Source organism: Parabacteroides sp. PF5-6 (assembly GCF_029504695.1).
Lineage (GTDB): Bacteria > Bacteroidota > Bacteroidia > Bacteroidales > Tannerellaceae > QVMG01.
Genome location: NZ_JAQFIN010000010.1, coordinates 57430 through 115100, shown reverse-complemented (window position 1 = coordinate 115100; position 57671 = coordinate 57430). Strand labels below are relative to the sequence as shown.

Annotated in this window: 30 protein-coding genes (2 of these 30 only partly in view); 13 read left to right on the top strand and 17 right to left on the bottom strand. The window is 50.3% G+C overall.

Annotation, left to right across the window (positions count from 1 at the left end; all coding sequences use genetic code 11):
* Together M2133_RS12035 and M2133_RS12030 are read right to left on the bottom strand one after the other, a co-directional pair.
* Positions 1–1885, bottom strand: the 5' portion of a protein-coding gene (locus M2133_RS12035; protein WP_277466390.1) for a two-component regulator propeller domain-containing protein. The gene continues 2162 nt to the left of window position 1, outside the view; only the first 1885 of its 4047 coding nucleotides appear in the window; the start codon lies at positions 1883–1885; the stop codon falls past the left edge of the window.
* 1137 nt (positions 1886–3022) lie between these two features.
* Positions 3023–6337 (bottom strand): beta-L-arabinofuranosidase domain-containing protein, encoded by a 3315-nt coding sequence (locus M2133_RS12030; protein WP_277466389.1) that lies wholly within the window; start codon positions 6335–6337, stop codon positions 3023–3025.
* 641 nt (positions 6338–6978) lie between these two features.
* Between M2133_RS12030 and M2133_RS12025 the strand changes: the two genes are divergently transcribed.
* The 3 genes from M2133_RS12025 (at position 6979) to M2133_RS12015 (ending at position 14499) form a co-directional block, all read left to right on the top strand.
* A complete protein-coding gene (locus M2133_RS12025) occupies positions 6979–10119 on the top strand; it encodes a TonB-dependent receptor (RefSeq protein ID WP_277466388.1) in 3141 nt (1046 codons plus the stop codon).
* A 22-nt stretch (positions 10120–10141) separates the two neighbouring features.
* A complete protein-coding gene (locus M2133_RS12020; protein ID WP_277466387.1) occupies positions 10142–11842 on the top strand; it encodes a RagB/SusD family nutrient uptake outer membrane protein in 1701 nt (566 codons plus the stop codon).
* A gap of 260 nt (positions 11843–12102) precedes the next feature.
* A complete protein-coding gene (locus M2133_RS12015; RefSeq protein WP_277466386.1) occupies positions 12103–14499 on the top strand; it encodes a glycoside hydrolase family 127 protein in 2397 nt (798 codons plus the stop codon).
* On the opposite strand, the gene M2133_RS12010 is transcribed toward M2133_RS12015, so the two are convergent.
* The 6 genes from M2133_RS12010 to M2133_RS11985 form a co-directional block, all read right to left on the bottom strand.
* A complete protein-coding gene (locus M2133_RS12010) occupies positions 14447–15667 on the bottom strand; it encodes a helix-turn-helix domain-containing protein (protein ID WP_277466385.1) in 1221 nt (406 codons plus the stop codon). The two genes, M2133_RS12015 and M2133_RS12010, sit on opposite strands and share 53 nt — an antisense overlap.
* A gap of 916 nt (positions 15668–16583) precedes the next feature.
* Positions 16584–19535, bottom strand: coding sequence for a choice-of-anchor Q domain-containing protein (locus M2133_RS12005; protein ID WP_277466384.1), 2952 nt, complete (start codon positions 19533–19535; stop codon positions 16584–16586).
* 1032 nt (positions 19536–20567) lie between these two features.
* Complete coding sequence (locus tag M2133_RS12000; protein WP_277466383.1) at positions 20568–22130, bottom strand: sodium:solute symporter family protein; 1563 nt, start codon at positions 22128–22130, stop codon at positions 20568–20570.
* On the bottom strand, positions 22127–22273 hold the full coding sequence (locus M2133_RS11995; RefSeq protein WP_277466382.1) for a symporter small accessory protein: 147 nt from the start codon (positions 22271–22273) through the stop codon (positions 22127–22129). The genes M2133_RS12000 and M2133_RS11995 overlap by 4 nt, the downstream gene beginning before the upstream one ends.
* A gap of 141 nt (positions 22274–22414) precedes the next feature.
* On the bottom strand, positions 22415–22840 hold the full coding sequence (locus tag M2133_RS11990; RefSeq protein ID WP_277466381.1) for an ACT domain-containing protein: 426 nt from the start codon (positions 22838–22840) through the stop codon (positions 22415–22417).
* A gap of 95 nt (positions 22841–22935) precedes the next feature.
* Positions 22936–24237 (bottom strand): phenylacetate--CoA ligase, encoded by a 1302-nt coding sequence (locus M2133_RS11985; RefSeq protein WP_277466380.1) that lies wholly within the window; start codon positions 24235–24237, stop codon positions 22936–22938.
* A gap of 173 nt (positions 24238–24410) precedes the next feature.
* Here M2133_RS11985 and M2133_RS11980 point away from each other — a divergent pair, with 173 nt between their 5' ends.
* The 4 genes from M2133_RS11980 (at position 24411) to M2133_RS11965 (ending at position 35965) form a co-directional block, all read left to right on the top strand.
* Positions 24411–28508 (top strand): two-component regulator propeller domain-containing protein, encoded by a 4098-nt coding sequence (locus M2133_RS11980; RefSeq protein WP_277466379.1) that lies wholly within the window; start codon positions 24411–24413, stop codon positions 28506–28508.
* A 139-nt stretch (positions 28509–28647) separates the two neighbouring features.
* Complete coding sequence (locus M2133_RS11975; RefSeq protein WP_277466378.1) at positions 28648–31488, top strand: TIM-barrel domain-containing protein; 2841 nt, start codon at positions 28648–28650, stop codon at positions 31486–31488.
* A 608-nt stretch (positions 31489–32096) separates the two neighbouring features.
* Positions 32097–33092 (top strand): aldo/keto reductase, encoded by a 996-nt coding sequence (locus M2133_RS11970; protein ID WP_277466377.1) that lies wholly within the window; start codon positions 32097–32099, stop codon positions 33090–33092.
* Positions 33093–33127: 35 nt separating this feature from the next.
* Positions 33128–35965: a PD-(D/E)XK nuclease family protein gene (locus M2133_RS11965; protein WP_277466376.1), complete on the top strand. Its 2838-nt coding sequence runs from the start codon at positions 33128–33130 to the stop codon at positions 35963–35965.
* 5 nt (positions 35966–35970) lie between these two features.
* Here the strand turns inward: M2133_RS11965 and M2133_RS11960 are convergent, their stop codons facing one another.
* Genes M2133_RS11960 through pyrB form a run of 4 tightly spaced genes read right to left on the bottom strand, consistent with a single transcriptional unit; the run spans position 35971 to position 38669 of the window.
* Positions 35971–36714, bottom strand: coding sequence for a porin family protein (locus M2133_RS11960; protein ID WP_277466375.1), 744 nt, complete (start codon positions 36712–36714; stop codon positions 35971–35973).
* A gap of 4 nt (positions 36715–36718) precedes the next feature.
* Positions 36719–37285, bottom strand: a complete 567-nt coding sequence (locus M2133_RS11955) for a flavin reductase family protein (protein WP_277466374.1) — start codon at positions 37283–37285, stop codon at positions 36719–36721.
* Complete coding sequence (pyrI, locus tag M2133_RS11950; protein ID WP_277466373.1) at positions 37282–37740, bottom strand: aspartate carbamoyltransferase regulatory subunit; 459 nt, start codon at positions 37738–37740, stop codon at positions 37282–37284. The genes M2133_RS11955 and pyrI overlap by 4 nt, the downstream gene beginning before the upstream one ends.
* A 14-nt stretch (positions 37741–37754) precedes the next feature.
* Positions 37755–38669, bottom strand: coding sequence for an aspartate carbamoyltransferase (gene pyrB / locus M2133_RS11945; protein WP_277466372.1), 915 nt, complete (start codon positions 38667–38669; stop codon positions 37755–37757).
* Between the two features lie 214 nt (positions 38670–38883).
* Here pyrB and M2133_RS11940 point away from each other — a divergent pair, with 214 nt between their 5' ends.
* The 4 genes from M2133_RS11940 to M2133_RS11925 all read left to right on the top strand — a co-directional run bounded on the left by M2133_RS11940 (position 38884) and on the right by M2133_RS11925 (position 47349).
* Entirely contained in the window at positions 38884–41553 is a 2670-nt protein-coding gene (locus M2133_RS11940; RefSeq protein WP_277466371.1) for an ATP-binding protein, read from the top strand.
* Positions 41540–44605, top strand: coding sequence for an ATP-binding protein (locus M2133_RS11935; RefSeq protein ID WP_277466370.1), 3066 nt, complete (start codon positions 41540–41542; stop codon positions 44603–44605). The genes M2133_RS11940 and M2133_RS11935 overlap by 14 nt, the downstream gene beginning before the upstream one ends.
* A 112-nt stretch (positions 44606–44717) precedes the next feature.
* On the top strand, positions 44718–46805 hold the full coding sequence (locus M2133_RS11930) for a KamA family protein (RefSeq protein ID WP_277466369.1): 2088 nt from the start codon (positions 44718–44720) through the stop codon (positions 46803–46805).
* Between the two features lie 13 nt (positions 46806–46818).
* Complete coding sequence (locus M2133_RS11925; protein WP_277466368.1) at positions 46819–47349, top strand: DUF2148 domain-containing protein; 531 nt, start codon at positions 46819–46821, stop codon at positions 47347–47349.
* Positions 47350–47351: 2 nt separating this feature from the next.
* Here the strand turns inward: M2133_RS11925 and yihA are convergent, their stop codons facing one another.
* From yihA to M2133_RS11910, 3 genes are all read right to left on the bottom strand, one after another.
* A complete protein-coding gene (gene yihA / locus M2133_RS11920; RefSeq protein ID WP_277466367.1) occupies positions 47352–47960 on the bottom strand; it encodes a ribosome biogenesis GTP-binding protein YihA/YsxC in 609 nt (202 codons plus the stop codon).
* A gap of 5 nt (positions 47961–47965) precedes the next feature.
* Positions 47966–49459, bottom strand: coding sequence for a sodium:solute symporter (locus tag M2133_RS11915; RefSeq protein ID WP_277466366.1), 1494 nt, complete (start codon positions 49457–49459; stop codon positions 47966–47968).
* Positions 49460–50732: 1273 nt separating this feature from the next.
* The gene (locus M2133_RS11910) at positions 50733–52025 is read right to left on the bottom strand and encodes a SpoIID/LytB domain-containing protein (protein ID WP_277466365.1); all 1293 of its coding nucleotides are present in this window, start codon (positions 52023–52025) and stop codon (positions 50733–50735) included.
* Between the two features lie 306 nt (positions 52026–52331).
* Here M2133_RS11910 and M2133_RS11905 point away from each other — a divergent pair, with 306 nt between their 5' ends.
* Positions 52332–52898: a 30S ribosomal protein S16 gene (locus M2133_RS11905; protein ID WP_277466364.1), complete on the top strand. Its 567-nt coding sequence runs from the start codon at positions 52332–52334 to the stop codon at positions 52896–52898.
* A gap of 87 nt (positions 52899–52985) precedes the next feature.
* Here the strand turns inward: M2133_RS11905 and M2133_RS11900 are convergent, their stop codons facing one another.
* Both M2133_RS11900 and M2133_RS11895 read right to left on the bottom strand, forming a co-directional pair.
* Entirely contained in the window at positions 52986–54251 is a 1266-nt protein-coding gene (locus tag M2133_RS11900) for an FtsX-like permease family protein (RefSeq protein ID WP_277466363.1), read from the bottom strand.
* A gap of 12 nt (positions 54252–54263) precedes the next feature.
* Complete coding sequence (locus tag M2133_RS11895; RefSeq protein ID WP_277466362.1) at positions 54264–55526, bottom strand: ABC transporter permease; 1263 nt, start codon at positions 55524–55526, stop codon at positions 54264–54266.
* 619 nt (positions 55527–56145) lie between these two features.
* Between M2133_RS11895 and M2133_RS11890 the strand changes: the two genes are divergently transcribed.
* A protein-coding gene (locus tag M2133_RS11890; protein ID WP_277466361.1) for a TonB-dependent receptor crosses the window boundary here: on the top strand, positions 56146–57671 show its beginning. The gene runs 1567 nt beyond the window's last position; the window shows 1526 of its 3093 coding nt (coding positions 1–1526); its start codon is at positions 56146–56148; its stop codon lies off the right edge, out of view.

Sequence of the window (57671 nt, the reverse complement as noted above, 5' to 3'; positions counted from 1 at the left end):
TCTGCGTAAACAGACGATAGGTATAATCTTTGGTGGAGAAATGGATCAATCCGTTTGCCGTGGGCAGCCATAAGAAATCGCCATCCGCAATGATATCGCTCACCGAGGCCGATTCGGGTGGCAGGTGTACGCGGGTGAACAGTTGTTCCTCCCGGTCGTAATAGCAAAATCCGTTGTCGGTGCCGATCCACAGGCGACCGCTCGCGTCTGTCTGCACGCAGTTGACCACATTGCTGGGCAGCGTGCGCGTGTCGTTCGCGTCGTGGCGGTATTGCGTCCATTCTCCGGTGCGCTGGTCGTAGCGGAAGACGCCTCTTCCTCCGGTGGCAAACCAGACGGCGCGGTGTCCGTCGTCGACGATATCCATTGTTGTCGTTCCGGTCGTTTTTGCCCGGGTGAAATCATCCGTTTCCCGGTTGTAATACATCACGCCCTGCATGCTGCCGATCCATATCCGACTTTCCGAATCTTTGTAGATGGAATAGATGCTGCTGTTGTCGAGCGTATTCGCCTCCGAAGTTGAGGGGTACACGCTGAAACGCCGAGTTTTCAGGTCGAACACATTCAGGCTGCCCGAATAGGTGCCGATCCACAGTTTGTCGTCTTCCAGGAAGAGGGCATGGATATTGTGGTAGGAGAGGCTGTTTTTGCCCGGCTCCGGCATGTAATTCGTGAAAGTTTCCGTCTCTACGTCGAGGTAACTCAGGCCGCCGTCGTCGGATCCGATCCAGATATTCCCTTTTTCGTCTTCGCAGAAACGGCTGATGATATGGCCGTTGACCGAATTCCTGTAATTCGAGTGGGCATACCCTTCGATATAACCTTTGGGAGGCGGAGAGTAGTTGACCCCACCGTAATAGGTGCCGATCCAGAGCCCGCCTTCTTTGTCTTTATGGATGGGATAGATAAATTTGTCGGACAAGCTCTTATCGTTGAACTCGGTGGCGGTCATCAGCGTGTACTCGCCGGTCGAGGTGTTGAAATAGTGGAGTCCGTCGTCCGATCCGACCAGCAATATGTCCGTGTCGTACATCAGAAGGGAATGCACATGGAAAGCTCCGCCTTTGGAGGAGGGCGGGAGGTAGGGAGTGATTGCTCCGGTCTGTTTGTTCAACCGGCAGATGCCACCGACCCAGGTACCCAGCCAGAGGTGGCCGCTTTGGTCTTCCGCCATGCCGTAGACTGCCAATTCATTCAGGACATCGGCCGGCCCGTTGAGCGTGTAGGGGTAGAACCGTTCTTCGTTGATATCCAGGCGATTCAGCTTGCGTCCGACCTGCTGAGGCGCTGCCCAGACCACATCTTCCGCATCGACATAGAGGAAACAGATATGATCCGAAGTCAATGAGAAGCGTTGATCGTCGGTGCTTTGCAGGTATTGCCGCAACACGTCTTTTTCGATGTTATAGGAGAAAACACCCTGCCGCAAGGTGGAGATCCAGATATGGCCCCGGCGGTCTTCCGAGATGGCGGTGATAAAGCTTTGTATGGAAACGCCCTCTTCTGTCTGTTTGTCGAAAAAGAGGAACTCTTCTTTCTCCGGAAGGTAGGTATAGATCCCGGTCTCCGTGCCGATCCACAAGGTCTCCTGCCGGTCTTCGTATAAAGCATAGATATAGTTGGAGCCCAGCGTGGTCGAGTCGCCGGCAACCGTCTTGAATACCTTGAATGCATAGCCGTCGAACCGGTTCAATCCGTTATCCGTGCCGAACCAGATAAAGCCGCGACTGTCTTGCGCCAGCGAACGCACACAATTGCCCGACAACCCGTCGGAAACATCATAATGAACAAACCGGAAAGGAACGGCTTCCACCCCGAAACAAAGGCATAACAGGAAAAATACGAGGAAGCTGTTTCTGATCTTTTTATTTACACACTCATCCATAACCGTATCAGATATAAGCAGGTTGACAAAGATATGATTTATTTGTAAAAACACCACTTATTCGACACGTTTTTGGGCTTTCCCAATTAACGCCTCAAGCGCGCCCTCATGCATAACCGTATGCCTGCGCGCTTCCGCGCGCTTTCCCTTAGTTTGCAGAAATCAAATATTGTGAGAAGTGAAGATTTTCCGGGGTAGCAAGTGGACTATCTTGGCTCCCCTTCTTAGAAAAGAAGGGGGGGACCGCTGCTTGCAGCGGTGGGGTAGTTTGAATGCTGCAGCAATAAAAGATAAATACCTATCTCATACAAAATTAGGATCAAACTACCCCACCATCGCCTACGGCTCTGGTCCACCCCCTTCTTTTCTAAGAAGGGGAGCCAGGAATGTCCATCTGCTATCATCCCGAACCGAAGGTCGCTTAGCGAAGCGTAAAGCAAACCTTCACATCCTCTTCGATGCAACTCCTAAACCATTGAAAATGAGATTTTAATATCCCCTTCGCAAACTACCGGTAGTTTGCGCACCAACTACCGGTAGTTTGGCGACAAAGTATTAGTAGTTTGCGCACAAAGTACCGGTAGTTTACCACATAAAAGTTTTTAGTCCGGTCTTCACCTTTCACCCGGTCGCCAGATCCCTGTATTGATCAGCGTTTCGGGTGAAAGGTAAAATATACCTTAAAAAAACGACAGACCTTCCCGGAAAAGGCTGCCGGCCTTTTATAAAACCCTGCCGGCCTTTTACAAAACCCTGCCGGCCTTTTGGAAAACTCCGGCGGCCTTTTTCAGGAACCCTCCATCCTTCTCCAAGTCTTCACCCGAAACGCTGATCAATACAGGGATCTGGCGGTCGGGTGAAAGGTGGAAGGGGGGATGAAACTTTTATGTGTAGGCTGCCCAAAATAAACATTGCACTTTGGTCGGCCAAAGCGCAATGTTTTTTCGCCCAAAGTGCAATGTTTTGGGAAAGGGGGGTAAGGGGGTTAAGGGGGTTAAGGAGATTTAGGTCGTTTAAATCTTTTAGGTCTTTTAAGTCTGGAACGACCTAAAAGACCTAAATGACCTAAAAGACCTAAATGACCTAAAAGACCTAAATGACCTAAAAGACCTAAAAGACCTAAAAGACCTTATCCTCCTATTTTAAAGCTTCTCGCAGTTTTTCCGTCGCCTTGACGATCATGTCGTGCGTGCCGCTGCCGTCGATCACATAGGCGGTAACCATCTCGGCATATTCCATCGCTTCGGAGATGGCCGGCGTCACCTCGGAGGGGATCACCCGGCTGGCCTGACGCATCAGGGTCGATAGCGGATAGAGATCTTCGGGCTCGGGCAGGTTGCCGGGGCGCATCGTGTTGATCGCCGCGTTCAGGCTGGAAGTTGTCGAGTTGACCTCACTCTGGTTGTAGTTCTTGTCTTTGTTCTGGAAGACGTCTTGTGCTTTGCGCAACTCATACATCAGGCGGCGGTAGGCATGCGGCGCCCAGGGTGAGTACTCGGGCACCTTCACTGTCAGCGCTGTCCAGGCATCCTGCGCCTTCTTGCGCTCCATTGCCAGGGCGATCACGCCGGACAGGTTGTTCTTATCCACGCTCGAAGCCAAGACCAGGTCGTCCATGGCTTTTTGTAACAACAATGTTTGTTTGTCGACCGCCAATTGTGCCGTAGCCGTGGCATTCACTTCCTTGGCTGCGGCCAGGGCGAGCTGGAGGGCAGCGTATTTATCCGAGGTATAATCCGCCTGCTTCTTGGCTTCCGCCGCCTGAAGTGCGGCAGCCAGCGCGGATTTGTCTTGCCGCGACGATACCAGGGCGTTGATGGCCTGGTCGATGGCAGCGATCTGGGCGGTGATCTGGCTTTGGGTGGCTGTAGAGGAAATGTTCAGCTTCTCACCGGAAGCCATAGCGTTTTTCAAGGCTTTATACGATGCCTTATTGTAGTTCTTCGCTTGGAAGACCGTAGCATCCTGCAGTTTTTGCGCCAGTAAGGTGCGGAACTCGGCGATCATATCGTCGACCAGGTTGATCCGGAAGTAGTGTGTCGAGCTCTCTTCCCGGAAATAATCGGGTTCGAACACCTTACCGCCCTGGGTGAGGGTGTAGAGGTTGCCGCTGGAACCGGTCGAGCCGCCGTTGGGATCGTTCAACAGGATACTTTCCAGGTGAGAATCGACTGTCAGGGTCGCCTGATCCCATTCGTCTACGCCGGTGGCGGTCATTGCCAACGGACCGTACATCAAAGTACCCGCCCACATCGGTTCGAACTGCCGGTTTGGCTCGTTGCGTCCGGCGGAAGCCGTCTCCATCTTGTCGGGACCGAAGTCGATATGTTTACTGAACGGCATAATGACTTCAATTACATCGGCTGTTGTCCAGTCGCGTGCCGGGATGGTCACGTACGAGCTCGGCTGATAGGCGGAAGCGATCGATACGCCGTTCAACTTGATGTCAAACCCTTCGGTTGCCCAGTAAGGCACACGCAGTTTCATCGTGAAATTGGCTTTTCCTTCGGTCAGGCGGATCGTCGAACGCTCTGCCGGCCAGAGGCAGTTCTGCTGGATGGCTACTTTTTTGGCTTCCCAGTCCAGGGTCGTGGGCATATAGAGCGCTACCCAGAGGGTGTTTTCGGAAACGAAATAGGTGGCTTCCTGATACTTCACATGGTTTTCCGAACCCGTACCGCCACAGCAGGTCGATTGCGGCGTGCGGTTGCCCCAGGGTTTCGAAGCATTCAAGCCGACGGCGTACTGATACGTCGTCTGGTAGTGATGATGGCAGAGCGATCCGACCAGTTGGTTGTACAACAGGCGTTCGTAATAGTCCATATAGCGGGCATCGTCGGGATTGAAGCAGTTCAGGTCTTTGGTGAGCTTCGCCAGGTTGTAGGCGCAGCAGGTTTCGTTCAGGGTCGGCGCCCCGTTGGTGGTCATACTCAGGATCTGGGTATAAGGCTGGCGGAACATTTCTCCGTTGCCCACCCCACCGGAAGAATAACGGTAGCGTCCCTGGATCAATTCCCAGAAGTTCTGTGAGAGATTATAATAGTACGGATTGTTGTTGCCCCGGAAACTGCGCAACGCGCTGATGATTTTCGGGATATGCTGGTTGGCATGGCGGGTGCGCACGTCATCGATATTGCGGGCCAACGGATCGTAGAACGCCGGGCTGTCGAAGAACGACGAGGCCTCGAGCAGTCTCGCTTTTTCCTGCGGATCGTTGACCATCTCGGACAGACGCGCCAGCGATTCACCCGTTCCACCGTCTTCCCCGGCGATATACATATTCCACATCTCATAGCGGTTGCCGGGCCGGGCACGGCGTTCTTCCTGCGTACCGTCGGTCTCGACAAAGGTACGATAGTGCAGGCGGTTCCAGATCCACAGCCCCATATCTTTGGCAATCAGGAGGGCTTTGGCGGCCACGGCTTCGTCGTCCATGTAGGTGGCGATATCGATCAGGCCCGCCAATTGCTTGTGGATCGAATAATAGGGCGCCCATATCCAGTTCTCATTATTGTACGCGCGATACATCTCTATCAGCGCGGCATGGTGGGCCGGGATGGCGTTGAGGTAGCCGTAACCGTATTTCGCCCATTCGGTTTTGTGCTGGTCGAAGTCTTTCCAGCTTCCTTTCATCTCACGCAATTCGGCTTCCGGCGCGAAGTCGCGTGCTTCCCAGTATCGGCCGAGCTCTTCGTTCCAGACGAACGTTCGTTCCTGGCACTCGCGCAGTTCGTCGACCATCCGGGTCATGTTGCGGCGCAGGATCTCTTTTTGCTTCGGATCCGTCGCGCTGGCGAAAGCAAAGGCGAGCGACGACATATAATGTCCCGAGCCATGGCCTTTCAATTTGGTCGTGGGCGAATCCCAGCCGTCGGATACGGTATAACCTTCCGTGGGCAGGCCATAGGTATCTCTGTAATTATATAATTGTTGGGAAACATCCCAGCTGATGATTTCGCGCAAGGCCAGTTCCCGGTTCGAAGTCAAGCGGTTGTCGCCCGTCACCGTCACCTGATCCAGGGGCACGGTTTCGGCTACCGGTTGATTCGACGGCGTGGCGTATTTTTGGGCAACGACCTTGATCTGTGCCGTGATCGGGAAGCCGTTGACAGTGGTATTGTCGCCGGTGATAAAACCGTTGATGGTGTATTCGCGGCCGGCAGGGTAAAGATCCGGGTTGGCCTGTTCTTCTTCGACCGTACGGGCGGAATTGGTCCAACGGGTCTGGCGGTATTCCGATTTGCCGTCGGAATAAGTCACCCAAACCTGGAAAGGCAAGCGGGGAACCGTACCTACCGGACTTTCAACAACGATCGGTTCGACCTTATGGATCGATCGGCCTTCCGGCAGGGAGACTTTCCCTTTTGCCGGAGAACCGGAAGATTTCGCCTGCATCGGGAGCAGTAGGCATAGGCAGGCCAAAACAGACAGTACTAAATTGGGATTTTTCATTCTATTATTCTTTATGTTTAAGTAAACCTTTTGGATTAAGCGATTTCGTTCGTTCAGTCAAGTGCAAATTTAAATACATTTTGGAGCGTCGAAGTATAAAAATAATCTTATTTGATGTAACAAAGATCCAATAGAAAGAAACTTTGCCTCAAAAAGTTTCATGAACCTGTGAAAAGTGGCGCATAGCTCTCCTTCGAGGTCACTTAACGGAGAGTAAACCCAAAGCGATAGAGATACCATTTGACAAAGTGTAACTCCTATAGGTAGTATTCGCTCGTACTATATATAGTATGACGCCGTGCTATAGGTAGTATGAGCCCGCACTATATATAGAAACACATTTTAACATATCATATTGTCACAGTGCTCCGGAATGCATTCAAGCCCGAAGGGGGGCAATTGGGGACGGAAATGACAAAATCGTCTAAAACAATCCGAATATAATCCACCGTAAATCTTGTTATCGTTTAGTTTTGAGCTGATTGCCTCTCGTTTCGTGTAAAATATACATTGTACATTTCTGGTATGCAATTAGACAAATCTGGCATGATAAAAGGAAAAGCAACACTTAATTTGCAACAGTTGATTTGACAGAAAAGATCACGTTATCATTAATCTAATTCTAACAAAAAGTCATGAACATGAAAGCGAAATCTCCAGACAGGAGATACACGAAGCTTATCTTAGCAGCATGTATCTTGTTTAGCTCAAGTGCGCCTCAATTTATCGGTCGTGCGCACGCAAATCCCGAAAGAAGTTTGCCCGAAGTGGCCCAGCAGAAAAGCCTGACCGTGAAGGGTGTTGTGCGCGATGCCGACGGCTTCGAACTGCCGGGTGTCAATGTGGTTGAAAAAGGAACGACCAACGGGGTAATGACCGATATCGATGGTCAGTTTACGTTAAACGTCAGTTCCAATGCCGTGCTTCAGGTTTCTTATATTGGTTTTAAAACCCAGGAGATTACGGTAGGCAATCAAACGGTTATCACAGTAACCTTGCAGGAAGATACTCAATTGGTAGACGAAGTGGTGGTGATCGGTTATGGTACGCAGCGCAGAGCCGACGTGACCAGCTCCGTGGCAACCGTGAAGGCGGAATCTTTCAATAAAGGTTCGATCCTCGACGCCGGGCAGTTGATCCAGGGTAAGGTAGCCGGTTTGCAGATCTCCACAGCGTCGGGCGACCCTACGCAAAGCACGTCGGTGATCCTTCGTGGTAACTCCTCGTTGACCGGTACCCAGGATCCATTGATCCTGATCAATGGTGTTCCGGGCAGTTTCAGTACGGTGTCTCCGCAGGATATCGAATCGATCGACGTATTGAAAGACGGTTCGGCCACAGCAATCTACGGTACCCGCGGTACCAACGGGGTGATCATCATCACCACCAAGAGCGTGCGCGGCGATGCTCCGACAACTATCGAATACAACGGTTATGTCACCGCTCAGACCTTTGCTAAGAAAGCCGATTTCATGACCGCTTCCGATCTGCGCCAGCGTTGGAACGAAGGATATAGTTTCCTCGGCGCCAACGACAGGGACTTCGGATACGATACGGACTGGTTGGACGAAGTCAGCCGTACCGGGTTCGTTCACAACCATGACCTCACCTTCCGTGGCGGTAGCAAAAACACCGGGATCATCGGTAACCTCACCTACGCCAAGAATAACGGAACGATGAAATCGATGGATATGGAGACCATGCGTGGTCGTCTTGAGTTTACCCACCGTATGTTCGACAATAAATTGATCTCTTCTGCTTCGATCATCGCCGACGAGCGTCTGCGGAGCGGCGACTTCAATACGAATATCTACCGTTACGCCCTGATCCAGAACCCGACCCAGCCGGTTTACAATCCGAACTACGGCACGGGCGAACAGGTTTGGGATGAAGCGCCGAACAGTATCTATCTGGAACGTCCGATCTATTTCTATGACAACCCCGTTTCGATTGTCAAGGAACAGACCAGTGAAGTTCGCCAACGTGGCCTGCGCTTCAACGGTTCGTTGGACTTCCGTCCGATAGAAAGTCTTTCTTTAAAGATGACTTACTCGCGTACGAACGACAACCGGATCACCGGTAGTTATACCAGCCGCCTGGCAGCAAGCTCGACCGAAGGAAGCACGAACGGGGCCGCATCACGTAGCACCAATAACTCGGTCAGCAATCAGCTCGAACTTGTCGGTAGCTGGAATCAGGCTTTTAACAAACATACTTTCGGAGCCGTTGCCGGTTATTCCTACTACGACTATATGTACGAATCGTTCTCGGCCAACAACTCCCGGTTCCCGACCGATGCTTATCTGTGGAACAACCTCAATGCCGGTCTTGGCGTGAAAGAAGGGATCATCACAGAACCTATGAATTCCAATAAATACTCCAACAAACTGATTGCCTTGTTCGCCCGTGCGACCTATAATTACGACAACCGCTATCTGTTGATGGTTTCGTTGCGTCACGAAGGTTCATCCCGGTTTGGTAAGGACAGCAAATGGGGGAATTTCCCGAGTATCTCGGCCGGTTGGCGTATGGATCAGGAATCGTTCATGAAGGATGTATCCTGGGTTGATATGTTGAAAGTACGTTTCGGATTCGGTGTGACAGGTACCGATGCGGGTAACAACTACCAGGCTTTGGCTTCGGTTGGCTATAGCGATTTCTTCCTCTATCAGGGCAAGTGGATCAACCAGTTGGGTCCTGTGCGCAACGCGAATCCTAACCTGCGTTGGGAAAAGAAATACGAGTACAACCTGGGGGTTGACTTCGATCTGTTCAAAGGCCGCCTGGGTGGTGCCATCGACATGTATCACCGCGATACCCGAGACTTGCTTTATAACTACGAGGTGCCCACACCTCCCTACCAGACCGGTAACCTTATGGCTAACGTAGGGCAGATGACTAACCGCGGATTCGAGATCGCGATTAACGCCGTTCCGGTTCAAACGAAGGACTTCGAATGGAGAACAAACTTCTCTTATTCGACCAATAAAAACAAACTCGTCTCCATCGAGAACGATGAATTCCAGACGACTACCGACTATTTCCCCACAGGCTATATCGGCGAACCGGTTCAGCAAGACAGTCACCGGATCCAGGTAGGCTATCCGATCGGTAACTTCTACGGTTGGAAATCGGTAGGTGTCGACAAAGACGGTAAATGGGTGGTCGAACGTTTGAAAAAAGACGAAGACGGCAACATCACAGAACGCTATTACGGCTTGGCGGAAGAAGCCAATCAGGACGACAAGCAGGTTCTGGGTAATGGTATTCCCAAACATAACCTGAACTGGAACAATACGATTTACTGGAAGAACCTCGACCTGTCGATCAATATGCGCGGGGCGTTCGGCCAGAAGATCCTCAACTATCAGGAGATGTTCTACGCCAACGCGAATACGCAGTACAATGCCTTGAATTCTGCCTTCGATCAGCTTCCCGTAGTGGATGCAGTCACCGGACAGAAAACGGGAGATACGCATATCCTGGCCAGTCCCCAGTCGTACGTGAGCCACTACGTCGAAAACGGTAATTACTGGAAGATCGACAACGTGACTCTCGGGTATACGTTCAATCAGATCAAGTCTAAATACATCAACCGGCTGCGTGTCTATGCTTCGACGCAGAACCTGCTTACCATCACCGGTTATAAAGGGCTCGATCCTGAAGTCCGGATTGCCAGCCGCCGCGACGGCAGTAAAACCGTCATGGATGCCGGAACCGACCAGCGCGACAAATATCCGACCCTGCGTTCGTTCACTTTCGGGGTTAATCTGACATTCTAATAACCAATAAATAATTACAGATATGAAATCAATATATATATGGGGAATATCCCTACTGTCGCTTTGCCTGTTCACAGGTTGTTTCGACCTCGACGAAGAGGTCTACTCAGAGATCACCGAAGCGTCGTTCGTCCCGAACGAGCAGGACATCGCATCTATTTTGTCGAAAGCTTACCGGCCCATGACCGGGTTCTATGACTGGTACGGCGAATTCGACGCACAGGAAGAACCGGCCGACGTGATCCTCACGCCCGAACGTCCCGGCGGATGGGTCGACGGTGGAATCTATCTGCGTAACCACCAGCATAAGTGGACACCCCGCGACGGGCATGTGACCGGCCCTTATGGACGCAGTATCAATGGTATCAATGCCGCAAATCGTATCGTGGCTCAGATCGAAGCCGGTGAATTGCCTTTCGCCAACAAAGAACAGGAGAATGCCATACTCACCGAGTTGCGCGCGATCCGTGCCTTCTGGTACAGCCGCCTGTTGGATACGCACGGCAATGTTCCCATCGTAACGGATTATACCGATACCGAAGTGCCGAAGCAGTCTACCCGCAAAGAAGTTTATGACTTCGTGACGAGCGAACTCGAAGCCGTTATCGCTTCCGGACAATTATCCGAAGATGTCAATGCGGAGACCTACGGACGAATGAATCTCTGGTCGGCCTATATGATCCTTGCGCGCGTTTATCTCAACGCCGGGGTTTATACCGGCACTCCTGCTTGGCAGAAAGCGCTCGACGCTGCACAGAAAGTGATCGATTCGGGGAAATACCAGCTTTCGGCCGACTATTCCGATAACTTCAAGGTCGATTTGGATTATACCAATAAAGAAGTGATCTGGGCAATCCCTCATGATGCGCTGTATGCTCCGTTCTATATGTACCGCAAATGGTTTGCCTCGGGCTGGGGCCGTGCTTTCGGCAGCTCATGGGGTGGATGGAGCGGTTCGTGTGCGAATCCTCAGTTCATCGACTCATACGATATTCGTCCCGGCGAAAACGGCAAACTGCTCTCCGACGATAAGCGTTTTGAAAAGACCTGGATCAATGGTGATCAGTATCAGGACTTCCCGTCGGTTACCGGTTTGGTGCTTTTCAGCCCGGTCAATCATCTACCCGCAATGACCGCCCCGACGATACCTGCTCCTACGCCGGAGAATCCCAATGCGACGAAGAAAGATGTCAGCGACAATTACGGCTTGCGCGTGGGTAAGTTCGAAGCCAGAAACCAGCCCTCGACCAGTGCCTGGTCGAACGACGTGCCTTTTATCCGTTATGCTGAGACCTTATTGATCAAAGCAGAGTGTCTGTTGCGTATGGGAACGAACGAGGCGGAAGCCGCCGCCTTGGTTTCGCAGGTCCGCGCCCGTGCATTCGATGATCCCGCCAAGGCAAACATTACCGTCGAACGCCTGAGAGGCAACACCGTAATGAAATACGGAACCCTCGATACCGAAGGCAATATCGCCGTGCCCGGCGACCAGACTCCGGTGGAACTGGGTGGTTTGTATGATGAGCTCGGTTGGGAATTTGCCTGCGAAATGCATCGCCGTACAGATATGATCCGCTTCGGAACATTCACCACGAAGAACTGGTTCAACCACGTGGCCGAGCCTGACTTCAAAGACGGACACACCACATTATTCCCATTCAGCTACAGCGTACTCAATACAAACCAGAATATGAAACAAAACCCGGGATACCCCAGTGAGTAACCGACAGGGATTTGAATATAGACATACAAATAATGATAATGTGGAAGAGGATGCGACGGGATGTCGCGTCCTCTTTGTGAAAGAGGGAGTTACAAAGCCTCGCTTTAGATATTATTTGTATATTTTTGGACTCCGCAATATCTTATGTGATAGTATTACACTTATCTTTGTGCATAGCACCTTAAAGTCTTTAAAGTCCTTAAGGTCCTTAAAGACCTAAAATCCTTAAAACAACAAGTTAAACTTAAAATAAACACAACATGAAAAAGAGTTTAGTAACCCTATTGCTGGCTTTGGGCCTGATCGCCACCGCACAAACGCAGAGCGGGGGTTATCCCATCAGTCCGGTTCCTTTTACTTCGGTCAAGGTGACGGATCAGTTCTGGGGGCAGCGGTTGAATGCCAGCCGGGAAGTGACGATTCCCCTGGCTTTCAGTAAATGTGAAGAGACGGGACGATACGAAAACTTTGTCAAAGCGGCAAACCCCAGTACGGACTACAAGGTGGGCGGCTACTCTTTCGACGATACCGATGTCTACAAAACCATCGAAGGCGCCAGCTACCTGTTGCAGACCTATCCCGATAAGAAACTGGAGAAATATATCGACAGCGTGCTCAATGTTGTCGCCAAGGCACAGGAACCCGATGGTTACCTCTTCACCGCCCGCACGATGAACCCCACCCATCCGCACGAATGGGCCGGCACGACGCGTTGGGAGAAGGTGGAAGACCTGAGCCATGAGTTTTATAACCTCGGACACATGATCGAAGGGGCGATTGCCCACTATCAGGCAACCGGGGAAAGGAAATTCCTCGATATCGCTATCCGTTATGCCGATTGTATCGATCGGGAGATCGGAGATGCACCGGGTAAGCTCGTCCGAGTGCCCGGACACCAGATCGCCGAGATGGCATTGGCCAAACTTTATCTCGTCACCGGACAGCAAAAGTATCTCGATCTGGCTAAATTCTTCCTCGACAAACGCGGATATACCAGCCGGAAAGACGAATACAGCCAGGCGCATAAACCCGTGCTCGAGCAGGATGAGGCTGTAGGCCATGCTGTGCGCGCGGCATATATGTATTCCGGTATGGCCGATGTGGCTGCATTGACCGGAGACAAGGGATATGTGGATGCGATCGGGCGGATCTGGGATAATGTGGTGACCAAAAAACTCTATATCACCGGAGGCATCGGGGCCACGAACCACGGGGAAGCTTTCGGCAAGAACTACGAACTGCCGAATATGTCGGCCTATTGCGAGACCTGTGCCGCCATCGGCAATGTGTATTGGAACTATCGCCTGTTTCTGTTGCATGGCGAATCGAAATACTACGATGTGTTGGAACGTACGCTCTACAACGGGCTGATCTCCGGCATCTCCCTCGATGGGGGAGGTTTCTTCTATCCCAATCCCCTCGAATCGATCGGACAGCATCAGCGCCAGGCCTGGTTCGGCTGTGCCTGTTGTCCGTCGAATGTCTGCCGTTTTATCCCTTCTTTGCCGGGTTATATCTATGCGGTGCATGCGAATGATCTTTATGTGAACCTGTTTATGAGCAATACTTCCGATATCCAGGTAGGCGGGAAGAAGGTGTCTTTGACCCAGACTACCCACTATCCGTGGAATGGCGATATCCGCCTGGATGTGACGCCCCGCGGCAAACAGGCTTTCGCCCTGAAACTGCGTATTCCGGGATGGGTGCAGAACGAAGTGGTTCCCAGCGATCTTTATACGTATGCCGACAATAAACAGTTGGGTTACGTGGTGAAGGTGAACGGCGAGAAGGTAGAAGCCACATTGGATAAAGGCTATTTCACCATCGACCGGACCTGGAAGAAAGGCGATTACGTCGAAGTGCATTTCGATATGGAGCCGCGTACGGTGAAAGCGAACTACAAAGTGGAAGCCGACCGGGGAAGAGTTGCCGTCGAACGCGGTCCGGTGGTCTATTGTGCCGAATGGCCGGATAATAACTTCAGCGTACACAGCGTGGTGATGAACCGCAAGCCGGAATACAAAGTGATCGGGAAGTCCGACCTGCTCTATGGCTTGAATCAGATCCAAACCAACGCACAGGTATTGAAATATGACGACCGCGGACGCTTATTGGCGGAAGACGTAACCTTGACCCTGATCCCTTATTATGCCTGGGCGCACCGCGGATCGGGAGAGATGACGGTTTGGTTGCCGCAGGAACTGAGTGCGACCCGTCCGCAGATGCCTCCGACGGCAACGACGCATGCGACGGTGACCGCCTCCCATGTCGTTAAATCCATCTCGGCAATCAACGACGGCTTGTTGCCGAAAGATGAAACCGACCGCTCGGCACCATATTACCACTGGTGGCCGAATGCGGGAACGACCGAATGGATCGCTTACGAATTTGAAAAACCGATCGAGATCTCACGTTCATCGATCTTCTGGTACGACGACTCGCCCTGGGGCGGATGCCGCGTGCCGGAGAGCTGGAAACTGTATTATAAGGATGCTTCCGGCAATTGGAAGCCGGTAGAGAATACCTCTGCGTACAAAACGGAGAAAGGCGTGAACAATACCGTGCAATTCAAACCGGTAACCACCCAAGCCTTGAAATTGGAAGTCAAGCAACCGGCGGAACATTCCGCGGGGCTGTTTGAGTGGGCGGTGGAATAGTTTCTTTAAACTGCTTCGGAGTCATGCCGGTGACTTCGGTAAACGTGCGGTGGAATACAATATCTGAAGAGAAGCCACAGAGCGGATACAACTGTTTGAGTGTCAGCTGTGGCTTTTCTTCTATCAACCGCTTAGCCTCTTCCACGCGGTAACGGCGCACTACCTGGCTGAACGACATCGCATAGCCTTCACTGAACAACCGGGAGAGGTAGGTGCGGTTCATCGGTAGGATCTCCGCCAGGTCGGAGCGTTTGAATTCCGGTTGCAGGTAAGGCTTCTCGGTTTGCATCCATTCTTCAAAGCGTGATTTATATTCTTCCAGTTTGGGCGCGAACGACTCGCTGGACGAAAACACAAGCTCTTCGGTCTCCTCCCGGAGCAGGTCGGCCTCTTCGGCCAGGCGGTCGTTCATCGTCTCGCGGAAATACCCTTCGGGATACGGATCGACATGGAATAATCCTTTGCCGGTGATATAAGAAAAAAATACGATCGTGATCGCAAAATGCACGAGATAGGCATTCCGGTCGCCGGTGGCCAGGGCATAGAAATAGATCAATGTCATGCAGAGTAGTCCGAAATTATAATAACGGATCCAGGCGATATCCATGTTTTCGGTCGAAGAGTAATGATCTTCAAGCCACCGCCGGTAAGAAGGCGCATAACGACGGAAGAGTACAAACATAATACCCAGGTAGGCCAGGCAGGTGAATAACAATACCAGGCGGTACCAGACATTGAATTGGAACAGGTAACTGCCGAATGCCCGCAGGTCGGGCAGCCGGGTTTCCACCTCGCCCGTGACCCCTAATACCATATAATAGAATGCGACTACGACGAGGAAAGGCGTAAACCAATAGAAGATATGTTTGGGCGTCAGCCAGCCGTTGCGCACCACTTCGATCACATAAAAGGTCGTAATGATCACCACAAACGTCCCCCCGATAAGCGTATAGGGAGGCATCACTCCCCGGCTTTCCAACGGATAAATCAGTGTCTGAAGCAGCATATTCAGGTAGACTATCCCCCACAATAACATCATCACCGCCAACACCCGTCGCGAACGCACCCCTTCCGACTGCCGAAGCAACAAGAAAGCGCTCAACCCGCACACCCCGATATCCACTCCATTCATCCCATGCAGGAGCGTATAAAAAACAGTCTCATTCATGCGATAAAGATAAGGAGAATTGCCAAAAAGTAAATGCGGATTGCCAAATGATTAATAAGCGCCCTGTTTTTGTCAAAAAGTTAAGAAAGTTTTGTCAAAAAGTTAAGAGAAAGGAGGCCGAAGAAAAATTAATGCAACCTTCAATCGCCTACCTTTGTTAGCCAACAATCATCATCATAATAACCCTACCACATATAAAAAATGTAGTGATGCCTCAGGCCCCGGCGAATGGCCGGTGGCCTATGGTCAGATGTTCCGTTTCACCCTCACCGGCAAAACCTTCGTGCACCTTCGTGCCCTTCGTGGTTCCCGCACCCTTACCTTACCCGCTGGCATCTATATCGTCCGCACCGGAAACGCCGTGTGGAAGGTGATGGTTGATTAGAAGGAGAAGATAGAAGATAGAAGGGAGAAGGGAGAAGAATACGCAGTGGACATTCTCGGCTCCCCTCTTGAGAGGGGCTGGGGGTGTGTGACGAGCCGTAGGCGAGCAGAAATATGTATGCTGATTTGCCTGTGCTCGCTCCGCTCGTCACACACCCCTAACCCCTCTCAAGAGGGGAAGCGCTGAAAGCGCGTTAGCCTTCAGCCCAGGGTGAATAGGCCGGAGGTCTATGAAACCCTGGGTCTGACGGATAAATAATCAACGGAGCGCTGAAGGTGCGAAAGCCGCGTAGCGGCGATCTGAATACAGCCCCGTGCGGAAGCGCGGGGTTGGACGTGTTTAAAAAGGGAAGGCGCCACGTAGTGGTGCTATGTATCTGTTGTTTATCTACATAGCACCACTACGTGGCGCTTCTGATTGGATGGGGGCATTCATAACCCCGCGCTTCCGCACGGGGCTGTGTACAGATCGCCACTACGCGGCTTAGGATCTTCTACCTTCTATCTTCTATCAACTATCAATTATCAATTATCAATTAACAACCACCTTCCACGTCTCCTCTCCTGCCCTTACGATATAGACCCCGGCGGGAAGCGTGAGGGTGCGGGAACCACGAAGGGCACGAAGGTGCACGAAGGTTTTGCCGGTGAGGGTGTAGATTGATACGTCGATGGCAGAGCCGGAATTGATAATGGATAATTGAGAATTGATAATTGCCAGGCGGATGCCTTGCGTGAGCGAGGCGTTCGACGTGGCCGTGAGGCCTTCGATGGTGATGGTGGCGGGGCCGATCACGCGGTCGAGGATGTACTGTAGAGACAGGGCATGCCCTGTCTGTGCGGGGTCGCCGTTGGGGCTGATTGCGATGCCATTGACAAAGACTTTCACGACTGCCGGATCGAACGGGCCGGTGAGGGTGAACGCGAACGGTGCGCCGTAGGCGATGCTATGGTTGCCGGGGCCGGGCGTGAGGGTGAAACCGTCGGGCACTGAGGGCAGGGTGACGGTGTATTCCCTGAGGGCGATCAGTACGGTATGGTCCCCGTGGATCGGGTTAAGGATGTAGCTGTAGTAGCTGCCGGCGGCGGGGATGGTGAAGGGGGTGTCGATGCCGTCGACAAGCAGCATCACGTCGTCAGGGCCCAGTGTGCGGTCGTCGGCGAGGAACTGCAGGTGCAGGTGATCGCCATCGGCCAGCTGGTGCGTTCCGGCGGTGAGGCCGTAACAGTCGATACCCGGAGCCACTTCGAGGGTGAGGGTATGGTAGGCGGCATTGTCGGCGGGCACTACTGTTTCGTAGGCGCCGATATTGATAATCTCATTCTGGATGCGGTCGTCGCCGTTGGCGTCGGTCTCAGGAGCATAATCAAGTGCATTATAAGCACCGTTATCTCCCGCGTCGATAGCCGGGCTTCCTTCCTGCAGGCGGAAGTCGTAGGCGTCGGGGTTGGCAAAGCGGGGGTTGTAGGTGGGGCCGGTCAGGGGGTTGTCGCCAGTAAAAGTACCATCCATGACCATGCTGCCGATCAGGTTATAGGAGCCGGTGGTGCTGCCGTTAACGTAGAGATCCTCACCACTGCCAGCATTATTTTCCCAGAGGATATTATTGTACAGGGTGGTGCCGCTGCCGTAGGCATAGACTCCGTCGCCGTTGCCGGCTTCATTGCCGTAGATCGTATTGTTGGTCAGGGTGCCGCCGGAGGCAAAGACTCCGCCGCCGTCGTAGGTGGCTGTATTATCGTAGATCGTATTGTTGGTCAGGGTACTGCCGCGGGCAGAGACTCCGCCGCCCTCGGTGGCTTTATTGCCGTAGATCGTATTGTTGGTCAGGATGGCGCCGTCGTAGGCATAGACTCCGCCGCCGGAGCTGGCTGTATTGCCGTAGATCGTATTGTTGGTCAGGGTGGCGCCGCCGTAGGCATAGACTCCGCCGCCGGCGGAGCCGTAGGAGGCACCGTTACCTCCGGTGATATGAAATCCATCGAGCGTGCCGCCATTGAGATAGACCACATTGAGGCAGTTGTCGCTTTTGTTTGTTTCGAGATCCCCGGGCTTATCATCCCCGTTTAGGTCCCCCGAGAGGATCGTTTGGTTTGTTACCCAGTCGCGATCGGTGAATGCCTCGTCTTCCGTTCCGGCAAAGCCGCCATAGACGCGGACGTTCGTGGGGATGGAGAAGGTGCGGGCGCGCGTGCCGGAGTAGCTGTCGGGTATATCCTCCGGATAGTAGGTTCCTTGGGCGACCCAGATCTGTTTGACGTTATTCGCCGGGGTTGCTGCGTATTTCAGGGCATCGGCTAAAGAGCGTGCGGCATCGTTCCAGCTGGAGCCGTTGGCGGAATAAACGTCCGTGATCTCTGCCGAAGCGTTGACATAGAGGATACCGTTCGCGTCGGTCGCTAAGTGTTGGTATTCGTGGGCGCCGATATCGATCGCATCGCCACTGATGCGCAGGCGGCCGGTGGCGTCGGTGAGGGGGTAATCTTTGTTTTCATAAAGCGTGTTATCTCCCTTGTTGATAGTCGGGTTGACATCCGGGCTTTCATTTCGCAGGCGGAAGTCGCCGTTGGCGGGGTCGATAAAGAGGGAGGCGCCGGAGTCGGCGATTAGGTCGTCGGTGTCATCATAAGAGGCGCCCTGTTCCAGGGCCTTACTGCCGATCAGGTTATGGGAGCCGGAGGCGGAGGAGAAAACGTAGAGATCATCATCATTATCCCCAACCTTATTTTTCCAGAGGATATTATTGTACAGGGTGGTGGAGGTGCCGCTGGCATAGACTCCGCCGCCGTCGCGGGTGGCTTCATTGTCGTAGATCGTATTGTTGATCAGGGTGGCGGCGCCGGCAAAGACTCCGCCGCCGCCGTAGCCGGCTTTATTGCCGTAGATCGTATTGTTGGTCAGGATGGCGCCGTTGGAGGCATGGACTCCGCCGCCGTAGTCGGTGGCTGTATTATCGTAGATTGTATTGTTGGTTAGGGTGCCGCCGCTGGCAGAGACTCCGCCGGCGTTGCTTTGGACTTCGCCTTCGGGGTCGCAGTAACCTCCGGTGATATGAAATCCATCGAGCGTGCCGCCATAGAGATTGACCACATTGAGGCAGTTGTCGTCTTTCGTTTCCTCACCAATATCCCCCGAGAGGATCGTTTTGTTCTTTGCCCAGTCGCGGTCGGCGAATGTCTCTCCTTCCGTTCCGGCAAAGCCGCCGTAGACGCGGACGTTCGTGGGGATGGAGAAGTAGGCGTCGCGGTCGTTGTCATCTGTTGGTTTATACGTCCCTTTGGCGACCCAGACCTCTGCGGGGCCAGTGAGGCCTTTGAGTACATCGGCTAAATCTGTATAGGCTGTTTCCCAGCTTTTACCATCGGGGTTGCTGCTGGTAGCTTTTTGATTCACGTGAATCTGTGCCCTTGTGGGCAGGGTGGTTGCGGCCAGGGTTGTCAGGGTGAGTAACAGGGCCAAAGCCAGGTGTAGTTCTCGTTTCATAAGCGTTGTTTTTAATGGGTTATATTGTTGTTCCAAAGATAGGAAAAAAATGATTATTAGGAGAAAAAAAGTGCCCATGAATTTCGGAAAAGTGCCCTTGAATTGGGGGAAAAGTGCCCTTGAATTTGGGAATTGGTGGGTAGGAATTTGGGAATTGGTGGGCATGAATTGAGGGGTTTGCGACTGATGGGGGACCGCTGCTTGCAGCGGTGGGGTAATTAGATTTCTTTAAAATGATAAATACCTATTTCTTTTTAACTTAGGATCAAACTACCCCACCATCGCCTGCGGCTCTGGTCCACCCCCTTCTTTTCTAAGAAGGGGAGCCAGGATAGTCTACTGCGTATTTTTCTCTCTTCGCCGCCAACCTCGCCAAGCGAAATACAAACTTTTTCGCTATAAGGGGGAAGTGAGGAAAAAAGCGACCGTCAACGTCTCTTTTTCCTCTTTCCCCCCCTTTCTTAAAGAAAGTAGGGAAAGGGTTGGCGAGGTTGGCGAGCTTTAGGATCCTCCCCCTATACCAACCAGACCAACCGAAATACAAACTTTTTCGCTATAAAGGGGGAAGGGAGGAAAAATACGACTGTCAATATCTCTTTTTCCTCTTTCCCCCCTTTTCTTAAAGAAGTTAGGAAATAGGTTGGTTAGGTTGGTATAGGGGGGAGGAGAAGGGAGAAGGGAGAAGATGGAAGGGAGAAGGGAGAAGGGAGAAGGGAGAAGGGAGAAGGGATCACCACGGAAAGTTGTGGAGTCGAAATTCGAGTGGGTATTATGGCACGCAGATGACGCAGACTAAAGCGCAGATCTACGCAGATAATTTATTGTTAATTAAAATCTTCCCCCACCGAGGGGGGAACTTTTCCTCTTGTTCTTCCGCAAAATCTTCCCCCCCTGGGTGGGGGAAGATTTCCTCTTTTTCCCCCCTTCCCACGACACAAAACAAAAATTTAGCCGCGGATGACACGGATGACACGGATTTAATATTTTTAAAAACAAAAAGATCCGCGCTATCCGTGTAATCCGTGGCTACTTTCAAATACCCTTCGATTCTTTTTTCTGTGTGGCCAAGCTGACTGCCACAATCGCCAATACGGAGAGGGGCAGGGCGAATACGATCGGGTCGATGACATACCAGGGATAAAGGTCGATTAATACGTCTCTTCCGAAAAGGGCTTGGCACAGACCGATCGGGGCGGCTTCCGCTTTGTGCAGGAAAAGCATGCAGAAGATGCTGACCAAACCGCCGACCCACAAGCTGGCTAATGCTCCTTCTTTGGTTGCTTTCTTCCAGAACAGGGCACAGAAATAGGCGGGCAGGAAAGTGGCGGCACATACTCCCATAAACAAGGCTGTTCCTCTGGCTATGATGCTGGCGCTTAACACATAACAGATGATGTAGCTGATCACGATCGCGCACAATACCCCGAAGCGTACGCCCAGCGATGAGTTCTCGTTTTTCTTTCTGCCCAGCCGGGGGAAGATATCGGCACCGAAAGCGGCTCCCATCGTGTGGAACTGCGCGCTAAGGGTCGACATACTGGCCGAAAGGATACAGAGCATGAAAAGCGCTCCGAACCAATCGGGCATTGCCAGGTCGATGAATAACGGAATAATTTTATCCATATCCGGAGTCATCTCGGCGGCTACTTTTCCGTATTCGCTCATAAAGTAAAGATTAGACAACGGGCCGATATGGTATATGCTTCCTACGACAAAGAAGATGAAAAGGCTACCGATCATCACGCCGCGGTTGAGCTGTTTGGTGCTTTCGACTGTCATGAAACGCACCACCAGTTGCGGTTGGGCCAGACAGCCGATCCCGACTCCCAGGATCAACGACGTGACCAACGAATACCATTGCGGTGAACCGGTGACGGGCATTGCCGTCCAGCCTTGATGTCCTATCGCCTGAAAGCGTTCCGGCACATGAGGCGCCAGGGCGGTGAGCTCCCGGTTGGCTTCCGAAAAGCCCATGCCGATAAACTGATAAAACCAGATCAGCATAAAGCCCATACAGGCAAACATGATCGTGGCCTGCATCGCGTCGGTGTACATCACCCCTTTGAGCCCTCCGGTTATCACATAAGCGGCAACGATCAGGGTAAAGATCAACAGGGCAAAATCCAGGTCGATCTGGAACATCTGTTCGATAAATACGGCTCCGCCTTTCATCACCACTGCGGCGTATAAAGGCATACCGATAAAGATAATGCTTGCAATAAAGACTTGGATGCCTCTTGATTTATAGTGTAGCCCTAAGAGTTGAGAGAAGGTGCGGGCGTTGTATTTCACCCCGAGCTTGCGTGTCTTACGTCCGAAAAAGATAAAAGCGACAATCACTCCCATCAGCATATTCAGCATACAAAGCCACTGAATCCCCATGCCGAAGGTCGCCGAATAGCCGCCGAAACCGACAATCGCCGAAGCCGAGATAAACGTCGCGCCATAAGAAAGCGCCATGATGATCGGATTGGTTTTCCGTCCTCCCAATAGAAAATCGCTGGCATCTTTGGTGCGTTTATATCCCAGATAACCCAAAATGGCGATCAGGAACATATAGATAAGAACTACTATACCTAAAACTAAATTATTCATTTTTCGGTCTCTTTAGGGTTATCACTATCGTTTTCTTTATCTTCCTTGTTCCAATGACTAATGCCAAACCAGACCGAAAAGACGATGCAGCCGATGGCAATCAGGTAGGCGAGGTAGATTCCGGGGTCTTCTATTCCGAACATATCTTTTGAAATTATGAATTATGAATTATGAATTATGAGATAAGTCATGAACTATAGTTATGAGTTATGAGAGAGGGAGAGTCCTTCTTTGTTCTCATAATTCATAATTCATAATTCATAACTATTGATTTATGATTCCAATCATAAATTAATAAGATCGCTCTCGCAGATATGTGCCATATTCTGTCGGCGGATTACTTCCCGGGCGCTTTCCCGGTTGTTGGTGCGCAGGATCAGTATGGATTTCTCCCGCAGAGAGAAACAATACATATACTCGATACTCAAACCGGCCTTGGTGAACTGATACAAGGCGTTGGCAAAGCTGCCGGCGCAGGAGTCGGTCACAATGGCCAGGACATCCGTCAGGTTGGCGCTTACTTTGTTCTCTTTCAGTATGGTATAAGCGCGTTGCGGATCGCTCACGATCATACGCATAATCCCGAATTCCGTTGTGTCGGCTACTGTGGCAGCGATGATCCGTATATCGGCCTCTGCCAGTAAAGAAAGTACTTCGTTTAACTTACCGTACTTATTCTCCAGGAAGATAGAAATTTGATGAACAGTCATATCTTTATGAATTAAGAATTAAAAATTACGAATTACGAATTACGACTTGTTCCAATTTTTAATTTTTAATTCGTAATTCGTAATTGGAAATTGTCTTACGACAATTTCCGGAGGTCTTTCACCCGCACGGCTTTGCCTTCCGCCACGGGCAGTGATCCTTTAGCCACCAGTTTCAACCGGGGGGTGAGCAGTAACTCGTCTTTCAGTTGACGGGTTATATTCTTCGTCAGCCGTTGCAATACCGCGTAATCGTCGGTGTACAGGTCGTTCAGTTCCACTTCGATCAGCATCTCGTCGCTATTGCCGATGGTTTCGAGCGTGATCAGGTAGTTGCCACCCAGTTCGGGGAAGGTCATCAGGATCGTCTCGATCTGGATCGGGAAGAGGTTCACCCCTTTGAGGATGATCATATCGTCGCTACGTCCGCGGAAGCGGTCGATGCGTTTGTGGGTGCGTCCGCAGGGGCAGTCGCCGGCGATAATGCGGGTCAGGTCGCGCGTGCGGTAACGGATCAACGGCATGGCTTCGCGGTTGATGGTGGTCAGTACCAATTCACCGATCTCACCCTCTTCGACCGGTTCCAAGGTCTCCGGATCGACAATCTCCACGATCACATAGTCTTCCCAGATGTGTAGTCCGTTTTGTTCGGTACATTCGAACGCCACCCCCGGTCCGTTCATCTCCGACATACCGAAGCAGTTGTAGGCTTTGACGCCCAGTAGCTGTTCGATCCGGCGACGCTGTTCCTCGGAATGAGGTTCGGCACCGATACAGATCGTTTTCAGCTTCGTATCTTTCTTCGGATCCATCCCGATCTCATACATCACCTCGGCCAGGCGTGTGGCGTAGCTCGGGATGATATGCAGGCAGGTGGTGCCGAAGTCGGTGATGAATTTGATTTGCCGTTTGGAGTTGCCCGCGGCCGCCGGCACGGTCAATGCGCCCAGGCGCTCGGCACCGTACTGGAATCCCAAGCCTCCGGTAAACATACCGTACCCCGAAGTGTTCTGGAAGATATCCGTTTCGCGCAGTCCGACCATATACATACAACGGGCTACCTGGTTGGCCCATTCGTCCAAATCCTTGGCAGAGTGAAGCACGACCGTCGGATTGCCGGTGGTCCCGCTGGATGAATGCAGGCGAACACATTGTTGCAAAGGGATGGCCGCCAACCCGAACGGATAATTGTTGCGCAGATCGTCTTTGGTCGTGAACGGAAGCTTCTTTAAATCATCTAAAGACCGGATAGAATCAGCCGTAATACCGTTTGCCTGGAACACTTTCTGATAGAAAGGAGAGTGGCTTGCGGATGCAAGGGTCTCCTTTAAGCGTTCGATTTGTAATTTTTCCAGGCTCTCGCGCTTCATGGTCTCGATGTCTTTCTGCCAGTATGTCATCGTTTTTTCTGTTATTGTGAATGTGAAATAGTGAATTTGATCGCAAATGTATCGTTTATTTTGGTAAAAGCCTCTATATTTGTAGTTATTTGTGTGAAAATGTGCGGGAACAAAATCCCTGAAGAATTGTTATATTTGCGCCGTTGATTATTAATTGATAGAAAAGAGAAGCCATGAAATGTTCCATATCGCTTATTCTTGTACTGTTCAGTATAGGAATATTCCAACCTGCCGTCGCTGCGGAAAACTATAGATTTCGGACTATAGATGTATCTGATGGGTTGAGTAACAGTGAGATCCGTTGTATCTATAAAGATAGCGACGGCTTTATGTGGTTTGGAACCCCTTCGGGCTTAAACCGGTACGACGGGTATGAAGTGATCACCTACCGTCAATCCTTCAATAGCGGGCAGAGCGGTTATTTCAATAATGATATCTGGAATATCCAGGAGTCGTACGATAAGAAGTTATGGCTGCAGACCGCTTATTCCTATACCGTATACGACCTGACCTTGCAGCGGTTCGAAGAAAATGTGAACAGTCTGTTCGAGAAATACTGCGGCGCCACCGACTTCTCCAGCTTGTATATTGATAAACAAAAGAATTTCTGGTTTTTGCTCTGGGATGATATCCGGTTGTATAAAGTCGAAACCGGCGAACTGGAAATATTTACCCAGGGGAAGAGGGACGGCTTGAGCAAAGGGCTTATCATCGATGTCAAACAAGGCGATAATTGTTATTGGTTCTTGTTCGATAACGGGGTGATCGAATGCATGGATGCCGAAACCCACACGATTATTGAACGCAGCGACGGCCTGCGCAAGATGATGCTGCAGACGAATGTCACGACGATGAAATTGTTTGTCGACTCGACGGGTGATGTCTGGGTGTACAATATCGGTGCCGATTTCGGGATGGCGGGTTATTGCCCGAAAAAGAAAAAATGGGACCATTATTCGGTCAACTCCAAGACCCACCCGATCTCTCATAATATCGTGATGGGCGTGCAGGAGGATGAGAACGGCCTGATCTGGATCGGAACGGACCATGGCGGTGTGACCTTGATCGACAAGGTGAACAACCAAACGTCGGTCATGCTGTACGACGAGAGCATCCCTTCGAGCCTGCCCGAAAATACGATCAATACCCTTTACCGGGATGATATGAATATCATGTGGCTGGGAACGTACAAACGAGGTGTTTGTTATTATAATAAATATGTATATAAATTCCAGTCGATCACGGATAAGTCCGGTCTCTCTTTTGCGGATATCAACTGTTTCGAAGAGGATGAAAAAGGGAATGTCTGGCTGGGAACGAACGGAGGCGGACTGATCTATTACGACCGCGCCCAGGATAAGTACACCACCTACCGGCATAACCCCAATAATCCGGCTTCTCCGGGTGGCGATGTGATTGTCAGCCTGAAGCGGGACCACCTGAACCGGTTGTGGATCGGTTACTATATGTCGGGCCTGGATTGTTACGACGGCAACCGGTTCACGCATTACCGGACCAGTAATAAAGAGAATGCGGCGCTGACGGATGATAATGTCTGGAAAATCCTTCTGGATAAGGAAAACCGCCTTTGGATCGGCACGCTGAGGGGGGGAGTTGTCGTGTTGGATTCCCAAACCGGCGAGCGCCTGAAGCATTTTGTGACCGATGGCTCGGTCTATTCCATCTTACAGAAAAAGGATGGCGAGATCCTGATTGGTTCGCAGCGCGGCTTGTATGTCTATAATGCCTCGGCCGACCGGTTGGTTCTCTATGATAAAGATATCCTGAGCGAAGCGCAATTGAATCGGTTTGATATCAACGCTTTGTTGGAGGACGAACGGGGACTTCTTTGGATCGGCACGCGTAACGGCTTGTTTGTGTACGACCGGACATTGCAGTACCTGAAGTATTTTGATGATTCCGACGGCTTGCCTTCCATCCTGATCCAGAGCATTCTGGAAGATGAAAACGGCGGGGTCTGGGCGGCGACGAATAGTGGGATCGCTTATATCTCCACCACGCGCGAACCGGATAATGAAGAGCCTTATGCGTTCAAAATGATCAGCTATAATCGCTCGGATGGCTTGCAGGCGGGGCAGTTCAACTATAACGCCGCCTTGCGTACTTCCGGGGGTGAACTGGTCTTCGGAGGCTCCTCCGGATTCAATATCTTCGAACCTTCCCAAATCGTCGACAATGCGACCAATCCACCCGCTGTTTTTACCGACTTCCTGATCTACAACGAACGGATCCAGCCCGGGTCGGCGTATAAAGGACGGGTGATCCTGGATAAAAACATCACGCAAACGTCGGATATCGTATTGGAATATACGGATAACTATTTCACCATCGCTTTTGCCGCATTGGATTATCTGAATGTCGGCAAAGCGAGATATCTCTATAAGCTTGAAGGGTTTAACGATCAATGGCTGGAGGCTGATAAGAATAGCCGCCGGGTGACCTATACCAACCTGAATCCCGGCAATTATACCTTTATCCTTAAAGCGATCAGTGAGAACGGTGATGATTCCGAATTCCCGATCTTCCTGAAGATCAAGATCGAGCCGCCTTTCTGGCAGACGATATGGGCGTGGATGATCTATATCGCGCTGGTCATCGCCGTGTTCCTGGGATACCGGCGGTATGTGGCACTGAAGAGCGAGCGCAAACTGGAATATGCGCGCGAGAAGATGAAGATTCTGCAACAGCACGAATTGGATGAGATGAAACTGAAGTTCTTCACCAATATCAGCCATGAGTTTCGTACCCCTTTGTCTTTGATTATCTCTCCTTTGGAAGAACTGCTCAAGAAGACCGAAGAGCCGGGACTGAAAGGGGGCCTTTCCATGATCCACCGCAATGCGACGCAGTTGCTTACGTTGGTCAATCAGCTGTTGGATTTCCGCAAGCTGGATGTGAAAAGCCAGAAACTGAACCGGTCAAAAGCCGATATCAGCCAGTTTGTACGCGAACAGGCGGGAAGCCTGATGGAGGCTATGACGCGGAAACGCATCCAGCTGACCGTCAACACTTCACCGGACGAATTATATATGTGGTTTGATGCCGATAAGATCTCTAAAGCGCTGATCAATATCCTGTATAACGCGCATAAGTTTACGCCCTCGGGAGGCCGGGTGACGTTAGACCTGGATCAACCCGATACCGACCATGTGCGTATCGCCGTGACGGATACCGGCGTCGGTATACCGGAAGAAGACCTGGAGAAAATCTTCGAACGTTTCTATCAGGTCAAGCAAGAGGCGAATATCAACAACCAGGGCAGTGGCATCGGCTTGCACCTGGCCAAAGAATTTGTATTGATGCACGACGGGCAGATCTGGGCCGAACGTGTACCCGCCGGAGGGAGCCGTTTTGTGATCCTCCTGCCGGTTGGGGAAGAACATGCCCCGATAGCGGAGAATACGCCTGCTCCTGCGGAAGAAAAATGCCGGGCGGAAGACGACGAAACAGAAGCCCTGCCGGAAAAAGAAGCCGACACTATCCCGGCGACGGAAGCGGATGAATTGCCCAAATTGTTGATTATCGACGACAATGAAGATTTCTGCCTGTTCCTCTCCGGCGTATTGAACGAGCAATACCAGGTGTTGCAGGCTGCCGATGGCGAGGCCGGCCTGGAACGGGCTTTCCAGGAGATTCCGGAGATCGTGGTGACCGACGTGATGATGCCGAAAATGGATGGTCTGGAAGTCTGCAAACGCCTGAAGAATGATATCCGCACTTCGCATATCCCGGTCATTCTACTGACCTCCAAAAGCGGGGATGAGAGCAAGTTGGAAGGACTGAATGTCGGAGCCGACGATTATATCACCAAACCGTTCAATGTGGATATCCTCCTGGCTAAGATCCGTAACCTGGTAGAAACCCAGAAGCAGCTCCGGAAAGTGTTTACCGATACGATAAAGATCGAACCTTCGAAGATCGCGGTGAACTCCCTGGACAAGAAACTGATCGAGCGGGCATTGGCCTATACGGAGAGTAATATGGCTAATCCGGACTTCTCCGTGGAGGAGCTGAGTCGCGAATTGGGCATGAGCCGCGTGCATCTCTATAAGAAACTGACGCAGATCACGGGCAAGACCCCGATCGAATTTATCCGTATTATCCGCTTGAAACGGGCGGCACAGCTATTGAAAGAGAGCCAGTTGACGGTCTCCGAAATCGCTTATGAGGTGGGTTTCAACAACCCCAAGTATTTCCGCAAATACTTTAAGGATGAGTTCGGTGTACTGCCTTCTCAATATGCGCAATAACATTTGGTACACATTTATGTAACAAAACCACCCCCGGCTGAGAACAAATTAGCCGTTTGTTGATAACATCTTACCCTCGCTTTGCGTGGCTTGCATTCTATTTTTGTATTCAAAAGAGAAAACAAAATAAATGCAGACCATGATAAAAAAGTTTTTGTGTGTTACACTTCTTCTTCCGATCCTACTATCTTGCCAATCTACATGGGAAAAAAATGAGAGGGGGGTTATTATTCATTTATCGCCTGATGATGAGCAGTTGGCTCGTAAAGTCCGTTTGGAAGTACTGAATGACCAAGTCATACGGGTCTCGGCAACGCCGGCATCTACTTTCTCGACGGATACGAGTATGGTGGTAGATCCGGTAGGGTCACCTGCCACATCGTGGCAGGTGACCGAAGAAGAAGGCCAGCTTGTGTTGGCCACTTCCCGTTTGCGGGCCGTCGCCGACCTGAAGACCGGCGAGGTGAAGTTTACCGATCCGGATGGAAATCTATTACTTAAGGAAGCCCGGGGTGGGGGGAAGTCCTTTACGGCTATGTCGGTCGATGGGACACCGGGCTACCATATCCATCAGGTCTTCGACTCCATGGAAGACGAAGCTTTTTACGGCCTCGGGCAGCATCAGGCCGACGAGTTCAATTACAAAGGAAAGAACGAAACCTTGTTTCAGTACAACACCAAAGTGTCTATCCCTTTCTTCGTATCAAACAAAAACTACGGTATCCTTTGGGACAATTATTCATTGACCAAATTCGGGGATATCCGCGACTATGATCAACTGAGCCAGTTCAAGCTCTATGACCTCAAAGGGGAAGAGGGTGGTCTGACGGCTAACTATTATGTGAATTCGGATACGAATAAGGTGTTTGTTTCCCGGGTAGAGAATACGATTGATTATGAAAACCTGGAAACGGTCGCTAATTTCCCGGCCGACTTCCCTTTCTACAACTCGACCATTGTTTGGGAAGGCGATTTGCAGGCCAAAGAGTCGGGCGTTCACCGGTTCTTACTCTATTATGCCGGATATACGAAGATATGGATCGACGGCGAGTTGATGGCCGACCGTTGGCGGACGGCATGGAATCCTTCCGTGGCCAAGTTTAATGTCCGCATGGAAGCCGGGCGGCACCACCATATCCGCTTGGAATGGCAGCCGGATGGGGGCGTTTCTTATATCGGCCTGAAAGCCTTGTCGCCTGTCGATCGGGAAGAACAAAACCGCCTCTCGCTCTATTCCGAAATGGGCGATCAGATCGATTATTACTTTATCGGTGGCGAATCGATGGACGATGTAATTAAAGGCTATCGTTCGGTTTCCGGTAAGGCGCAGGTCATGCCGAAATGGGCAATGGGTTTCTGGCAGAGCCGGGAACGTTATAAGACACAAGACGAACTGGTGGGTGCGCTCAAAGAGTTCCGCCGCCGGCAAATCCCGATCGATAATATCGTGTTGGACTGGAGCTACTGGCCGCAGGATGCCTGGGGCAGCCATGAGTTTGACGCGGCACGTTTCCCGGATCCGAAAGGCATGGTCGATCAGGTGCACGACCTGAACGCGCAGATCATGATCTCGGTCTGGCCCAAGTTCTACCATACGACCGAACATTATAAGGAGTTCGACGAAAAAGGCTGGATGTACCAACGCGCGGTGAAAGACAGTATCCGCGACTGGATCGGCAAAGGCTATATCGGCTCGTTCTACGATGCCTATAGCGCCGGCGCCCGCGAATTGTTCTGGAAACAGATGGAGGAACATCTGTATAGTAAAGGCTTTGATGCCTGGTGGATGGATGCTTCCGAACCGGATATCCTGTCGAACGCGAGCATGGAATACCGCAAGGCGTTGATGAACCCGACGGTTCTGGGCCCTTCGACCAAATATTTCAATACCTATTCCCTGGTCAATGCCATGGCGATTTATAACGGGCAACGGGCGGTGAACAACGATACACGTGTGTTCCTCTTGACCCGCTCGGGCTTCTGCGGCCTGCAACGCTACGGGGCCGTCACCTGGAGCGGCGATATCGGTACCTGTTGGGAAGACTATAAAGCGCAGATCTCCGCCGGATTGAACCATTCGATGTCGGGCAATCCGTATTGGACAATGGATATCGGTGGCTTCTGCGTGCAACGCCGTTTCGAACGCGCCCGCGAAGGTTCCGAAGATATGAATGAATGGCGCGAACTGAATGCCCGCTGGACACAGTTCGGGGCTTTCGTGCCGCTCTTCCGTACGCACGGACAGTATCCCTTCCGGGAAGTGTATAACATCGCACCCGAGTCGCATCCGGCGTATCAGACCATTGTCTATTACGACAAATTGCGCTATCGCCTGATGCCTTATATCTATGCGATGACGGGCTGGGTCTACCTCAACGACTATACGCTGATGCGCCCGATGGTGATGGACTTCGGTCAGGATCCGGCCGTATTGGATATGGGCGACCAGTATATGTTCGGCCCGTCTCTATTGGTTGCTCCGGTCTACGAATACAAAGCCCGCAGCCGTACTGTCTATTTCCCCAAAGGAACAGGCTGGTACGATTTCTATACCGGCGCCTATGTGGAAGGTGGACAGTATAAAACAGTCGATGCGCCTTACGAACGGATGCCTCTGTTTGTGAAGGCCGGTTCGATCATCCCGGTTGGACCGGAGATCCAGTACACTTCCGAGAAACCGGATGCCCCGGTCACCCTTTATGTCTACGGTGGCGCCGATGCAACCTTCGCTTTGTATGAAGACGAAGGCACGAACTACAATTACGAAAAAGGAAAATATTCACAGATTCCTATCACCTACGACGAGGCCTCGCATACCCTGGTAGTTGGCGCCCGCGAAGGATCATTCGACGGCATGCCCGAGAAGCGCACCTTCCATATCGTCTGGATTCATCCGGACCGGAAGACCGGCTTCGATGCCCATCCCGCCCCGCATAAGACCGTCGCATACGACGGCAAGGGATTAACGATAAAGCTTTGATTTTTATGACCATTAATGAATTGGAGTTCATAGGCTGCCCTGGAAGGGGCAGCCTTTTTTATGCCCTCCGATTGCTGCAAAAAGACCTTCATTTTTACCCTGTTTTAGCGAGACGTATACCCGCCTGAATATAAACGTATTATAAGGAGTAGTTATTTGTTGATAATTATCAACAAGTTTGTTGATAGTTATCAACAGATCTGTTGACAATTATCAACAAATGTGTTGACGGTTATCAACAAACAAATAGTCCCGACAAAAGATACAATTACTCCCACCGATCCGGATTCAGAGAAGGAGTACCTTAACGAAGTCCTTCGGGCGTTGAAAGGGGGATTGTTATTGTTAAATAATTCTAACGACGCGAAGAAATATGCTATAAAGTTATGTTGCAAAACATAAATGCTGTATATTTGCATTGTGTTTTTCATGGTATTAGATTTAAGGTTAACAATGAAGATTGGGCTGTCGGGATGACAGTCTTTCTTTTTTTATATACCTGCCTATTTATACCTGCCTATTTATGCCTCCCTAACGGATGAAAGAAAAAGCCAATAAATACGCGAAATAAACTACCTTTGTGGGACACCATAAAATTCATTGATCAGATGGAAATCTATAAAGCGAATGAAGAGCGTTACCTGAGTTGTTCTTATCGGCGTTGCGGTAAGAGTGGGATCTTGTTGCCTCCCATCTCCCTGGGGCTGTGGCATAATTTTGGCAGTGTGGATGTGTTCGAGAATTATATTCAGATCGCACATACGACTTTTGATCAGGGAATTACCCATTTCGATCTGGCGAATAATTACGGACCGGCTTATGGGTCGGCGGAAGAGAATTTCGGGCGCATCCTGAAAAAAGGCCTGGGCAATTACCGCGACGAACTGATCGTCTCGACCAAGGCCGGATACGATATGTGGCCGGGGCCTTACGGGAACTGGGGAAGCCGCAAGTATCTGATGGCAAGCCTTGATCAGAGTTTGAAGCGTATGGGCTTGGATTATGTGGATATCTTCTATTCCCACCGTCCGGATCCGGAAACGCCGATCGAGGAAACCATGGGTGCGCTGGCCGATATCGTTAAGCAGGGAAAAGCGCTTTATGTGGGGATCTCGAACTACAATGCTGCCCAGACGGAGCAGGCGTTGGCAGTCCTGAAAGAACATAAGGTGCCTTGTCTGATCCATCAGGCGCGCTACTCGATGTTCGATCGCTGGGTAGAGCCCGATCTGTTGAACGTATTGGAAAAAGAAGGCGTCGGACTGATTGCTTTCTCGCCATTGGAGCAGGGGGTATTGACCGATAAATACCTGCAGGGCATCCCGGCCGACTCGCGTGCCGCCAAATCTACCGGCCACCTGCAGCAAGCGTGGATCACGCCGGAGGTGATCGAAAAAGTAAAGAAACTGAATGCCATTGCTCTGGATCGGGGACAAACCCTGGCGGAGATGGCGCTGGCCTGGCTGTTGAAAGATCGGCGGGTGACCAGTGTACTGATCGGCGCCAGCTCGGTTGCCCAGTTGATGGATAACCTGCATGCATTGGATCATCTGGACTTCACGTCGGATGAGTTAACCCTCATCGAAGAGGTCTTAAAATCTTAATTCTCACAATTCATAATTCATAATTCATAATTTTCTTGCGTCCCTTTCTACATCAAATAGCTGCCTTGTTCTACAAGGAATATGGCGCCGATATCAGTCGGCTGGCCTTTGTGTTTCCCAATCAACGGGCGGGTATTTTCTTTAAGAAATACCTGTCGGAGATTGCCGGTGGGCCGGTTTTCTCACCGACGATCCTGACGATCAGCGATCTGTTTCTGGAGTTGAGTGGCAAGCAGCCTGCCGACCGGATCCGTATGCTTTTCTCGCTGTATACGATTTATGTGCGGGTCAGTGGGGCGACGGAGACCTTCGATGAGTTTCTGTATTGGGGAGAGATGCTGCTGAATGACTTCGACGATGTCGATAAATACCTGGTTGATGCCTCGATGCTCTTTTCCAATGTGACGGATCTGCGCGAGATTGAAAATGACTTTGGTTTTCTCAGCGAGAAACAGGTTACGGCGATCCGTTCTTTCTGGTCTTCTTTTTATCCGAAAGGCGACTCGCCCAACCAACGGGAGTTTCTTTCGGTCTGGCAACTCTTGTATTCGCTCTATGATACCCTCCGGCAGGAGCTCTCCCGGGAAGGGCTGGGCTATGAGGGTATGATCTTCCGGGAAGTGGTGGAGAATCCCGAATGGCAGGACCACCACCGGTTGGCGTATGACCGGATTGTCTTTGTCGGACTGAACGCCTTGTCCAAGGCGGAGGAACAACTGCTTACGTTGTTGAAACAGATGGACTATGCCGATTTCTACTGGGATTATGCCTCGGAGAAGGTGACGGACCCGGAGAATAAAGCTTCCTATTTTGTAGAGAATAACCGCGCCCAATTTCCTTCCCGGCACCCGTTGCCGGCGGAGCAGGCTGAACTACCCCGGATGGAAGTTATAGGCATCCCGTCCGGCATCGGACAGGCCAAACAGGTGTACACGCTGTTGCAGTCGTATTGCGAACGGGGCGATATGGAAGGGGAAGACGCTTTGCGCACGGCCATCGTATTGCCGGATGAACAAATGTTGATCCCCGTATTGAACTCTATACCGGAACAGATCCGGTCGATCAATGTGACCATGGGTTATCCCCTGTCGGGCACACCGGCGGCTTCGCTTATCGATGCCACACTTTCCCTGCAACGGAATATACGGTACATGGACGGCTCGCCTTGTTTTTATTTTCGCGATGTGTTGCCGGTCCTGAATCACCGGTATATCACCGGGGCGGAACCGGAGGTGACGGCTGCGCTGGTGAGGGAGATCTCTTTGAACAACAAAGTCTATGTGCGGGAGGAAGAGTTGGCGTGTACGCCATTCCTCTCTCTTCTCTTTGCGCCGGTAAACGATGCGGATAAACTCTCAGACTATCTGCTGCGCCTGCTTGAAGAGCTGAATAAATATTCCGCTTCGGCGTTGGACGGTGAGTTTATCTTTCATTATTATACGACTGTCAATCGGCTGAAGGAGGTGATGTTGGATGCCGGTATCCGGATGAAAGCGGAGACCTATGCCCGCCTATTGAAACGGGCGGCAGAGATGATCCGGATCCCCTTCAAGGGGGAGCCGCTCTCCGGGCTACAGGTTATGGGGGTATTGGAAACCCGAGCGCTCGACTTCGACCGGGTGATTATCCTGTCGATGAACGAAGGCACGTTCCCGCAGCGGAAAGCAGCCAATTCCTTTATCCCTTATCACCTGCGCATCGGTTTCGGCTTGCCGACCTACGAACATCAGGACAGTGTCTGGGCCTATCATTTCTACCGGCTGATCTATCGCGCCAGCCAGGTCAGCCTGATATACGACACCCGCACCGCTGGGATGCAGACCGGGGAAGTCAGCCGTTTTGTTCATCAGCTGCATTATCTGTATCAGGTACCGATTCAACATAAATTAGTCGTTTATAATGTCTCTTCTTCTCAAACACCCGCCCTGCGAATCGAGAAGACCCCGGAGGTGATGGAGCAGCTCAGGGCTTTCCATAAAGGGGGCGAGCGGGCGATTTCCGCCAGCGCGCTGAATACGTATCTCGACTGCCCGTTGAAATTCTATTTTTCCGTTGTCGAGAATATACGGGAAGAGGAAGAGGTGACCGAGTCGGTCGAAAGCAGTATGTTCGGAAGTATCTTGCACGCGACCCTGGAAGAATTGTATAAACCTTTCTGCGGGCGGATGGTCACGGCGGATGTCTTAACACTAATGCGCAAGAACAAACAATTGCTCAACGATACCATAATGCGCACTTTCGCCAAGGAGTTCTTTCACTCGGATGCCGTGCGCCCCTTGACGGGGCAGAACTTCCTTATCGGCGAGATGATCCGTAAATACGTGGAGAAGATGCTGGAAGTGGATGGCAAACAAGCTCCTTTTCAGTATATCCGTTCGGAGAAGCGGATGGACGACCTTTTCACCTTATCCAACGCGCGGGAGATCCGCCTGAAAGGTTATATCGACCGGATTGACGCCGTGGGCGACAGCTTGCGCATCATCGATTATAAGAGCGGGAGTGGCAGTTCCTCTTTCCGGACCATCGAAAGCCTTTTCGATACGGAAGAGAAAGACCGTTCGAAAGCCGTGATGCAGGTGTTTATGTATGCCTGGATGTATCATCGCCTACCCGAAGGGGCTGACCGGAAGATCCGCCCCGGGATCTATTATATGCGTTCGCTTTTCGGTTCGGGCTTCACCGCGGATATCACGCAGAAAGAGGAGCGGGGCAAGTCCGAGGTGATCGAGGATTTCCGCAACCATATCCAACCCTTTGAAGAAGCCATGCGCCACTGCCTGGAAGAAATCTTCAACTCCCCCAACCCCTTCACTCAAACGCCCACAGGTAAAGCCTGTCTCTACTGCCAGTTCAAAGGCATTTGCGGGAAATAAAATGTTCAGAAGATAATCCCAAGCGAAAAACTCATGACATTGATGCGTTTGTCGATCCGGATATTGTTTTCAATGGTAGGGCTGCCGGCTTGTTTGTTGCGGAAATCGGTTTCGGTTTGATTCAGACCGAACTCATAGCTGAAGTCGAAGAATAACTGCCAGATCTGAACGGAAATACCCATGGCTATATTCAGACCGAACGGATTACTCTCACTGAGAAATTCGTGAACGCTGCCGGTCGACAGGGATTTGTATGTCACATTATAGTCATATTTGAGTGTCGGACCGGCCAGAAAGCTTAAAGCGTATGGTCCTTCACGAACAATATGGTAACCGATATGAACCGGAACCTGAAGAGACTGCCTGGACATCTCCAGATGCGCGCTTTGGCGTGTTGTTTCTGCTGCCGGCAGGTCGGGCAATTCAGCTTGAGGAATACTGAAATGGATATCTCCTTCGGAATGTTGCCACGAGAAACTGGGTTGGATGAAAAAACGATCCACATTGATCCGACCGAAAACGGATGCCTGAACACCGACTTTGTAGGTGAGACGAATATCCTCCAGTTGCAGGTCGTCTATCGTGATGGATTTGACAATCGGGAATGTGGAATTGAAACCTATGGTCGCTCCCAGGTTGAATGTTTTACTTTGATAAACGAAATTACTTTTTCTGACCTCTTCATTTTCCTGTGCAAAAGAAGAGAAAGAAACAAATGAGAGTAGAAGAAGTAATGAAAAGGATCTCATGCCGTTACTTTTTCTTTTGAACCGACCAACCGAATTTACCGATAAAAGCTCCCAGTTCGTAATACTTCCCATGGGCATAGACCAACAGGTTCGCCCGTTCCATATCAAAAGCACCGGTTACGGGGTCGAGGTATTTGTCGTCGGCCTGCACATTGACCACTTCGGCAATAAACATATCGTGACTGCCTAACGCCATGACTTCTTTCACCCGGCACTCAATATTTAATGGAGATTCTTTCAGGATGGGCGCGCAGACTACGGAGGCTTTCTCTGGAGTCAGCTGCATTTCTTCAAATTTATGATGGTCTTTACCCGAGTTGACGCCACACCAGTCTGTGGCATAGGCCATCTCCTGCGTGGTCAGGTTGATGACAAACTCCATATCCCGCTTTAACAACTCATACGAATGGCGCTCGGGGCGAACGGAGATATAACACATCGGGGGATTGGTACAGATCGTGCCGACCCATGAGACCGTGATCAGGTTGTATTCGGAAGGTTCTTTCCCGCAACTGATCAGAACGGCGGGGAGGGGATAGATCAGGGTTCCCGGTTTCCAGTCTACTTTCATTTGATCACAATATCTTCTTTGTTTATTTTGCGCTCGCAATAGCGACAGCGAATCGAGCCTTTCCCTTTATCGATCACTTCAAAGCGCGAAAGCATCGGTTCGTTGTTCGTGATACATTTAGGATTGTTACACTTCACCACGTCGACCAGTTCTTCCGGCAGGGTAACGGTCTTCTTCTCCACCACTTCATAGTCGCGAATAATATTCAGGATCACGTTCGGCGCGATCAGGGAGATGCGATTGATCTCATCTTCTGCGAAGAATTTGTTCGCGATCTTGATCACTCCTTTGGATTCCATCTTTTTGCTATGGAAATTGTTCCCGATGGTAATCGTGTTGTCCATCTTTTCCAATCCCAAAAGCGATGCCACCTTGAATAACTGGCTGGGGGGGATATGATCAATCGCGGTTCCGTTTTCCAGCGCAGCGACCTGTAGCTCTTTTTTCTTAACCATAATATGTGTGCTTATTAAATCTCAATTCCTAATACTTCACAGATAATCGCTTCCCGCGTGAATAATCCATTACGTGCCTGTTGGATATAATAGGCTTTCGGATTGTCGTCGACATCATAAGCAATCTCATTGACACGAGGCAGCGGATGAAGGATACGCAGGTTCTCCCGGCTATTGGCCAGCATATTGTTGCGCAGGATATACACGTTTTTTACCCGTTCGTATTCCACCAGGTCGGTAAACCGTTCTCTTTGTACGCGGGTCATATAGAGAATATCCGTCTGATTGATGATCTCTTCCGTGAAATCGGCATGCTCGGTGTATCGGATGCCATGTTTATCGCAGAAATGCTTTTGTTCGTCCGGCATGCGCAGTTCATCGGGAGCGATAAAATGAAAGGTCGGATTGAAATGCGACATGCCGACAATCAGGGAATGAACGGTTCGCCCGTATTTCAGGTCGCCCACCATGGTTATGGTCAGGTTCTCCAGTGTGCCCTGGGTTTTCTGGATCGAATAAAGATCCAGCAAGGTTTGGGAAGGATGCTGGTTGGCCCCATCTCCTGCATTGATGATCGGCACATCCGTCACCTCCGAAGCATAGCGGGCTGCTCCTTCGAGGTAATGCCGCATCACGATCACATCGGCATAATTGCTGACCATCAGTATGGTGTCTTTCAATGTCTCTCCTTTGGAAGAACTGGTGGTGGACGCATCCGTAAATCCTACGACTTTACCACCCAGGCGATTGACAGCCGTCTCAAAACTCAGGCGTGTACGGGTGGATGGCTCGAAGAACAAGGTGGCGGCGATTTTACCTTCCATGATTTTCCGGTTAGGGTTTTCTTCAAAACGTTCAGCGCTTCTCAGGATGCGGAGAATATCCTCTTTGCTGCATTGATCAATAGAAACTAAACTTTTACTCTTCATAAGTTATGCGTATTCGTCATTCTATGCAAATGTATAAAAATAGAATTTATCCGCTAGGGTAGCGAACAATTTATTTTATTCTTTGTTCCATATTGTGTGGCATCTTTTTCCAAGATGTTTAGTATTTTTACGCTTTCTTTGAAAGCCCCAATAATAAAGGATCTTGATGATAATAGAATATACTGCAAAGCGAAAGAAAATCGGATTGTTTTTTTTGACAGGTCTACTGGTCGCGGTAATGGCCTATTTTGCATTAGGCTATCAGCGGACAGAGAAAAAACAGATCTTGATCATCCATTCGTATGAACAGGGAAATGGCTGGATGGATCATCTGCAGCAAGGTATTTATAAATGCATAAAAGAAAATAAGCTGTCTGCGGATATCGAAACGATCTATCTGCGGGATGAGGTTGTGGACATCCGATTGGAAACAAAATACATACAGGAAAAGTTAGACGCCTATAAAGACAAAGCACCGGATCTGATTTTTGTCTCCGGGGACGAAGCCTTATTGGCTCTTATGACTTCCGAGCATCCGTTTGCTTATCGTATACCGGTTGTTTTTACCGGTGTGGCTTATCTGCCTGAAGAAGCATCCGAGAAACATCCGAATATGACCGGGCTGATGACTACGCCGGATTATGAGACGTGTTATCAGTTAGCCCGGCAAATATCCGGTCAGGTAGATGAAATTATTCTGATCGCTGAGGATTCGGATATTGGGAAACAAGCTGTAAATACCGCCAGACAACAACTACGGAATACGCCGAATCTGACAGAAATCTATGAGTCTTACTGGTCGTACAGCGAAACCGATAGCCTGCGCTCTGCGCGCAGTGTTGTCAATCCGTTCAAGCTGCGTATCGAACGGGTCGATATGTTACCCGGATTTATGCTTAAGAATGTGTTGTATTACAAACTAAACAGTCTCTGTATCTTGCCTTTATGGCATCCTTCTTATGCGGCTTTGCCCCGTATGGGGACTGCTCCGTTCTTAATGGTTAGTAGCGAAGGTTTCGGTAGCGGACAAATCGGCGGATACATGACGCCGGGGGATCAGCAGGGGTATCAGGCCATGCGTATTGCTATTGATCTTCTGCGGGGAGGACGGATTGAAGATCATCCGATAACGCAGAGTAAACAGATCCCTGTATTCGACTGGGAGCAATTGCATTTCTGGTCGATCGACCTGGATCGATTGCCCGACGAAAGCATCATCATCAATATGCCGATATTGATGAAGTACAAGATGCAGATCATAGCCGCTTCTGTAATCGTTTCTTTATTTATCGCTCTTTTCGCCTTGATGTTGGCCCGCTTGTACCGGCGGGAATCGTATAATAAAAATAAGGCAAAGGAAAACCTGAAGAAAGAGCGAAAAGAGCTGGATATCACAATCGAATCGCTGAACGAAGGGGTTGTTTCCATCAGTACGGACGGCATTATCCTTTCGATGAATAAGACCGCGGTGGCTTTATTCGGTTTTGATCCGAAGCAATCTTATGTTGGAACACCGGTCTGGTCTTTGTTTAACATACAGAAAAAAGATAACCCGTCTTATTTGAAAGAACTGTTGGTGGAATTATCCCTGACACTGGGCAGCCGTGTGCTGAGTAAGACCGCCTATATCATCACAAAAGATAAAAAAGCCTTTTCTGTTGCCGGGAGTATAAGCAGCCTTTACTATAACGGGATGTCTTATGGCACAGTGCTCAGCTTCCATGATGCGACGGATGAATATGCCCGGAAAGGCTATCTGGCTCTAAGCATGATCTCGGGTGATCTCTTTGCCTGCCGTTACGATCAGGCCAATCGATTGATCCTCTTCGATGAGTCTTTTTTTAGTACGTTCGGCTTGCAGGATGACGGAAGCCATTCGATCAGCAGTGAAGACTTCATTCGTGCCATCCATCCGGACGACCGGCGCAAGAGTGTATTCTCTTTCTTGAAACTCATGAAAGGGACGGACGAGAAAGTGACGACACAACAACGGATGGATTTCACCGGCAAAGGTTATCAGTGGTGGGAGTTCCGTATCTCGGTTTTGCCTGAGGCAACGAAAGAGTCCCGTTACCTTTTGATGGGGATTTGTCTCAATATAGAGAACTTCAAGCAAGCGGAACAGGAGTTGATCCGCCTGAAAGATGAAGCGGAGAATTCGGATTTATTGAAAAGTGCTTTTCTGGCTAATATGAGCCATGAAGTGCGTACCCCTCTTAACTCGATTGTGGGTTTCTCTACCTTATTGATCGAAGGCGAAGAACTCCCGAAAGAGAACCGGGATGAGTTTATGGCTATTATCAGTGAAAACTGTAAGTTGCTGCTCAAGCTAATCAATGAGATATTAGATCTCTCACGCATAGAAAGCGGTATTGTGTTCCGTCAGGATCCCTGCGATCTGACTTCGATCATGGAAGATTTACTGCATCATTATATTCCCGAGGAAGGACGGAAGGAGAATGTACGATATCTCCTGGATATTCCCGAAAGCCCAACTGTGCTTTTGGGTGATGTCTTCCGGTTGAAGCAGATCATGAGCAATTTGCTGGATAACGCGCTTAAGTTTACGGAAGAAGGCAGTATCACCTGGGGCTATTATGCGGATAAAGAGAAAGAGGAAGTTATCCTTTTTGTCCGGGATACCGGGGTGGGTATCGCTCAGGAATACCTGCCGCAGATTTTTGATCGTTTTTATAAATCGGATAATTTCACCCAAGGAGGCGGATTAGGTTTATCCATTATCTATGAGATTGTGAAGCGATTGGGGGGAACCATACAGGTTGAGTCGGAATTGAATGCCGGAACTTCTTTTTATGTACATTTGCCGATGCATGAAAAGCAAGAAGAAGAAACTATAGAGAAAGGGGAGTATGAAACGTTATAGTGCGCTGAGATATATTGGTCTTTTTCTTTTGATCCTGCAAGGAATGTTTTTGTTCTATTCTTGCACGGGGCGGAGTTCCCAGGATGGGCGTAGTTATAATGTGTTGGTGATCCAATCTTTCCGGGAAGACTCGCCCTGGCGAAATGAATTGGTGCGTGGAGGACTGGATGGCTTTAAGAACAACGGCCTGAAGGGAGAGTTTAAAGCGCTGTTTCTCGATAGCGAATCGCTGACGACAACGGAGCAGCAGAAACTTATTCATGACTATTTTGAGGAATACGCCGTACCTGATTTAATCATTCTCTGCAATGATCCGGCGATAAGAACTTTTTTCGCATCAAAGAATCCGTTGACCTATCAGGTGCCCGTTGTCTTCTGCGGAGCGGATTACTGGGACGACAGCCTACTGGATGGACGGCAGAATGTGACCGGTTTTACAACAGAACCGGATTATGTCCGAACGATCGCTTTGATGAAAACTTTTTATCCGGAGATGAAAGGGGTAGTACTGGATGTGGATGATAGTCCATTGTCCCAGCTGGCGACCGCCGTTTTCCAGGAGCAGGTGGAAACGTATCACTTAGATGCAGGTATTGATCTGCAGATAAACAACCTGGATCAGAATCTGGGTAGTTCGCTTATGTGGAATGCCGCGTTTGTCAATCAGTACCCGCGGATCATGCCGGTGTGGAGCCGCTTCTATGCCAGCCGGGCGCGTAATACGGAAGTTCCTTTTTTCTCTGTCGATAATAAAGGCTTGGGACAGGGCTATCTGGGCGGATATCTTGTTCCCGCTTATGCGATGTCTTATCAGGCGGCCGAGCGCGGTGTTGAGATCCTGAGAGGCAAGTCCATCAGTGAACTGCCGGTTACCGCAAGCGAGAAGAAGCCTGTTTTCGACTGGTTGCAGCTGAAAAAGTGCGGTATCAGTAAAGATAAGTTACCGGCTGACAGTGTCCTGATCAATCAGTCCTTTTTTGAAGAATACGGCGATCGCTACCTTCTGTTTGTTATCACCGGCATTTCGGCCATTCTCCTGGTCTCGGCCGTGGTCTTTTTCTTGTATAAGAAAGCGCAGATCATGAAGAAGAAAGCGCAGGAAGAATTAGAGGGACATCGCCGGCGACTCAAGATCGTGATGTCTTCTATCCGCGAAGGGGTGGTTTCCGTGGACCGGAATATGAATATTTTCACGATCAATCCGGCGGCTCTGTATTGGCTTCAGTTGGGTGGGGATGAAAATCAGTATAAAGGAAAGAATGTCTTTTCGATTATGGACTTGTCGGACGGCGTGGAAGACTGTTTGTTGTATTCCCTGATCGATACGGTCTTTACCACGAATAATACGGTTGAATTCAGTACGTTCCAGCTTTTATCCAAGGCAAGCAACCACAGTTCTCCGGTGGTCGGCTCTGTTTCCGCCATTTATCAGGGAAAAGAATTGTATGGAGCAGTTATCGTATTCCATGATATCACGGAAGAACTGGCGCAAAGGGAATTCCTGGAATTGACCTTAGGTGCTGGAGACGTTGTTTCTTGGCATTTGGATTATCCCAATCGTTTTATTACTTTTGATCCCTCATTCTTCACGTTGAATAACATAGAGGATGACGGAACGCATTCTTTTACGTTGGAACGTTTGGCGCAAATGATCCATCCCGAAGATCGCTTCCAGTGGGAAGAGGTCAACCGGAAATTTGCCGATGGTACGTTAAACACGCTGGTGTTTGAGATGCGGGTGGATGTCAACGGACAGGGCTATCAGTGGTGGGAACTCCGCTATACGAGTATTCATATCTATTCGGAGAGGGAAGTGCCTCATATCTTTGGCCTGGTACGAAATGTTGAACACGAGAAACAGCGCTTGCAGGATATAGAGAAAGCCCGCGATAAAGCGCAGATGTCCGACCGGCTGAAGAGTGCTTTTCTGGCGAATATGAGCCATGAGATCCGGACGCCGTTGAATGCGATTGTCGGATTTTCCAATGTCTTAACTTCTGACGAGGAGTTAGGCCCCGACGAACGGCAGGTCTTTATTGAGACGATACGCAACAATTGTAACCTCTTATTGGGACTGATCAGTGATGTATTGGATATTGCCCAGATCGAGACCGGTGCCATGTCGTTCAAGGAAGAGGTCTGCGATGTGAATGAACTGATGAATCAGATCCTGGTCACCCAGCGGGTGATTATTCCGGAGCATCTGGATTTGATTGGCGATCTGCCGGAAGAGACTTCTTTTATCATTACCGATAAGTTACGACTGAACCAGGTGATAACGAATTTGATCAATAACGCGGTCAAATTTACGGAAAAAGGGTCTGTTACGGTCGGTTATACCCGTGAAGATGATGAATTTTTGCGTTTCTTTGTAGAAGATACGGGAAAAGGTATACCAGAAGTGGATTTATTTAATATTTTTGAGAGATTTTTCAAGAAAGATGATTTTAAACAGGGCGCTGGCTTAGGATTATCAATCTGTAAGATGATTGTTGATCGATTTGGAGGAGATATAAATGTAACCTCAGAGATCGGCGTGGGAAGCCGGTTTACGGTAACCCTCCCTTTTGTCGGGGTATCTCCTATTTCATCAGACGGAAAACGAAGTATATTTGCGAATAGTAACATTTATAAATTGTACAATATGAACACAGTAGCACAAGATGCTCCCATGCAAGACAAGGTTACTCTTCTGATCGCAGAGGATGAAGAAAGTAACTATCTGTTATTGAAAACTATTTTGCAGAAACATTGCAATTTGATTCGTGCGAAAACAGGTAAGGAAGCCATAGAGAAGTTTAACGAACACGGAAGTATCGTTGATCTGATCTTGTTAGATATCAAAATGCCGGAGATGACAGGTATTGAGGCGCTTAAGGAAATCCGTAAGATCAATACCGAAATTCCAATCATCATGCAGTCGGCTTATGTCTTCGACTCGGATATGGAGAGTGCGCGTCAGGCAGGTGCATCCGATTTCATTACCAAGCCCATCAACCTGAAGATACTCAAAGAAACGCTGATGCGGTATCTTCCGGTGTTGAAGTTCTAACGGCTTCGGACGTTTTTGGATCCATTTTATTTTGTCTTGTTGATTATTTTGTTATATTTGTAGGACTTCATTCCTGCGAAGGAACTAACAATGTAATCAACAAGATATTTTTATGCTTATAAAAGAGCTCTACGAAACCGATCTGATTAAATTAAAAAAGGAATTCACCCGTACATTTCCCTCATTAGCCTCTCTGGCCAGAGAAGGTGAGTGTTTCGAACATTTCAAAGAATCGTTAAAATATTATGTTTCCTCTTCTGCCGGCAATGCGAAAGTTGTCGACCGGCTGTTGCTATTTATCGCGTACGATGGGCGCATGATCGACGAACTGTCTACCGGAGAGCGGCGTACGATTCAGACCATCCGCTACCTATGGGAGTTTCTGAACGGCAACCCCCGGCCAACCCTATCGCCCGATGCCATCATCGATTTATATCATCAGTTCTTACTCCTGGAGAAAGAGCCGGAAGTTGTGTACGATCCCTTACGGTTGAAAAAACAAATGGCCCGTTGGCCCACTGGCCTCGACGAAGAGGTGCGCGAAGTGCGAAAAGCCAACAAAGACCGGATCATCCGCAGCTTGATCCGCCGGATCGAGCGCCATCATTCGCCCACTTCGCGCTATCAGTTCGCCGAAGGTGCGACAGAAGAGGAGAAATACCAGCAGGTCGAGGGCTGGTGGCAGTCGAGCCGCTTCCATCTGGCGATGGCGATAAAGAGTCCGACGGAGTTGAACGCCTTTCTGGGCAATACCCTTTCCCCGCAGACGATGCAGTTGCTTCTGACGGCCCGGAAAAAGGGGATGCCCTTTTTTGTTACCCCTTATTACCTCTCTTTATTGAACACTTCGGCGGAAGGCTACGACGATATGTCCATCCGCTCGTATATTCTTTATTCGCAGGAGCTGGTCGATACCTACGGGCAGATCAAAGCCTGGGAGAAAGAGGATCTGGTCGTCAAAGACGAGCCCAACGCCGCCGGATGGCTGCTGCCGGGCAGCCATAATATCCACCGCCGTTACCCGGAGGTGGCGATCCTGATCCCGGACTCGATGGGAAGGGCCTGTGGTGGCCTTTGTGCGTCCTGTCAGCGGATGTATGAGTTCCAGAGCGAGCGTTTGAACTTCGACCTGGAAGCCCTGAAACCCAAAGAGACCTGGGATAAAAAGTTGAGCCGCCTGATGAATTACTTCGAAGAAGACGCCCAGTTGCGCGATATCCTGATCACCGGTGGCGATGCTTTCATGAGCCAGAACGCGACCCTGCGGAAGATCCTGGATGCTGTCTACCGGATGGCTGTTCGTAAGCGACGTGCCAACGAGAGCCGCCCGGATGGAGAGAAATATGCCGAGTTGCAGCGCGTCCGCCTGGGTTCCCGCCTGTTGGCCTACCTGCCGATGCGTATCACCGATGACCTGGTTGAGGTTTTGCGCGAATTCAAAGAGAAAGCTTCCCGGATCGGCGTCACACAGTTTTATATCCAGACCCATTTCCAGACCCCCTTGGAGGTCACTCCCGATGCCAAACGTGCCATCGAGGCGATCCTGTCGGCAGGGTGGACCATCACGAACCAATTGGTATTCACCGTTGCCGCTTCCCGCCGGGGGCATACGGCCAAACTGCGTCAGACACTGAACGCCCTGGGCGTGGTTTGCTATTATACCTTCTCGGTCAAGGGCTTTCGGGAGAACTACGCGGTGTTCGCGCCCAACAGCCGTTCACTTCAGGAAGAGAATGAAGAGAAACGCTTCGGTTTTATTCCCAAAGAGAAACGATTGGAACTGGATGAACTGATCCGTACCCGCCAACCGCTGGACAAATACCTGCGCCGTTTCCTGAAAGAGAACCATTTGCCTTTCGTGGCGACCGATCGTAACGTATTGAACCTGCCGGGAATAGGGAAGAGCATGACTTTCCGGACCGTCGGTCTGACGGCAGACGGCCGGCGCATCCTGTGTTTCGATCACGATGCCAGCCGTCGACACAGTCCGATCATCGATCAGATCGGGCGTGTCTATATCGTCGAGAACAAATCGATCGCCGACTACCTGCGTCAGCTCGAAGCCCTGGGCGAGCGGGTGGATGCCTACCGCTCGATCTGGAATTACTGTGAAGGAAAGACGGAACCTCGCTTCAGTATCTATGAATATCCGGATTATCCTTTTATTATTACGGAAAAAATGACAAATTTGCAGCTTTAAAAAACAAAAAACTATGGTTCAGAACGAACGAGAGATCCGAAAAGAATTAGTTATCGACGCCGCCCGTGCGATGGCTCGCGCTGCCCGGACAGCACCCAAAGGTAAAGGGGCGGATATTATTGAAGTGGGTATTGTGACGGCGGAAGATATCGACCGCCTGTCGGAGGAATTGATCCGCTACAACGAAGAATCCGGCATGATGTTCCTGTTGCGCGACGCAGACAACCTCAAATCGGCCGATGCCGTGTTGATTGTCGGTACGGCCCAGAAGGTTCAGGGGCTGAACTGCGCGCATTGTGGCTTCCCGACCTGCGAAGCGAAACCCGAAGCGGTGCCTTGCGCGATCAATGTGGTCGATGTAGGTATCGCGATCGGCTCGGCTTGTAGCGTGGCGGCCGATATGCGGGTCGATACCCGGGTGATGTTCAGTGCCGGCATGGCTGCGCAACGCCTGAAGATGTTGGGCGACAGCCAGTGTGTGATGGCTGTTCCGGTGAGTGCATCCAGCAAAAATCCTTTCTTCGACCGCAAACCGAAAGAATAAACCTATCCTTCCTGTGCGATTTCTTTGTTGATCTGGTCGATATACCGGAGAATCTCTTCGCGCCCTTCCCGCTTCTCCGACGAGGAGGTGAAGATCGGCGGTAGCTCCTCCCAGGTCTCTTGCAGTTTGTTGCGGTAGACCTGCATATTCTCTTCCAACCGGCTTTTGCTGATCTTATCGGTCTTGGTGAAGATGATGGCAAAAGGAATACCGTTCTCACCCAGCCATTCCATAAACTCCAGATCGATCTTCTGCGGCTCATGGCGGCAGTCGAGCAAGACGAAAAGATTGGTCATCTCGACACGTTCCAGGATATAATCTTCAATGATGCGGCGGATATTTTCCCGACCCTGCTTGCCGCGCTGGGCATAGCCGTAGCCGGGCAGGTCGACCAGGTACCAGGCGGCGTTGATCAGGAAATGATTAATCAACTGCGTCTTGCCGGGCTTCTGGGAGGTCATCGCCAGGCCTTTGTGGTTGGTTACCATATTGATCAACGAGGACTTGCCCACGTTGCTCCGGCCGATAAAGGCGTATTCCGGCTTGCCGTCGTGCGGGCATTTCTCGACGTCGGTATTGCTGATTATGAATTCTGCGCTTTTGATTTCCATATTATTTATTTTTGAAGGGGTTTAAGGGGTTTAAAGGGTTTAAGGGGTTGAGGGGGTGAGCTCTCAGAGCTGAGCCATAGACCGGTGAAGGTGATCAGGCCGTTGAAGATCAGCATCTCATAGCTGAAAACATACCCCGTGTACTGCTTCACCAGGTAGTCGGTCAGGAAGCAGATCAGCGGTGAAGTGATGCAAATATACGGAACATATTTGTCGCGTGGCTTCTTCTTGGTGAAAAGCCCGAAGACAAACAAACCCAACAGGGGACCGTACGTATAAGACGCGATCATATAGATGGCATCGATCACGCTGCGATTGTTCAACATCTTGAAGATAAGGATAATCACTGCAAAAAGAACCGAGATCATCAGGTGCACCTTCAGGCGGGTCTTTTTGGCTTTCTGCGCTTCCTCTTTCTCTACGCCCAGGATATCGACGCAGAACGAGGTCGTCAATGCCGTCAACGCCGAATCCGCACTGCTGAATGCCGCGGCGATGATACCGATACTAAAGAAGATCAGGATCGAATCGCCCAAGAGCCCCGACGTGCAAAACATCGGCAGGATATCATCATTCAACGCCGGGAGCTCGATCTGCTGCTGCGCAGCCAAAGTGACCAATAATACCCCCAGAGAAAGGAAGAGGAAGTTGACCGGCGTGAAGGCAAAACCGTACGTGTACATATTCTTCTGCGCATCCTTGAGGCTTTTGCACGAAAGGTTCTTCTGCATCATGTCCTGGTCGAGCCCGGTCATGACAATGGTGATGAATATGCCGCTAAAGAACTGCTTGGCGAAGTGTTGCGTACTGTGCCAGTCGCTGAATTCGAAGATCCGGGCGTGAGGGCTGTTGGCCACGGTCTCTACAAGGCCTGCGAAATCGAGCCCCATGCGTTCTTTCACCTGCCAGATGATCACCAATAGCATGGCCACCAGGCAGACCGCTTGTATGGTGTCGGTCCAAATAATCGTTTTGATCCCGCTTCGGTACGTGTACAGCCAGATCAAAGCGATGCAAAGAAGTACAGTCACCCAGAAAGGAATATTCCAGGCGCTGAACACATAAGTCTGCAGGATCAATACGACCAGATACAACCGGGCGGCGGCACCTACGATCTTGGAAAGGAGAAAAAAGGAAGCGCCCGTCTTATACCCTCTCCGGCCGATGCGCTGATCGAGATAAATATAGATCGAAGTCAATTGGAGCTTATAATATAAAGGTAAGAGCACCTTGGCAATGATGATATACCCGACGAAAAAACCCAATACAGTCTGCATATACGTCATGTCGATGCCGCGCACCATGCCCGGAACCGACACGAAAGTGACGCCCGATAGCGAAGTGCCGATCATGCCGATCGAGACAATGATCCAGGGCGACTGCCGGTTGCCCAGAAAGAACGCGTCGTTATCGCTACTCTTCCGTCCCGTGATCCAGGCGATCAGAAGCAATACCGCGAAGTAGGCGATGAGTATGACTAAAATAAGGGAACTGTTCATGGGGGACAAAGATACAAAAAATAAAGATTCCGGTTTTCAAGGGTGGAATTGGTCCATTCGCAGACAAAAATGGGGGGATTGTCTATTCTAATTGTACATATAAAAAAGAATGTCGACTTTTGGCATAGAATTCAACGTGAGTAAAAAATGGAGTAGCCTGTGAAGGTGAAACAAACCGATTTTATCAAATCGGCTATTAGGTTAACATTGCGAAAAAGCTGCTGATCGTTCAGCGGCTTTTTTCTTGATATGACGAGCGTTTGAAGCGCGCCAGAACTCCCTTTTTCAAACTACCGGTACTTTGCGCGCAAACTACTAATATTTTGTCGCCAAACTACCGGTAGTTGGTGCGCAAACTACCGGTAGTTTCTGAGGAGAATATTAATATCTCATTTTCAGCGGTTTGGTGATGCGGCATTGTTCGTTGCGAAGAAAATCGGAAGATTTTCTTCAGTAGTTGGTAGTGGGTAGTTAGTAGTTAGTAGGCGCGGAGCGGCAAATAGAAGAAAATCTGAAGATTTTCTTCGGTAGTTGGTAGTGGGTAGTTAGTAGTTGGTAGGCGCGGAGCGGCAAATGGAAGGAAATGTGAAGGAGCAGGATAATAGCAAGTGGACTATCTCGGCTCCCCTTCTTAGAAAAGAAGGGGGTGGACCAGAGCCGTAGGCGATGGTGGGGTAGTTTGATCCTAATTTTGTATGAGATAGGTATTTATGATTTGTCAGAAGATCAAACTGCTCCACCACGGCAAGCCGTGGTCCCCCTCTTCTTGTCTAAGAAGAGGAGCCGAGATACCGATATCGTAAACCTTCACTTCTCAAAAGATTTGAAAGCGCGCTGCGCGCGCAATTTACGAACGCTCCCCCCCAAAATACCCTCCGAACAGTGTTTTTCGTTTTTTTACTTACATCATACAGGATTTTTGCATGTTCCTATAGATCAAACCTATAGCTATTCTGGGGAGCCAAAAAAAGCAGTAAAATTCCTGTAAGTAACTTTCCGGCTCCTGTTGGAGAGTCCCCATAGTGATCGGTTTAACATTGTTGCCTATTCCGGCTGTATGATGCAAGTAAAAAAATGAAAAACTGTTTTGGGTGATCGGTTTACCCCTGTTTTGCATTTGCGTTTGTTAACATCTGCCGTTTAACAACAAAAGTTTCCCCCTTCACAGAAAAGGCCGTCGGAGTTTTGAAAAAGGCCGGCAGCGTTTTGAAAAAGGCCGGCAGCCTTTTGGGAAACGCTGCCGGCCTTTTTTGTGCAAAAGAAGAGGGTGATTCTAATATCTCTTTTTGATTTGGGCGCCCGGGTAGTAATGGGATAAGATCTGGCGGTATGTATGGCCTTGCGTACTCATTACGGCGGCGCCGATCTGGCATAATCCGACACCGTGTCCCCAGCCGGCTCCGGTCAATACGAAGCGTCCCGGTATGCCCCCTTTGACTTCGAGGCGGTCGACGACAAAAGCGGAGCTGAAAAGGTGGGTAGAGGAAAGGATGCGCCTTATCTCCAGTTCTTTTCCAATGATGATGCTGCCGCAGGTGCCAATGATTTTCAGTTCTTCGATCCGACCGGAAGTGCCTCGCTTGATTGGCACCAGATCGCGGATCAGGCCGAGATTGATCAAGCCGTCCATATTCTGATTGAATAAAGCGGATAGTTCCGCCTGGGTATATTCTACTTTCCAACGGTAGAAATCAGGGGTTTCCTGGTCGTAATCCGTTAGTATCTGTGCAAGGATCTTTTGATCGGAGGTATGGCAAAACGCATCCGGAGTTGTTCGGATCCATTTCTCTGCTTCTTCTTCCCGGGTCAGATCGGGGAGGGTCGTCTCGGTCAGGTTGTCGCGTACGGCCGACAGGTACGGATGATGCACCGGTTCCCAGCAGTGTTCGAACTCTTCGCTGACGCCACCGCAACATTTCGAAAAGCGGGCATCACAGATCTGCTCTTCGTGCGCCAGGATCTCGCCGGAGGTTTCCCTGACGGCTTCTTCTACCCGGGCGGTGCTGGCTTTGGTGATTCCCTGGTAGCGCTGGCAATGATCGTCGGCACATACGTCGTACAAGCTATGGTCTTCCCTGTCGTACCAGCGGATGAGGCGTTCGCTGTCCTGGTAGCAGGCGATGTGTTGGGTATGATCCTGGGCCAACTGGCGGCTTTTCTCGATCTGCGCCAACAGCCAACTGCGGGAAATGACGGCATGGGTCTTCAGCATCTCTTTCGAGCAGGTGGCATTCATCTCCGAAGAGATCACACTGATCAGGTAGTCTTCCACATCGATCTCATTGATGGCCAATAGACCGGTCTCCGTGATCAGGATATCCAATGCACCGTTGAAGCATTGATCTTCTTTCCGTTCCCAGTGGAACCCTTTGCCGATCGTCACCTCTTTCAACGCGAAAGAAGCCTTTTTCGAAACTGGCTCGAAGTATAATTCTTTGTAAAGTTTCCCGTTGAACAGAATCTTGTCGTTGACAAGCAGGGCACGTTGCTCTCCGACAAGAAAATCTCCTGTCTCTACGTGGATATATTCATCGTTAAAGAAGAAAGACAAAACGTTTTCAATCATGATCCCGATGCTGACGGCAGGGGTCTCTGTTTCTGGAAAATCGATGAACTGTGTTTTTTGACTGTCGTATTTCACAATAATAAAATGTTAGATTTTAATCGTGTTGTGCGTTCCTGGCGTTGCAGAAAGTGACAAACTTACGTTTAATTTTTCATATAAACAAATCAAAATGTCAATAATGGACGCATTCTCTGCTGATTTTTTTACGACGGGTCGAACTTATTTGTATGGGTTATGCTTTTTCTTTCCGATTTTTCTTTATCTTTGCACCCGCTAATACAAACAGCATAAATTAATTATTCAAACATGGCAACAAAATTAAGATTGCAACGGCGCGGTCGCAAAGGGTATCCTTTTTATCAGATCGTAGCCGCCGACAGCAGGGCTCCACGGGATGGAAAGTTTATTGAAAGGGTAGGTTCTTATAATCCGAACACTAATCCTGCTACAATAGATTTGGATTTCGATAGAGCTTTGTATTGGTTGGAAGTTGGTGCACAACCGACAGACACAGTGCGCAGTATCCTTTCTCGTGAAGGCGTATTGCTGATGAAACACCTGAAAGGTGGCGTGAAAAAAGGCGCTTTCGATGAAGCTACGGCAACCCAGAAGTTCGAAGCTTGGAAGAGAGATCAACAAGCTGGCTTGCAAGCTGAGAAAGACAAAGCGCGCGAAGCTGCCAAAGCCGAAGCGAAAGCTCGTCTGGAAGCAGAAAAAGAAGTAAACAAAGCCAAAGCAGAAGAAGTAGCCAAGAAGAAAGCTGAACTGGCTGCTGCGAATGCAGAAGCCGCAGTGGAAGACGCACCGGCTGAAGAAGCAGCAGTGGAAGAAGCACCGGCTGAAGAAGCTCCGGCTGCGGAAAGTGCAGAATAAGTTTTATTCTGAATTCTTCTGAAAAGAATAAAGGCTGGTCCGAAAGGGCCAGCCTCTTTTTGTTATAGGAGGGGGGTGATCCGCTATTTATTCATCCCGTAAGGCTTCCGCCAGTTCGAGGCGGGCAGCGCGGCGGGCGGGCCAGTTGATGCCGCCGATCACCATCAGGACGAGGATTATTAATGAAGAACAGAGGGCTATCGCGACGCGTCCGGCAGTGAAAGGCAAACGCCAGGTATCCAGGATATCGCTATACAAGAGGTTGATATACACCAATGTCGCCGGCAGGATCACGAGCACGATCAACAACAAACCTTCCACAATCATATACTTCCAGACAGTCGACCGGTTGGCACCGGCCGCCATGCGGATCGCAATCTCGCCCCGCCGCTGGCGAGTACGCAGCCAGAAAGTACCGAAGATACCCAGGAATACGGTGATCAACACAAACACCATCACGTAAGTCATCAACAATACATCTTCACGCAGCATCTTACCCACCACCTCATCGCGGAACTTATGCGAAGGGACAACGGAGGCGACATAGAGGTTGTTCACCTGCAAGCGGTCGCCCATCTCCACCTCGAACATCTCTTCGAAGTGCCGTTCCCTGCCCGGATGAATACGAACACAAATATTCAACCAGGTAATATCATTCGTCGCCAGCCACCCGTTCAGGCGCGTGGGCGTCAGCATCTCGTAAAAGGCCGGTTCATACGGATAGAAGTCCTGCCGCTTCAGGGGTTCGCTCACGGCAATCACCCGGAAGGGCACTTCCTGTTCTTCCTCTTTCGTACCGTTATACACTTCTTTGCCCAGGGCATCGGTCGCCGTATCGAAGAGTGTTTCGGCGATGGTGCGCGTCAGGACAAACTGATTATTGCCTGCCGCCTCGACGCGCAAAGGCGTGCCATCGAAACTGCGGATCCGGAAGACCTCGAAATACGAAGGCGTAACCACCCGACAGCGCATGCTTGGCGAATGCAACGTATCGGCACGCAAGCCATTCCATAAGCCACCCATCGAATAGGGCTCGGCAAAGATCGAGAGCGAGATCGCCTCCACATCGGGGTATTGCCGGATCCGGTCGACCAGCGCTGCCGCTTCATCCGCCTTAGTCATCGCGTTCTCCTCCGGCGCGAGGTAGTTCGGCGCGATCGGCTCCAATGTCTTCAGCCGCATCATATACGTATGCTCAATATCAAAGCCTTTGGGCTCCATATAGTTTTTCAGTTTGACCCAGAGAAAGTCGGTCATCAACAGTAGGAAAAAGAAAACCACCAAGAGTTCCAACAGGATCCAGCTGTTCTGGCGGCGTTCCACCCATATTTGTTTGAGGATATGCTTGATCATAAGTGCGTTGTGTTAATTTGTTGCATTCAGTGAATCGGTAGCCTGTGCACGTGAGGCTTGCCAGGCGGGTATGCCGGTCGACAGTAGGTTGATAAGCAAACTAAGCACTACCACCACCAGGAGCAAAGCCGGCTGGATGATCATATTCAATTGCAGGTCGACATCGGGCCGTTCCAACAAACTGCCTTTGGCGATATAAAAGAACGCCAACGACAGGCAGAAGCCGATCGCACTGCCGATCAGCGTAACTACCAGATTCTCGGCCAAGATCTGTCCGGTCACGGTCTGCGCGGTAGCGCCGAAAGCCTTGCGTAGTCCGATCTCCGGTCGGCGTTTCCGGATCTGGGAAATGATAATACCCAACAGATTGAAGACGGGAAGCAACAGGAAGAGCGCGGCCAGCGAGAGCATGCCCGAAAACGTGCCACTCATGCGCTCGCCTTGAATAAAGGTGAACATCAACTGCGTACTGGTCAACGGCTGCCCCCAGATATTAGCAAAAAACTCCTTTTGTCCGGAATTGAACGTCTCGATCCGGCTGTTCACCTCCTGCCGTACTTTCGCGAAGTCGGCCGACGACCGCGCCAGGATACACACCCGCAACTGCCCGCCGATCCCTTCGACCGCATCCCCGTTCATCAACGCTTTATTCACCGAATAAGGAATCCATATCTCACCATAGGCCTCGCCGACCGCTTCACTCACCGGGTGGACAACGCCCTGGATCGTATACTCCACAAAGTCTAACTGCAAGGTTTGCCCCACCACCTCCGTGGTGCCGAAGAACTGCCGGGCGACATCCTCCGTAATCACAGCCGCCGGGATCGCCGACGCAAAGATCGCCTCCGTCAGGGGCGAGCCATTGAGAAAGCGGAAGTCAAACACATCCCAGAAGTGATGATCTACCTCGCGCACATCGCCTTCGCGCACGAATTTGTTTCCCGCTACGGAGATCCGTTTCTGACGTACATTCGTGCCGACCGCCGTCACCGTCTCGGGCGTGGTCAATGAATAAAAACATTCCTTTACCATGCGCACACCCAATGCGCCGCCCCGGTAACCACTGCCTTGTTCGTTGATCCCTTCGATGATATTGACATACAACATCCGATGCCGCTCGGACACCGGTGCAAACGACGAAGTCTTCACCTGATAAACCCATACCAGTACCATCATCATGGCCACCGATAAAGCCGTGCCCAGGATCGTCAAGAAACTCACCAGCGGATTCTCCCGTAAGGAAGCCAATGCCTGTTTGAAGTATTGCTTATACATACATCTGTCTTTATTTTCCCTTCGCCAAACAAATAGTATGCCATAAAAATAATAGGCTAACAATAAGGCGATTAACAAGAACGCATCTGTTCAATACCGGACAGTCAGGTTAGAAATGAACACCTGCCGGCGCCTTTGCATGGAGTTATTAAACTGTTACTCAACAGCCAAGCGAAATATTCATTTATCACTTTTCTTTTTGTAAAAGTTTGGATTTATTAAAATAAACACTACATTTGGGCGGATTAATCTAGCAAAAAACACGTACACAGAGTGTGTATCATTTGAAAATCTAAACTTAAAAACAAAAAACGCAATGTCATGAGAAACACAAGTAGCAGGGTAATGTCCTCCCCTTAGTGCTCTATTAGCGCTTACATAAGAAAAAATCACAGACACCCCCTATATCTATGTATGGGCCGGGCGGTTTTTCTTCTATGAGGGAGGAATAAAACAAGAGAGAAATAGCGATAAAGTTATCATTGTCTATCAGTGATGATTCATGTTCACGGGTATATATTATGTATGCTCGAATGTGAAAGGAATACTTATGTACCGATATAAGTATGTCCGATCCAGTTCTATAGAGATAATCTACCTTTTTAATTAATAATGTAATATGAGAAAACTGAGTGTTGTTTTAGTTATTCTTGTGCTGTCGTTACAGTTTATTCTGGCACAGGAAAGGCAAATTACAGGTAAGGTAACATCCTCGGAAGACGGTCTTCCGATGATTGGTGTTGCAGTAATGGACAGACAAAGCATGCGTGGCGGCGCCACCAATGTGGACGGAGAATTTTCGATCCGGGTAAATGAACGGACCAAGAGTCTCCAATTCTCTTATGTAGGGTACAAAACCATTGAAGTACCCATTACCGGAAATCATCTGACCGTGGTATTGGAACCCGATTTCGTAGCGATCGACGAAGTGATGGTCGTCGCTTACGGTACGGGAAAGAAATCGACGTTCACCGGATCGGCTACGGTCGTTAAGAGTGAAGCGTTGGAGAAGATTACTACCTCCAATATCACCCAAGCGTTGCAAGGACAGAGTAGTGGGGTGCAGGTGATCAACAGCAGCGGTCAACCGGGCGATAGCGGTTCGATCCTGATCCGCGGGATCGGTTCGATGAACGCCTCCAGTTCTCCGCTTTATGTGGTCGACGGGGTGGCTTACGATGGATTTATGAATGCGATCAACCCGGCGGATGTCGAGTCGATGACCGTATTGAAAGATGCTTCGGCCACCGCATTGTACGGCTCGCGCGCTGCCAACGGGGTGATTATGATCACCACCAAAAAGGGAGCTTCCGATAAAGGACAGATCAACTTCCGCTCGACCTGGGGCTATTCCAACCTGGCGGTCGATCTGCCACGCGCCCTGTCGCCACAGGAGTTTACGACCCTGACCTGGCGGGCCATGCGCAACGGACGCCTCGATCAAGGCTATACGGCCGAAGAAGCCAATCAATACGCTACGACCAATCTGAAGAATGAGTTGAAGATCAACCCGTTCAGTATCGATCAACCGGTAGGATTGAATGGCGAGATGGATCCGAACGCCCAATTGATGTACTGGGGCGACTGGCGGGATGAAGTGCTCAAATCGCGTCTGCGTCAGGAATACAACCTCGACTTCAGCGGAAAGAACGATAAAGCGGACTACTTCTTCTCCGGCGGTTACGTCAACGATAAAGGGATTTTTGCCGCGCAGGAATTCGAGCGTTTCTCCTTGCGTTCGAACCTGAACTACCAGGTGAAGAACTGGCTGAAGGTAGGGACCAACACCTCCCTTTCGCATTCCCGCCGGGAAGTGTGGCTCGACAGCTCGACGATCTGGTTCCTGCGCACCATCTCTCCGAACTATCCGGTCTATGTATGGGATCCGGCAACAGGAGACTACCAACGCGACGGCAATGGCAACAAGATATACGATTATGGAGATAACCGTCAGGCATGGACCGCCTGGAACCCGCTGGCCGACGCCGCGTATAACCCCTCACCCGAAACGACCAATAATGTATCGACACGTAACTATATCGAGATCACTTTCCTGCCGGAACTGAAATTCCGCACAAACTTCAGTGTCGACCATTACAACCGGACATACGACGGATACACCAATCCCGAGTACGGTTATGCTTC

What these genes read in the sequence shown, in the direction of transcription:
- M2133_RS12030 (WP_277466389.1), bottom strand. Translation starts at nt 6,337, where the DNA reads ATGAAAAATCCCAATTTAGTACTGTCTGTTTTGGCCTGCCTATGCCTA.
- M2133_RS12025 (WP_277466388.1), top strand. Translation starts at nt 6,979, where the DNA reads ATGAAAGCGAAATCTCCAGACAGGAGATACACGAAGCTTATCTTAGCA.
- M2133_RS12020 (WP_277466387.1), top strand. Translation starts at nt 10,142, where the DNA reads ATGAAATCAATATATATATGGGGAATATCCCTACTGTCGCTTTGCCTG.
- M2133_RS12015 (WP_277466386.1), top strand. Translation starts at nt 12,103, where the DNA reads ATGAAAAAGAGTTTAGTAACCCTATTGCTGGCTTTGGGCCTGATCGCC.
- M2133_RS12010 (WP_277466385.1), bottom strand. Translation starts at nt 15,667, where the DNA reads ATGAATGAGACTGTTTTTTATACGCTCCTGCATGGGATGAATGGAGTG.
- M2133_RS12005 (WP_277466384.1), bottom strand. Translation starts at nt 19,535, where the DNA reads ATGAAACGAGAACTACACCTGGCTTTGGCCCTGTTACTCACCCTGACA.
- M2133_RS12000 (WP_277466383.1), bottom strand. Translation starts at nt 22,130, where the DNA reads ATGAATAATTTAGTTTTAGGTATAGTAGTTCTTATCTATATGTTCCTG.
- M2133_RS11995 (WP_277466382.1), bottom strand. Translation starts at nt 22,273, where the DNA reads ATGTTCGGAATAGAAGACCCCGGAATCTACCTCGCCTACCTGATTGCC.
- M2133_RS11990 (WP_277466381.1), bottom strand. Translation starts at nt 22,840, where the DNA reads ATGACTGTTCATCAAATTTCTATCTTCCTGGAGAATAAGTACGGTAAG.
- M2133_RS11985 (WP_277466380.1), bottom strand. Translation starts at nt 24,237, where the DNA reads ATGACATACTGGCAGAAAGACATCGAGACCATGAAGCGCGAGAGCCTG.
- M2133_RS11980 (WP_277466379.1), top strand. Translation starts at nt 24,411, where the DNA reads ATGAAATGTTCCATATCGCTTATTCTTGTACTGTTCAGTATAGGAATA.
- M2133_RS11975 (WP_277466378.1), top strand. Translation starts at nt 28,648, where the DNA reads ATGATAAAAAAGTTTTTGTGTGTTACACTTCTTCTTCCGATCCTACTA.
- M2133_RS11970 (WP_277466377.1), top strand. Translation starts at nt 32,097, where the DNA reads ATGGAAATCTATAAAGCGAATGAAGAGCGTTACCTGAGTTGTTCTTAT.
- M2133_RS11960 (WP_277466375.1), bottom strand. Translation starts at nt 36,714, where the DNA reads ATGAGATCCTTTTCATTACTTCTTCTACTCTCATTTGTTTCTTTCTCT.
- M2133_RS11955 (WP_277466374.1), bottom strand. Translation starts at nt 37,285, where the DNA reads ATGAAAGTAGACTGGAAACCGGGAACCCTGATCTATCCCCTCCCCGCC.
- pyrI (WP_277466373.1), bottom strand. Translation starts at nt 37,740, where the DNA reads ATGGTTAAGAAAAAAGAGCTACAGGTCGCTGCGCTGGAAAACGGAACC.
- pyrB (WP_277466372.1), bottom strand. Translation starts at nt 38,669, where the DNA reads ATGAAGAGTAAAAGTTTAGTTTCTATTGATCAATGCAGCAAAGAGGAT.
- M2133_RS11935 (WP_277466370.1), top strand. Translation starts at nt 41,540, where the DNA reads ATGAAACGTTATAGTGCGCTGAGATATATTGGTCTTTTTCTTTTGATC.
- M2133_RS11930 (WP_277466369.1), top strand. Translation starts at nt 44,718, where the DNA reads ATGCTTATAAAAGAGCTCTACGAAACCGATCTGATTAAATTAAAAAAG.
- M2133_RS11925 (WP_277466368.1), top strand. Translation starts at nt 46,819, where the DNA reads ATGGTTCAGAACGAACGAGAGATCCGAAAAGAATTAGTTATCGACGCC.
- yihA (WP_277466367.1), bottom strand. Translation starts at nt 47,960, where the DNA reads ATGGAAATCAAAAGCGCAGAATTCATAATCAGCAATACCGACGTCGAG.
- M2133_RS11915 (WP_277466366.1), bottom strand. Translation starts at nt 49,459, where the DNA reads ATGAACAGTTCCCTTATTTTAGTCATACTCATCGCCTACTTCGCGGTA.
- M2133_RS11910 (WP_277466365.1), bottom strand. Translation starts at nt 52,025, where the DNA reads ATGATTGAAAACGTTTTGTCTTTCTTCTTTAACGATGAATATATCCAC.
- M2133_RS11905 (WP_277466364.1), top strand. Translation starts at nt 52,332, where the DNA reads ATGGCAACAAAATTAAGATTGCAACGGCGCGGTCGCAAAGGGTATCCT.
- M2133_RS11900 (WP_277466363.1), bottom strand. Translation starts at nt 54,251, where the DNA reads ATGATCAAGCATATCCTCAAACAAATATGGGTGGAACGCCGCCAGAAC.
- M2133_RS11895 (WP_277466362.1), bottom strand. Translation starts at nt 55,526, where the DNA reads ATGTATAAGCAATACTTCAAACAGGCATTGGCTTCCTTACGGGAGAAT.